At 36.5% G+C, this 57,671-nt stretch carries 44 protein-coding genes and 1 pseudogene (2 of these 45 cut by a window edge); 22 read left to right on the top strand and 23 right to left on the bottom strand.

The annotated features are described in order from the left end of the window. Positions 1-525, top strand: the 3' portion of a protein-coding gene (locus tag ACORJQ_RS01580; protein WP_321325404.1) for an MlaA family lipoprotein. Its footprint begins 240 nt before the window's first position; the window shows 525 of its 765 coding nt (coding positions 241-765); its start codon lies beyond the left edge, outside the window; it ends in the stop codon at positions 523-525. Between the two features lie 124 nt (positions 526-649). On the opposite strand, the gene nhaA is transcribed toward ACORJQ_RS01580, so the two are convergent. Beyond that, positions 650-2,023, bottom strand: a complete 1,374-nt coding sequence (nhaA, locus tag ACORJQ_RS01575; protein ID WP_321325403.1) for a Na+/H+ antiporter NhaA — start codon at positions 2,021-2,023, stop codon at positions 650-652. Between the two features lie 76 nt (positions 2,024-2,099). Between nhaA and nhaD the strand changes: the two genes are divergently transcribed. Next, a complete protein-coding gene (gene nhaD, locus ACORJQ_RS01570) occupies positions 2,100-3,518 on the top strand; it encodes a sodium:proton antiporter NhaD (RefSeq protein WP_321325401.1) in 1,419 nt (472 codons plus the stop codon). 141 nt (positions 3,519-3,659) lie between these two features. On the opposite strand, the gene ACORJQ_RS01565 is transcribed toward nhaD, so the two are convergent. Beyond that, positions 3,660-5,186, bottom strand: coding sequence for a 7TM domain-containing protein (locus ACORJQ_RS01565; RefSeq protein WP_321325399.1), 1,527 nt, complete (start codon positions 5,184-5,186; stop codon positions 3,660-3,662). On the opposite strand from ACORJQ_RS01565, the gene ACORJQ_RS01560 reads away from it, so the two are divergent. After that, complete coding sequence (locus tag ACORJQ_RS01560; RefSeq protein ID WP_321325397.1) at positions 5,185-5,679, top strand: ATP-dependent zinc protease family protein; 495 nt, start codon at positions 5,185-5,187, stop codon at positions 5,677-5,679. The genes ACORJQ_RS01565 and ACORJQ_RS01560 overlap by 2 nt on opposite strands. Positions 5,680-5,931: 252 nt before the next feature. On the opposite strand, the pseudogene ACORJQ_RS01555 reads toward ACORJQ_RS01560, so the two are convergent. Both ACORJQ_RS01555 and ACORJQ_RS01550 read right to left on the bottom strand, forming a co-directional pair. Next, positions 5,932-6,306 (bottom strand): annotated as a pseudogene (locus ACORJQ_RS01555) (chemotaxis response regulator CheY); the annotation flags it as partial. Between the two features lie 250 nt (positions 6,307-6,556). Continuing rightward, entirely contained in the window at positions 6,557-6,757 is a 201-nt protein-coding gene (locus tag ACORJQ_RS01550) for a hypothetical protein (protein WP_321325395.1), read from the bottom strand. Positions 6,758-7,075: 318 nt separating this feature from the next. On the opposite strand from ACORJQ_RS01550, the gene ACORJQ_RS01545 reads away from it, so the two are divergent. Both ACORJQ_RS01545 and ACORJQ_RS01540 read left to right on the top strand, forming a co-directional pair. Then, complete coding sequence (locus tag ACORJQ_RS01545; RefSeq protein ID WP_321325394.1) at positions 7,076-7,354, top strand: hypothetical protein; 279 nt, start codon at positions 7,076-7,078, stop codon at positions 7,352-7,354. 188 nt (positions 7,355-7,542) lie between these two features. Next, positions 7,543-8,937, top strand: a complete 1,395-nt coding sequence (locus ACORJQ_RS01540; protein ID WP_321325392.1) for an HD-GYP domain-containing protein — start codon at positions 7,543-7,545, stop codon at positions 8,935-8,937. 45 nt (positions 8,938-8,982) lie between these two features. Here ACORJQ_RS01540 and ACORJQ_RS01535 read toward each other — a convergent pair whose 3' ends face one another. Next, positions 8,983-9,447, bottom strand: coding sequence for an Lrp/AsnC family transcriptional regulator (locus ACORJQ_RS01535; protein ID WP_420719567.1), 465 nt, complete (start codon positions 9,445-9,447; stop codon positions 8,983-8,985). Positions 9,448-9,608: 161 nt separating this feature from the next. Here ACORJQ_RS01535 and ACORJQ_RS01530 point away from each other — a divergent pair, with 161 nt between their 5' ends. The 4 genes from ACORJQ_RS01530 (at position 9,609) to ACORJQ_RS01515 (ending at position 14,778) form a co-directional block, all read left to right on the top strand. After that, complete coding sequence (locus ACORJQ_RS01530) at positions 9,609-11,276, top strand: 2-isopropylmalate synthase (protein ID WP_321325390.1); 1,668 nt, start codon at positions 9,609-9,611, stop codon at positions 11,274-11,276. Between the two features lie 161 nt (positions 11,277-11,437). Next, complete coding sequence (locus ACORJQ_RS01525) at positions 11,438-12,040, top strand: flavin reductase family protein (RefSeq protein WP_321325388.1); 603 nt, start codon at positions 11,438-11,440, stop codon at positions 12,038-12,040. Between the two features lie 177 nt (positions 12,041-12,217). Further along, positions 12,218-12,847, top strand: a complete 630-nt coding sequence (locus ACORJQ_RS01520) for a rhodanese-like domain-containing protein (protein WP_321325386.1) — start codon at positions 12,218-12,220, stop codon at positions 12,845-12,847. 104 nt (positions 12,848-12,951) lie between these two features. Then, positions 12,952-14,778, top strand: a complete 1,827-nt coding sequence (locus ACORJQ_RS01515) for a Na/Pi cotransporter family protein (protein WP_321325384.1) — start codon at positions 12,952-12,954, stop codon at positions 14,776-14,778. A 222-nt stretch (positions 14,779-15,000) separates the two neighbouring features. Here the strand turns inward: ACORJQ_RS01515 and ACORJQ_RS01510 are convergent, their stop codons facing one another. Beyond that, on the bottom strand, positions 15,001-15,342 hold the full coding sequence (locus ACORJQ_RS01510) for an ArsR/SmtB family transcription factor (RefSeq protein WP_321325382.1): 342 nt from the start codon (positions 15,340-15,342) through the stop codon (positions 15,001-15,003). A 117-nt stretch (positions 15,343-15,459) separates the two neighbouring features. Here ACORJQ_RS01510 and ACORJQ_RS01505 point away from each other — a divergent pair, with 117 nt between their 5' ends. The 5 genes from ACORJQ_RS01505 to ACORJQ_RS01485 are packed head-to-tail and all read left to right on the top strand — an operon-like array spanning position 15,460 to position 19,610. After that, the gene (locus ACORJQ_RS01505; RefSeq protein ID WP_321325380.1) at positions 15,460-16,395 is read left to right on the top strand and encodes an MBL fold metallo-hydrolase; all 936 of its coding nucleotides are present in this window, start codon (positions 15,460-15,462) and stop codon (positions 16,393-16,395) included. Positions 16,396-16,404: 9 nt separating this feature from the next. Beyond that, a complete protein-coding gene (locus tag ACORJQ_RS01500; RefSeq protein WP_321325378.1) occupies positions 16,405-17,400 on the top strand; it encodes a permease in 996 nt (331 codons plus the stop codon). A 33-nt stretch (positions 17,401-17,433) separates the two neighbouring features. Continuing rightward, positions 17,434-18,063, top strand: a complete 630-nt coding sequence (locus ACORJQ_RS01495; protein WP_321325376.1) for an MTH895/ArsE family thioredoxin-like protein — start codon at positions 17,434-17,436, stop codon at positions 18,061-18,063. A gap of 19 nt (positions 18,064-18,082) precedes the next feature. Further along, positions 18,083-18,550, top strand: coding sequence for an arsenate reductase ArsC (locus ACORJQ_RS01490; protein WP_321325374.1), 468 nt, complete (start codon positions 18,083-18,085; stop codon positions 18,548-18,550). Between the two features lie 37 nt (positions 18,551-18,587). Then, positions 18,588-19,610: an ArsJ-associated glyceraldehyde-3-phosphate dehydrogenase gene (locus tag ACORJQ_RS01485; RefSeq protein ID WP_321325372.1), complete on the top strand. Its 1,023-nt coding sequence runs from the start codon at positions 18,588-18,590 to the stop codon at positions 19,608-19,610. A gap of 165 nt (positions 19,611-19,775) precedes the next feature. Here ACORJQ_RS01485 and ACORJQ_RS01480 read toward each other — a convergent pair whose 3' ends face one another. Next, the gene (locus ACORJQ_RS01480; protein ID WP_321325369.1) at positions 19,776-22,100 is read right to left on the bottom strand and encodes a methyl-accepting chemotaxis protein; all 2,325 of its coding nucleotides are present in this window, start codon (positions 22,098-22,100) and stop codon (positions 19,776-19,778) included. Between the two features lie 382 nt (positions 22,101-22,482). Here ACORJQ_RS01480 and arsJ point away from each other — a divergent pair, with 382 nt between their 5' ends. The 3 genes from arsJ (at position 22,483) to ACORJQ_RS01465 (ending at position 26,384) form a co-directional block, all read left to right on the top strand. Further along, entirely contained in the window at positions 22,483-23,697 is a 1,215-nt protein-coding gene (gene arsJ / locus ACORJQ_RS01475) for an organoarsenical effux MFS transporter ArsJ (RefSeq protein WP_321325367.1), read from the top strand. A gap of 57 nt (positions 23,698-23,754) precedes the next feature. Then, the gene (locus tag ACORJQ_RS01470; protein ID WP_321325365.1) at positions 23,755-24,174 is read left to right on the top strand and encodes a secondary thiamine-phosphate synthase enzyme YjbQ; all 420 of its coding nucleotides are present in this window, start codon (positions 23,755-23,757) and stop codon (positions 24,172-24,174) included. 146 nt (positions 24,175-24,320) lie between these two features. After that, positions 24,321-26,384 (top strand): M3 family metallopeptidase, encoded by a 2,064-nt coding sequence (locus ACORJQ_RS01465; RefSeq protein ID WP_321325364.1) that lies wholly within the window; start codon positions 24,321-24,323, stop codon positions 26,382-26,384. A 181-nt stretch (positions 26,385-26,565) separates the two neighbouring features. Here ACORJQ_RS01465 and ACORJQ_RS01460 read toward each other — a convergent pair whose 3' ends face one another. The 3 genes from ACORJQ_RS01460 to ACORJQ_RS01450 all read right to left on the bottom strand — a co-directional run bounded on the left by ACORJQ_RS01460 (position 26,566) and on the right by ACORJQ_RS01450 (position 28,950). Further along, positions 26,566-27,879, bottom strand: a complete 1,314-nt coding sequence (locus ACORJQ_RS01460) for a porin (RefSeq protein ID WP_321325362.1) — start codon at positions 27,877-27,879, stop codon at positions 26,566-26,568. Positions 27,880-27,964: 85 nt separating this feature from the next. Further along, positions 27,965-28,462, bottom strand: coding sequence for a DsrE family protein (locus ACORJQ_RS01455; RefSeq protein WP_321325360.1), 498 nt, complete (start codon positions 28,460-28,462; stop codon positions 27,965-27,967). A gap of 29 nt (positions 28,463-28,491) precedes the next feature. Next, positions 28,492-28,950, bottom strand: coding sequence for a DsrE family protein (locus ACORJQ_RS01450; RefSeq protein WP_321325358.1), 459 nt, complete (start codon positions 28,948-28,950; stop codon positions 28,492-28,494). A 211-nt stretch (positions 28,951-29,161) separates the two neighbouring features. On the opposite strand from ACORJQ_RS01450, the gene ACORJQ_RS01445 reads away from it, so the two are divergent. The 4 genes from ACORJQ_RS01445 to ACORJQ_RS01430 all read left to right on the top strand — a co-directional run bounded on the left by ACORJQ_RS01445 (position 29,162) and on the right by ACORJQ_RS01430 (position 34,172). Next, entirely contained in the window at positions 29,162-29,740 is a 579-nt protein-coding gene (locus tag ACORJQ_RS01445; protein WP_321325356.1) for an RNA polymerase sigma factor, read from the top strand. A 2-nt stretch (positions 29,741-29,742) separates the two neighbouring features. Further along, entirely contained in the window at positions 29,743-30,450 is a 708-nt protein-coding gene (locus ACORJQ_RS01440) for a zf-HC2 domain-containing protein (protein ID WP_321325355.1), read from the top strand. Between the two features lie 92 nt (positions 30,451-30,542). Then, positions 30,543-31,874 carry an MFS transporter gene (locus ACORJQ_RS01435; protein WP_321325353.1) on the top strand — a complete coding sequence of 444 codons (1,332 nt, stop codon included), beginning with the start codon at positions 30,543-30,545 and terminating at the stop codon, positions 31,872-31,874. 135 nt (positions 31,875-32,009) lie between these two features. Further along, entirely contained in the window at positions 32,010-34,172 is a 2,163-nt protein-coding gene (locus tag ACORJQ_RS01430; protein WP_321325351.1) for an AMP-binding protein, read from the top strand. Between the two features lie 276 nt (positions 34,173-34,448). Here the strand turns inward: ACORJQ_RS01430 and ACORJQ_RS01425 are convergent, their stop codons facing one another. From ACORJQ_RS01425 to ACORJQ_RS01375, 11 genes are all read right to left on the bottom strand, one after another. Then, positions 34,449-36,173, bottom strand: a complete 1,725-nt coding sequence (locus ACORJQ_RS01425) for a BatD family protein (RefSeq protein ID WP_321325350.1) — start codon at positions 36,171-36,173, stop codon at positions 34,449-34,451. 5 nt (positions 36,174-36,178) lie between these two features. After that, the gene (locus ACORJQ_RS01420) at positions 36,179-38,344 is read right to left on the bottom strand and encodes a VWA domain-containing protein (protein WP_321325348.1); all 2,166 of its coding nucleotides are present in this window, start codon (positions 38,342-38,344) and stop codon (positions 36,179-36,181) included. A 5-nt stretch (positions 38,345-38,349) separates the two neighbouring features. After that, positions 38,350-39,375, bottom strand: a complete 1,026-nt coding sequence (locus ACORJQ_RS01415; protein ID WP_321325346.1) for a vWA domain-containing protein — start codon at positions 39,373-39,375, stop codon at positions 38,350-38,352. Next, positions 39,375-39,893: a DUF4381 domain-containing protein gene (locus ACORJQ_RS01410; protein ID WP_321325344.1), complete on the bottom strand. Its 519-nt coding sequence runs from the start codon at positions 39,891-39,893 to the stop codon at positions 39,375-39,377. The genes ACORJQ_RS01415 and ACORJQ_RS01410 overlap by 1 nt, the downstream gene beginning before the upstream one ends. Before the next feature lie 12 nt (positions 39,894-39,905). Then, positions 39,906-40,838 (bottom strand): DUF58 domain-containing protein, encoded by a 933-nt coding sequence (locus tag ACORJQ_RS01405; protein ID WP_321325342.1) that lies wholly within the window; start codon positions 40,836-40,838, stop codon positions 39,906-39,908. An 89-nt stretch (positions 40,839-40,927) separates the two neighbouring features. Continuing rightward, on the bottom strand, positions 40,928-41,908 hold the full coding sequence (locus ACORJQ_RS01400) for an AAA family ATPase (protein ID WP_321325341.1): 981 nt from the start codon (positions 41,906-41,908) through the stop codon (positions 40,928-40,930). A 241-nt stretch (positions 41,909-42,149) separates the two neighbouring features. Further along, positions 42,150-45,143, bottom strand: a complete 2,994-nt coding sequence (locus ACORJQ_RS01395) for a methyl-accepting chemotaxis protein (RefSeq protein WP_321325338.1) — start codon at positions 45,141-45,143, stop codon at positions 42,150-42,152. Between the two features lie 303 nt (positions 45,144-45,446). Beyond that, the gene (locus ACORJQ_RS01390) at positions 45,447-47,123 is read right to left on the bottom strand and encodes a formate--tetrahydrofolate ligase (protein ID WP_321325337.1); all 1,677 of its coding nucleotides are present in this window, start codon (positions 47,121-47,123) and stop codon (positions 45,447-45,449) included. 256 nt (positions 47,124-47,379) lie between these two features. Further along, complete coding sequence (gene glcF, locus ACORJQ_RS01385; protein ID WP_321325335.1) at positions 47,380-48,591, bottom strand: glycolate oxidase subunit GlcF; 1,212 nt, start codon at positions 48,589-48,591, stop codon at positions 47,380-47,382. A 15-nt stretch (positions 48,592-48,606) separates the two neighbouring features. Next, a complete protein-coding gene (locus tag ACORJQ_RS01380) occupies positions 48,607-49,581 on the bottom strand; it encodes an FAD-binding protein (RefSeq protein WP_321325334.1) in 975 nt (324 codons plus the stop codon). Continuing rightward, positions 49,581-51,017 carry an FAD-linked oxidase C-terminal domain-containing protein gene (locus ACORJQ_RS01375; RefSeq protein ID WP_321325332.1) on the bottom strand — a complete coding sequence of 479 codons (1,437 nt, stop codon included), beginning with the start codon at positions 51,015-51,017 and terminating at the stop codon, positions 49,581-49,583. The genes ACORJQ_RS01380 and ACORJQ_RS01375 overlap by 1 nt, the downstream gene beginning before the upstream one ends. Positions 51,018-51,118: 101 nt before the next feature. On the opposite strand from ACORJQ_RS01375, the gene ACORJQ_RS01370 reads away from it, so the two are divergent. Further along, complete coding sequence (locus tag ACORJQ_RS01370) at positions 51,119-52,234, top strand: pyridoxal-phosphate-dependent aminotransferase family protein (protein ID WP_321325331.1); 1,116 nt, start codon at positions 51,119-51,121, stop codon at positions 52,232-52,234. Positions 52,235-52,374: 140 nt separating this feature from the next. Here the strand turns inward: ACORJQ_RS01370 and ACORJQ_RS01365 are convergent, their stop codons facing one another. After that, positions 52,375-56,340 (bottom strand): EAL domain-containing protein, encoded by a 3,966-nt coding sequence (locus tag ACORJQ_RS01365; protein WP_321325329.1) that lies wholly within the window; start codon positions 56,338-56,340, stop codon positions 52,375-52,377. A gap of 370 nt (positions 56,341-56,710) precedes the next feature. After that, positions 56,711-57,671, bottom strand: partial view of a sensor domain-containing diguanylate cyclase gene (locus tag ACORJQ_RS01360; RefSeq protein WP_321325328.1) — the 3' portion only. 197 nt of this gene lie beyond the right edge of the window; the window shows 961 of its 1,158 coding nt (coding positions 198-1,158); its start codon lies off the right edge, out of view; it ends in the stop codon at positions 56,711-56,713.

Raw genomic sequence — 57,671 nt, 5'->3', positions numbered from 1 at the left:
GGTGTTAGTAATGTTTTTAATAACCTCAGCACCCCTTTATCGGCCATAAATTGCTTTTTACAAGGTAAGGTTGAAGATGGTTTGTCAGAAATAATGCGTTTTACCCTAAATTCAACATTTGGATTATTAGGATTACTCGATATAGCTGAACCAGCAGGACTACCCCCTAAAAATGAAGATTTAGGACAAACTTTATATAAATGGGGAGTTTGGAATGAGAGTAATTATTTGGTTCTACCACTATTTGGCCCTTACACAACAAGAAGTTTAACTGGAAATATAATTGATAGCGGTTATGACCCAGTTTATAAATATATAATCGATATAGAAAATGATGAGAGAGTCTTAATTTATTTTGGTGATGAGTTTGTGAGTTATACCAGTATTGTTAAACTGTTAGAGGATATTAAAAACCAACCAGATCCTTACGTTTTTAGCCGAGAAAGTTATTTACAGTATCGTACTAATCTAATTTATGATGGAAATCCACCACAACCTGATTTAGATGATTTTGATTTTAATTAAAGGTATAAATGGTTAATTAGAATTATTAGGCTTTAGACATAAAAAAACCCCGTTAATATTGAATAATTAACGGGGTTTTTTATTATCTAGAGATCTTCAAACTCTCATTTTAAATCAATCTTTATTACTCTTTTTCTAGGTGGATAGGTTTGGCAATATAACGTAACCAAATAAATCCAAATAAACCTGCAAAAGCAGAGGCAAATAAAATACCGGTTTTAGCTTGTAGTAACATTTCTGCACCACCTGTTGTGTTATACCAAGCTAATTCTGCAATAAAAATAGACATAGTAAAACCAATACCCCCTAAAAATGAGACCCCAAATATTTGGCTTATAGAAGAATTCTTAGGTAGGTTTGCTAAACCCAATTTTATAGCAAGAAAAGCAAAGCCAAAAATACCAATCACTTTACCTAAAACCAAACCACTCATTACACCAAGGGTAACTGGTTCAAAAAGTAAACTGCCCATTTGGCTAAAGTTTAAAGCAATACCTGCATTTGCTAAGGCAAAAAGTGGAATAACAATTAAACTTACTGGTAAGTGAAAATCATGTTCTAAACGATTTAAAGGAGCTTGAACGGCATGAACAGTGTCTTCCATGTGGTGAAGAGCTGCTTTTTGTTTATCGTGCAATTCATGATTTTCGCCTATTGGATATTGACGAAATTCTTCAGTCAATTTATTCATATGCTGGTCAAAAAACTTCGGATTAAATTTTGGTTTATGAGGAATAGCTAAAGCGGTAAGTACACCAGCAATTGTGGCATGGACACCTGACTCCAACATAAAGATCCACATTAAACCACCTACTAAAAAGTAAGGTAATGGGTGATGAATACCAAAACGGTTAAATACAATTAATACCCCAAAAAATGCAAAAGCCATTAATAGCGAGAACATATGAATTTGGTCAGTATAGAAAAGGGCAATAACAGTAACAGCAATTAAGTCATCAACAATGGCTAAAGCTACTAAAAAAGTAACTAAAGCCACAGGAACACGTTTACCTAGTAAAACTAAAGCACTAATAGCAAAAGCAATATCAGTGGCCATTGGAATACCCCAACCATTTTCACTTGGTAAACCTTTATTGATGTAAAAATAGATTAAGGCTGGAACAATAACACCGCCTACTGCAGCAATAATAGATAAAGCCGCATTTTTAGGAACAGATAATTCACCACTCAATACTTCACGTTTAATTTCTAAACCAATTACAAAGAAGAATAAAGCCATCAAACCATCGTTAATCCAATGGTGTAGTGTGTGATCAATACTAAAACTGCCTATAGAGATAGCTAGTTTAGTATGAAAAATGTGTGCATAGGTTTCTGCTAAAGGTGAGTTAGCTAATATTAACGCAACCACAGTCATCATCATCAAAACTAAACCTGTTGTAGTTTGTTGATGTAAGAAACGTTCAAACGGAGTCGCTACTTTGTTAAACATGGTTTCCCATGGAGCTAATATTTTATATTTTTTTAAAGGTTTCATAATGCAGTATTCTTTTATATTTAGTGTGTGTAAACCATTATAATACAGGGATTATGTGGAAATTAAAGGGAAAATAATGAAAACTGTTTTAGCTGTTTTTAGCTTAAGTTTAGGTTTATTAATGCCAGGTTTGGCATTTTCGAGTGAAAGTGCAAATCTATTAGATTTAACTGGTACTTGGGCAGGTTTTTTAAGCTTAGGTATTTTTGTATTAGCTTATATTTTAGTTATGACTGAAGAGTTTTCTCATTTAAGAAAATCTAAACCCGTCATTTTAGCGGCAGGTTTAATTTGGTCAATTATTGCCTATGTGATGTTACAAAATGATATGCCAAACGTAGCTGAAGAGGCGGTAAGACATAATATTTTAGAATTTGCAGAATTGTTTTTATTCTTATTAGCTGCCATGACTTACATCAACGCAATGGAAGAGCGTCAAGTGTTTGGTTCTTTACGTGGTTGGTTAGTTTCTAAGGGGTTTAGTTATAAACAACTATTTTGGATTACCGGTTTATTAGCTTTCTTTATTTCACCTGTTGCAGATAACTTAACTACTGCTTTATTAATGGGTGCGGTAATATTAGCGGTAGGAGCAAATTCGCCAGCATTTGTTACTTTAGGTTTTATTAACGTAGTGGTTGCAGCTAATGCGGGTGGTGCATTTAGTCCGTTTGGTGACATTACAACATTAATGGTTTGGCAAAAAGGTTTATTGCATTTTAATGAGTTTTTTGACTTATTTATACCTGCTTTAGTTAACTTTACCGTGCCAGCTATTTTAATGACCTTTTTCTTACCAAAAGGGGCACCTGAACCATTAAATGAAACCATTAAAATGCGTCGTGGTGCTAAGCGTATTGTTTTCTTATTTTTTACAACCATTGCAACGGCAGTATCAATGCACAACTTCCTACATATGCCTCCTGTTTTAGGAATGATGATGGGATTAGCGTATTTACAATTCTTTGCCTATTACTTAAAGAAAACGGGTGAAATCTCTTATGAATATGGCAATACAGGTGAAGGTGAAACCCACGGCGAAGCTAAGCCTATTACGTTTGATATATTCAACAAAATTGCTCGAGCTGAGTGGGATACTTTATTGTTCTTCTTTGGTGTTATTTTAGCAGTAGGTGGATTAGGAACCTTAGGCTATTTATCTTTAGCTTCCGAAGTGATGTACACCCAATGGGGTGCAACTAATGCCAATATTGCAGTAGGGTTACTTTCTGCTATTGTTGATAATATACCAGTCATGTTTGCAGTACTTACTATGAATCCTGATATGAGCGATGGACAGTGGTTGCTAGTAACGTTAACTGCTGGGGTAGGGGGTTCATTACTTTCAATTGGTTCGGCTGCTGGTGTGGCCTTAATGGGACAATCAAAAGGTCAATACACCTTCTTTAGTCATTTAAAATGGACACCAGCAATTGCTTTAGGTTATGTAGCCAGTATTTGGGTACATACCATGATTAATAGCCAGCTTTTTTAAATAACTTAGATTTTTAAAAATGTAAAAAGCGGTTAAGAATTAACTCTTAACCGCTTTTTTTATGCCTAAATTAAACTGAAATTTTATGAAATTAAGTTTAACTAACAGAATAAATTTAGTGATATTAAGATAATAACCAACCTAATTTTTAGGTGATTCATTTTCTTTGTTTGGTTCAATTTTTTCTTCACTTTCAGTCAGTGGTTTTTCTTCATATGGGCGACATAATAATATAGCTAGAGCTATAGTAATAAAATGTAGTTCTGGGTGTTTAAGCAGTTGATCGCCAATAATTGAAAACTGCAATATGATTACCACCAATAATGAAAGCATTAAGGTATTAAACATCTTTAGATTTGAATGATAGTTTCCCTGTTTTTTATAGTTAACAAAGTACTTATCAATCAATAAAGCTAAAACCACAACGGGTAACAGGGCATCAGTAGGATTAGTTAACAAATCCATCATATCTGAGAAAGTAATAATTAAAATAAGTACTAACGTTAAAAACGTTAAAGTAATGGTATGTTCAACTATTTTATTTTTATTGCTGACTAATTTACGTATATAAATTGTAGGCAAAAAAACCAAAACCATAATAGTTAAACTGAGTAGTAAATCATTAAATGCTAAAGCCATTCCAAGCAATGCAGGGGTTAAATTACCGTAAGTTTCGATTTTAAATAATGTTTTTAAATAGGCAGTAATTAAAATAGCAAAGGGCAGTGTAAGCAGTAATTTTAGAAAGTCCTGCATATCTAAAGGTAAAAGTTCTAAATTGTAGAGTTTTTCTATATTAAATTGCTTACTCGGCTCAATTTGTACCTCATTAAATTCGGTTGTTTCTTTAATATTTTTACCTTGAGTCAGTTTTGAATATTCCAAAAGGTTTTTTGTTAATGGGAAAAGTTTTTGGGTTTTATCAGACCAAATATCTAACGTTTGCCAATTTTGTCCATTATAAAATTCAAGCCAACTTCTTTTAAAATTATTACCTAGGCGATCAACACTTATACCGCAAACATTTCTTGTGGGTATTTGAATTGATCGTAAGGCATTAACTATATTTTTTTGTTTCTGTATCCAAACATTACATGGCTTATTAATTAAAGAATCATAACTAGGTGTTTTACCCCAATATTTATAATAATTTTCTATAAATGTATTGATTGGAAAAGGCGTTATTTGGTTAATATTTGGTGAGTTTTTATCTAAAAATGTTTGAAATTTAATAAAACTTTGTTTTTCAGAATCATCTAGTTGTGTATATCGTTTTCGATCGTCGGGTTTAAGATCAAATGTAGTTAAATCATTAGATTTTGTATGAGAGAAAAAATAGTCAAAGGTTATTGGGCCTGGTTTTTTATCAATTGAAATAAGGGTAATACCGCGGTCATAACCTTCTTTATAGTTACGCTTTATAATACGCCAGCCGTTATAAGTCATGGATTGAGAAATGACTCTATTGTTTTTTGTTGAGTAGGGTAATGCTAGGTGAATTTCAGTTTTGGGCTGTATATTACCTTTAAACTCATAATGCATAGTTAATTGGCTTTGTGTATGCAATGAGGGTTGTGAGATAGGTAACCAAAATGTTTTTACTATAAAAATAATAATGGCTAAACTGATTAACCCAATAACCACTTTGATATTTGAAAGGTGTAACATGAAATTATTCGCTACTTTATTACTAAATGTAATCTTATTAAGTTATGCACCTTTATCTCATGCACAAACAGTTGTTGGTTGGCTTGAAGATATAACAATATTAACTAACAATAAACAAATTACTTTGCCTGCAAAAATTGATAGTGGTGCAGATCATTCTTCTATTCATGCTACCAACATTATTCAATATACAAAAAACAATCAAGCGTGGATTAAATTTACCACATACCAAAATTATGTAATTGAAACTCCATTTTATAAAGAAACGAAGATAAAAACTAAAAAAGAAGGTTTTCAGAGCAGGCCTGTTATTTTATTGAATGTATGTATTGCAGGAGAAAAAAGAAAAATAGAAGTTAATTTAGTGAATAGAAGCCATTTTTCTAAACCTTTATTAATAGGGCGTTCGGCCTTAAAAGGTATTTTGATAGATCCGAATCAAACTCATTTAGTTAAAAAGAGAAGCTGCATAAAGCAATCGAATTATAAATAGCTATTCCATTAAAAAACCCCATATAACGTTAAAAGTTATATGGGGGTTTTTTATATATCTTTGAAGTTCAAAATTTAAAACTTAATATTAGCCAGAATATTGATCACGTTTAAGCTTTTCTAAATAGGCTTTGCGTTTTTCAGGAGGTAAAGCTGCCAGCATCTGCTGAAGTTTTGCTTTTTGTTGAGCAGCATAGTTTTGACTAGCTTGTGGAGGTGGTGCAATTTTAACGCCACGTTTTTCAAGGCTTTTACGCTCAGCGATCTTATCAATTTTTTCTTTTAGTATTGCAGCAGTGAAAGGTTTAACAATATACCCATCAACACCCGCTTGTGCGGCTTCTAGAATTTGGCTACGTTTTTGTTCAGCAGTAATCAGCATAAAAGGCATGTCTTTAAAGTTTTCATCTGCACGCACTTTCTTTAATAATTCAATCCCTGTCATTTCAGGCATGTTCCAGTCACTAACAATAAAGTCGTATTTACCAGATTGAATCATTGGCCAAGCTTTCGAACCGTCATTTGCATCGTCAATATTAGTAAAGCCAAGTTCTTTTAATAAATTGGTTACTATTCTGATCATAGTAGAAAAGTCATCCACTACTAGAATATTTATATTTTTATCGATTGCCATAATTTTAACCAACTTCTTAATTTAATTTGTTCATTATAAATTTACAAAATTCTATATCAATAAAAACTTAGCTAGATTTATACCATAACGACAAAAAATAAAAATTTATAAACAAATTTAACTGTTTATATACGATAAATTAAGTAGGAAGGAGGTCAAAATAGGTTTTGTGAGAGGTTTAAAGATTAGCTTTAGATAAATTGCCCCTTTAGTCAAAAGGGGCATCATGCAGGCAATTTAAATATTATGCCGCTTTTTTGACAGCTTTTTTAGCAGCAACTTTTAGTTTTTTCTTACTAGTAAGTCCTTTTTTCATGACTTTTTTAGTTGCAGATTTAATAACACTTTTTACATTTTTCTTTTTAATGTCTTTTTTTGCTACTGCTTTCATTGTCGCTTTTGATGTTGCTTTTTTAACAATTTTTTTCTTTAGTGCTTTAGCCATTTTTAAAACCTTAATTTTATTAAAAATATCATCTATTACTTACTAATAGTAATAAATTATGGTAATTGTAACAATTTTTTTAATACATTTCTAGTGATCTTGTAATGGTGAAAAATGAGCTAAAGTTTGTTCGAATGATAGATAAGTTGAATTTAACATCTGGATTTGACGAAATTTGTATCAAAATTAATGGGAATTTTAAGAATTTTTTGCCATTAAGGATTGCTTAGCAAGGTCATTTTATATAAATATTGGTTATTTTTTATGTTCTATTATTCTATATAATTAAGCTTTGATCTTTCTAAACTGGATTTGCAAATGACATTTATTGAATTTAAAAAGCATTTATTAGATGCTGAAATTACCTTACCTAAGTTTAGTAAATTAATTAAGGTGAGTGAAAAAAATATTCAATCATACAAAAAGAAGGGCGAGGTCCCTAATCCAATTGCAGTGATTGTAGTTTGTTTTGTAGAGATGAAAAAAGCAGGTTTAGATTATCATGAGATTGTTACAAATCTGAACTTGAAGGCAAAAACCAAAGAAGGTGTTGGTTTTGCCAAGAAATTAAAAAAAGCAACTACTGCCGAAAGTTAATTAGTTATTTATACTTTTCTAGCTAAAGCATTATTTACTCAGTTCTTATCCCTTTTATCATTCTGTATTTTTAGCAAAAAACATAAAAACAAAACTTTATTTCAAACGATATAGTTTGTGTATGACTGAGAGTATTTAAACTATGGTTTAATAGAATTATTTTATTCTTTTACTAAGCGGTAGTTTTTATGTCATCTCCAAATAATACTTTCAATAACTCTCTGTTATTAGAACAAGATTTTGATGCGCCATTATTACTTTCTGAAGTAATAGGAGCCCTTAGTTATGCTCTCGATTTAACAGAAGGTCAGCCTCCGGGACATAGTATCCGTTGTTGTTGGATTGGTATGCACATAGGTGAAACTTTAGGTCTTAGTCAACAAGATCAATGGAACCTTTATTATACTTTGCTGCTAAAAGATGCTGGTTGTAGTAGTAATGCCGCTCGTTTATATGAATTGTATGGAGGGGATGATCGACAAGCAAAACAAGATTTTAAGTTTGTTGATAATGAGAGCTTTAAACAAATTTCAGAGTTTGTTTTAAAGCATACTGGTGTTGGTGAAGGGTTTTTAGATAAAACCAAACGTTTATTAAATTTAGCCGTGCATGGAGAAGAGTTGGCAACCGAGCTGATAGAAACTCGATGTGAACGTGGTGCAGATATAGCTATTCGTTTAGGGTTTACTGAAGAGATAGCGAATGGAATTCGTTATTTAGATGAACACTGGAATGGTAATGGTAAGCCATACCGATTAGCGGGTAATGAAATACCACTTACTTCTCAAATAGCCCTTTTAGCACAAGTAGCAGATGTTTTTTTCCAGTTAGGTGGCAAGGTTTCTTCATTGAATGAGGTGGCTTCTAGAAGTGAAACATGGTTTAACCCAGAGTTAGTAAAGATTTATCAAGGTTTAGAAAGCAATTTTAATTTCTGGAATAAGTTAGCTCAAGACAATATGCAACAGGAAGTTCAGCTTCTAGAACCCTCTTCTTTTGTAATGACTGTGTCAGATAAGCGTTTAGATGATATTACAGCAGCGTTTGGTATGATTGTCGATTCTAAAAGTTCTTATACGTTTAACCATAGTAGCCGTGTAGCACTGTATACGGATAAAATTTCTGAAAAATTAGGATTTTCCGAAGTCCATCGAAAACATTTAAAACGTGGAGCAATGCTGCATGATATTGGAAAACTGGGCGTCAGTAATAGTATTTTAGATAAACCAGGAAAGCTGACCAATGAAGAGCGTGAAATGGTTGAAAAACATGCTTTTTATACTGAAAAGATATTATCTCACTTATCGCCTTTTTCAACCTTAGCAAAAATTTCAGGTGCACATCATGAGCGTTTAGATGGAAAGGGATATCCATATGGTTTAAGTGCTGAGGAAATTACTTTAGATACCAGAATTATTACTACCGCAGATATCTTTGATGCAATTACAGCTAAAAGGCCTTATAGAGATGCCGTTCCAGTAGAGAAGACTATTCAGATTATGGAGTCTGAATGTGGCACAGCTATTGATGAGGTTGTATTAGAAGCTCTTAAATCTAAAATTCCTGAGTTAGATTTAGATTAGTCTTATTTAAAAATAATAAGACTAGAGTCTAAGAGAGAATATGAGTTATGAGATAGGAATGCCTGTTTTATTAACTACTTTTCTTAATACAAAACTGGTGTGCACGCCACTAACTCCGGTAATTTGAGTAATGTGGTTAAGTAATAAATCTTGATAAGCTTCCAAATCTTTTACAAGCACTTTTAATTGATAGTCGGCAGTTTGCCCTGTGAGTAGTAAACACTCTAAAACATTGGGCATTGATTGCACAGATTTTTCAAACTGAGAAAAACGTTCTTTAGTGTGTTTGTCCATAGAGATATGTAACAGAGCCATTAAATCCAAGCCCAGTTTTTTAGAATCTAATAAGGTTCTATAGCCAATAATTACTTCTGACTCTTCTAAAGCCTTAAACCGTCTTAAACAAGCTGAAGGTGATAACCCTATCTGATCTGCCAGCTCTTGATTACTTAAGCGGCCATTGTTTTGTAAGGCATTTAAAATTGCTTTGTCATATTTATCTAATTGCATGATTTCACCAATATTAGAATTTAATTTTACTTATTTATAATATATTAGAATTTTATATTAAATAATGAATAAATAGTTGAATAGTTAGCAATAAAATATACCAGGCCTGGTAATACAATAATGGTTAATCAAATTAGTCTGCAAAGCCGTAGAGAATAAACATGAATCCAAATAAATATCGCCGTACTCCAACACCTATCTTAGCTAACCGTCAGTGGCCAAACAAATTTTTAGAAAAATCCCCAATATGGGTCAGTGTTGATCTGCGTGATGGTAACCAAGCCTTAGCAAATCCAATGACCGTAGACCAAAAAATAGCACTTTGGAATGAATTGATTGCAATCGGTTTTAAAACCATTGAAATTGGTTTTCCGTCTGCTAGTCAGCTTGAATTTGATTTTACTCGTCGTTTAATTGAAGAAGATTTGATTCCAGATGATGTCACTGTTCAAGTTTTGGTACAAGCTCGTGAGCATTTGATTGAGCGTACTTATGAAGCCTTAAGAGGGGTTAAGCAGGCGGTGATTCATGTGTACAACACTACGTCTGTTGTACAGCGTGAGAATGTATTTGAAAAAAGTAAAGATGAAATCAAAGCGATGGCAGTGCAGGGTGCTGAATGGGTTAAAGAGTATTCACAAAAAGCCAATGAATCTCACCCAGGTTCTAAGTGGATTTTTCAATACTCTCCTGAGAGTTTTTCGCAAACTGAAACCGATTATGCGGTTGAAGTTTGCCAAGCAGTTATGGATGTTTGGCAACCAACTCCGGACAACAAATGCATTTTAAACTTACCGGCCACAGTAGAAAGTACTTCTCCAAATCGTTTTGCCGATCAGGTTGAATATTTTATTAGCCATTTAAATAATCGCGAATCCGCTTTGATTTCAATACATACTCACAATGATCGTGGTTGTGCGGTAGCAGCAGCAGAATTATCGCTATTAGCTGGAGCTGACCGTATTGAAGGCACTTTATTAGGGAATGGCGAGCGTACTGGTAATATGGATATTGTTACCTTAGCGATGAACTTATTTAGTGAAGGGATTGACCCTGAATTAGATTTATCACATCCAGATAAATGGATTTCTGTGGTTGAAGAAGTAACCAAAATTCATACGCATCCACGTCATCCCTGGGTTGGTGATGTTGTTTATACTGCCTATTCAGGTAGTCATCAAGATGCAATTCGTAAATGTTTATTAAAACAAAAGCCCGATGCTCCTTGGAATGTTGCTTATTTACCGATTGATCCTAAAGATATTGGCCGTGATTATGAGGCAATTATTAGAGTAAACAGTCAATCAGGTAAAGCAGGTTCTGCCTTTGTTTTGGCTCAAGAATATGGTTTAAACCTTCCAAAATGGGTACAGCTAGATTTTGCACCTGTTGCCCAAAAATTGGCTGAAAAGCAGGGCGGAGTGGTTAGTCATAAAGAGCTATATACTGCTTTTACCAATCAGTATCAATTAGATGATAACGATATTCAAATTAATCATTATCAATTGCATAGAGAAGGTGATTTGGAACACTTGTCTTTAGAGGTGAACGGTGAAGTATGGAAAGGTACAGGTAATGGAACTTTGAGTGCATTATGTGATGCCTGGCATAAACGTACAGGGCATTCTGTTGATGTTATGGATTATGCTGAACATGCTCTACACACTTTAGATGAAAGTCCAAATGGTGAACAGGGTAAAAATGCTCAAGCAATGGCTTATGTGTATTTACAAATAGATAATAGTCGTTCAGTAGGCGTTGCTAAAGCAAAAGATACCGTTTCAGCAATGGTAATGGCTCTATTGAAAGGATTGAATAAGGATGCATAAATCGCTACTTTGTAATAATTAAATCCATAAGCTTCTGTTGTGCTTTTAAAGCTATAAAACTACTAATAAACGGTATATTCATTTTTACCAGGCCTGGTAATATTAGTTTTATATTTGTATGTCATAATATTTACATTATCTAATAATTGAGAGTAAATATTATGTATGTAGCAACACAAGACTCAACTCCTATAGAGCTTTATCAACTATTAACAGGAGGGATAATTCCTCGTCCAATTGCTTGGATTAGTACTCAAAATGCCCAGGGTTTAACTAATCTAGCACCTTATTCTTTTTTTAGTGTTGCCAGTTGTAATCCACCCGTTTTAACCTTCACCAATGTACCCTCAAGAGACTTATTAACCAAAGATACTCTAGCAAATTTACTTGAAACCAAAGAGTGTGTCGTACATATTGTTCCTGCCGAGCAAGCCGATTTAATGAATGCTAGTTGTGCCAATTTTTCTTCTACTCAAAGTGAAATTGATGAAATAGGAATTGAAACCACAGCCAGTTATAAAGTGAGCCCACCTAGTATTAAAGCGGCAGCGGTTCGTTATGAATGTACTTTGCGTGAGGTTATAACTATCTCTGACAAACCTGTTGGCGGGGTTTTGGTGTTATTAGATGTTGTAGCAATACATGTTGATGATTCGGTATTACAAGACAATATAATCCAGGCTAATCTGCTAGATACTATTGGTAAATTAGGTGGTGATAATTACTGTTATTCAAAAGAAGACATTACCTTACCTCGCCCTTAAATACTTTTATCACGTGTTTCACGTGAAACTAAAAATCTAAATTTTAGTTATTTTTAATATTGAACCCGTATTAACAGATAATTTTTGGATAAATAGAAATTTTTAATAAGCTTAATTAAGTACTTGCTAATATAATTACGCCGATTTGTTATTTTTATTACTAATGGAGAACCAAGTATGAAGCGTCATGTATTATCAGCACTTTTCTTAACAGTAAGTGTTTTAAGCACTTCAGTATTTGCATCAGAAATTGTTGAAGGTGTAAAAACAGATTCTGCTTCAATCGAAGCAAAACTTCCTAAAAAGAAATTGACTATCGCACACCACTACTTAACCCCTAAACAGTCTTACGATATTAAGAAAAATGGTGGTAAAAACGTATTATTTGTTGATATTCGTAGCCCTGCTGAGCTACAGTTTGTAGGGCACGCGGTCAATATTGATGGTAATGTTCCTTATATTACCTTTGACTATTCTGATTGGGATAAAAAGAAAAAAACCTATAAATCAGATTTTAATTCTGGATTTGTTGGTCAGGTAGAAGACTTAATGAAGAAAACCGGTATTAACCATGGTAAAAATACAGAAATCATTTTGATGTGTCGTTCAGGTGACCGTTCTGCTCGTGCGGCAGACTTAATGAAGAAAAATGGTTACACCAACGTATGGAGCGCTTATGAAGGTTTTGAAGGTGACAAAGCAAAATCTGGTGAAAATAAAGGTAAGCGTGTTGTAAATGGTTGGAAAAATGCTGGTCTACCTTGGACTTACAAGTTAGATAAAGACAAAACAACGTTTATTTTCTAATCACAGTTTAAGTACTAACTGATTATTTAAAGCCTCGCTATTGCGGGGCTTTTTTTTTGCCACTATGCTATGGTTATTAAAATTTATTCTAAAAGGTTCATGTCATGACTTCCCAAACCTTTTTACAGTCTTTTTTATATTTTCTAAAATTCGTTATACCCATCTGCTTTGCTTTATTTTCAACTTTGATATTTGCAGATCAAGACAGCACTAAAATTGATTGGTTTGTGATGTTAATGGGTCTGTTAGGTGGTTTAGCACTGTTTTTATATGGAATGGAACAATTAATTCAAAGCTTACTTGTGGTAGCCGGTGAGCAAATGAAAAACCTCCTAGCTAAACTCACTACTAATAGGGTAATGGGAGCCATTACTGGTGCTGGAGTCACTGCTGTTATTCAATCTTCATCAGTTACTAGTGTTCTTACTGTTGGTTTCGTTTCAGCTGGATTAATGACAGTTGGACAGGCAGCAGGAGTTATTATGGGTGCCAATTTAGGTACTACGATGACAGCTCAAGTTATTGCTTTTAAGGTAACTAATTTTGCTCTATTGATGATTGCAGTTGGTTTTGCCATTCAATTTTTCTCTAAGCTAAATAGAAAAATTGCCATTGGCCGTCTAATTATGGGTCTAGGGCTTATCTTTTTTGGGATGAATGTCATGAGTGAAGGCATGGCGCCGCTTAAAGATTATCAACCTTTTTTAGACCTGATGATTGAAATGCAAAACCCTCTTTACGGTATTTTAGTGGGGTTTATCTTTACTGCCTTAGTACAGTCATCTTCTGCCACCATTGGTATTATTATAGTTATGGCAAGTAATGGCTTTTTAACCTTACCAGCAGGCATAGCTTTGGCAATGGGTGCTAATATGGGTACTACTGTAACCGCACTGTTAGCCACTATAGGTAAATCGAGAGAGGCCAAAAGAACGGGTTATATTCACCTGCTTTTTAATCTCACGGGGGTGATAATATTTTTGCCTTTTATCCCAGAATTGGCTCATTTTGCCACGTACTTATCTGGTCCAGAGGTTATAGATATTAAACAAAACGCTATGAGCATGGCGTTCTTAGCAGAATATACACCACGACAAATTGCTAACGCTAATACGGTGTTTAATTTTATTTCATTGTTGATATTTTTACCGTTAATACCTGTTTTTATTTGGGTAGTTAATAAAATAATCCCCGTTTTGGATGAAGAAAAATATTCTACTGAGTTTAAAACTGAATTTTTAGATGAAACCTTTATCAGTACACCTTCTATGGCCATGCAGGCTGTTCGTCAAGAGGTTGAAGTTTACCAACAAAAACATTCTTTGTTTTATAAGCGAGTAGTGTCTTTGATTGAATGTCCGAATTTAGATAAGTTGACTAGAGAAGATTTAAATATTCAGCGTTTTAGAAGCTACCAGCGAAAAATATTGCGATATCTGGGAAGAATAGGCCAAGTAGAATTTACACCAAGTGAACAAAATGAGTATTTAAAGTTGTTAAATGTTGTAAACGTGCTTGAAGCTATGCTAGAAACAATAGAATCAAATATTTTTAACGTTTTACATAGTATGATTCAAAACAATAGTAAACCTAGTGAAACAATGAACCAATTGGTTGGACAATTATCAAATGAAGTGGGTAAATCGATAGATAGAGCACTATTAAGCATTTGTCAGCATGACAAAGAACCTGCTCTTTCTGTCATTGCAATTAAACCAACGATAGATCTTCTTATTCAAGATGCCCTTAAACATCAAATTAAACGGTTTCAACCAACTGAAGAGAGGTTAACTATTTTCAGATTTGAAATGCAATTGATAGATGGTTTTAAGCAATTACATACTTTGGCAAAACGAATAGCAAGGTTGGAATTAACAGAAGCACCAATAGAGAATAAAATTCCTAACCCTGGATTTGAAAAAGTTGATTAACCCAAATTTTAAAATTTTGAATTTTCACCCAAAAATTGGCTTTCAAATTTGTGCATTCTTGCGGTTTTTTTAATATTACTAATACAAAGAGTTAGGTTTTCTAAAATAATTGCTATATGAGCTTATATTTAAGGATTTTTAATCTATTTTGAGTTTTTTATTTTTTAAAACATGTTTTTTTAAAAGATCACTTTAAATTACATTTTTAGTTTCACGTGAAACTTATTTTGTTGAACAGATAAGATTGCCTTGCTCAATTTTTTTTATGTCATTTATTATGGCATCACATTGTTCTAGTTGTAATTTCAAGTTAGCCATTTCTATAATTTCAATGTTCTCTTTTACCAGTGAATAATGCATCCAAACACCTTCTCGCCAAGATTTGACTAAACCAGAGTTTTTCATATACGCTAAGTGTCTAGAAACGGTACTTTGGCTAATTTCTAATATCTCAACAATTTCACATACACAGAAAGACTCTTTTTGCATTAATTGGTAAAGAATTCGTAATCGAATTGGGTCGGATAAAGCTTTAAATATTTGGCTTAGGTTTTCTAGATTCATCACATTCACTTCTATTAAAGTTTTATTAAATTGATTATTTAGCTTGTAATTTACCATAAAAAGACTAACAATATGTATATATCCGCTTATACGGATATATAATTTTGGAGTTAATTTATGAATCTTTTAAAAACAATCACTAGTGTCTTTATTCTTAGTCTACTAGTTCTATCTAAACCAGTATTTGCTATGGAGTTCGACTTTAAAAAGGTAGCAGATAAGACCTATGCGTATATTGGTCCATTAACAAATCGTACTCCTGAAAATTTAGGATTAAATAATAATATTGGCCTTGTTTTGACTAAACAGGGAGCTGTATTGATAGATTCTGGTGCTGGAATTCCTTCAGCTAAGGCCCTTGAGAAAGCAGTAAAGAAAGTAACAGATTTACCCATCATTGCAGTAATTAATACAGGAAGTCAGGATCATCGTTGGTTAGGTAATGGATACTTTTCTGATAAAGGTGCCAAGATATATGCCTTAGAACAAACAGTAAAAACTCAATTATCAATGGGAGCTGGCCAGGTTGAAAAAATGACAAAAGTAACAGATATTTTTGCATCCACTAAACCTGTTACATCATTAAAACCATTTCCAGGTGATAAGGCTAAATTTACAATTGGTGATGTTAAGTTTGAATTGATACATTTCGGAGATGCACACTTTCCAGGTGATGCCGTAGTCTGGTTGCCTGAACAAAAAACATTATTTTCTGGCGATCTTATTTATGTAGATCGTATGTTGGGAGTCCTTCCTTTTTCTAACGTAGCAAGTTGGCAAAAGGCTTTTCATGCTGCAGAAGCTTTACCAGCTAAAGTAATTGTTCCAGGGCATGGTCAGGTTTGTGATTGGGATAAAGCGAGAAAGGATACAGGCAATTATTTAGACAAATTAGTGAGTGTTATGTCTGCTGCAGCGGATGAGATGTTAGGAGTGGGGCAAGCAGTAGAAGATAATAAAGACTGGCCTGAATTTAAACATTTAGAACATTATGATACTTGGCATAAAACAATTCTTAACCGTACCTATTTACAGTTTGAAAACGGTATGTAGGAGACTGTAATGTTTGAAATATTTACAATTTTAGGGGATTGGTTTTCCTTTGAATTGCTAGGGCTATCTCCAGATACTCAAATAGGTTCTGCGGTACAGTTTTTTATTATGGACAGTACCAAGATATTCTTTTTGCTGGTTGCAATTATATATTTAATGGGACTTTTAAGAGCCTTTGTATCAACTGAAAAAATCAGAGATGTTGTGGCTGGTAAACCTAAATGGATAGGGCGTAGCCTTGCAATAACTTTAGGTTCAGTTACGCCTTTTTGTTCTTGTTCTTCAGTACCGTTATTTATTGGGTTTGTTGAGGCACGTATTCCTTTAGGTATTACCTTTGCTTTTTTGATCGCTAGTCCGATGATTAATGAAGTTGCTGTTGTCTTGCTTATATCTTTATTAGGTTGGGAAATGGCTCTAATGTATGTCATTGCAGGTATCACTGTTGCGTACATAGGTTCGCTAATAATTGAAAGATTTAAACCGGAACGTTGGGTAGAGTCCTATGTTTGGGATATTAAAATGAAGCAACAAGGTGTTACTGAGTCTACCCACAATACACTTGAATCAAGACATAGTTTTGCTTGGAATGAAGTAAAAGTTATTGTTAAACGTATATGGTATTGGGTGGTAATTGGTATAGCGGTTGGAGCTTTGTTTCACGGATATGTTCCTGAGGCTTGGGTATCAGAAACTTTATCAGATGCGTCTAATTGGTGGAGCGTTCCCGCTGCAGTTTTATTGGGGATTCCCCTATATTCAAACGCAACAGGTGTAATTCCTATTGTTGAGGCGATGCTTGGAAAAGGAGTGCCTTTAGGAACGAGCTTAGCGTTAATGATGAGTATTGCTGCTTTATCTTTACCTGAGATCCTGATTCTAAGAAAAGTTATTCAATGGCCAGCATTAGCGATATTTGTAACAGTATTAGCGGTATCGTTTATCTTAGTCGGATATATTTTTAATTTTATTCAATTCAATTTACCAGGCCTGGTAAGTTTGTAATTTAACTATTTTTATCTTTAAACAGGAGTTTTTATGAAAGGTAATATTATGATTCGTATGATTTCATTAATGATTATAGTGCCAATTTTGTTAGCCCATTTTACTGGGCAAGTTGATTTACTTAAGCCTACGTGGCTTTGGTTAACTTTATTTGCAGGGCTTAATGCATTACAAGCAACTTTCACGGGTTGGTGTCCTGCCAGTCGTTTTTTACCCCATGACCCAAAAACAGGTGCATGTTGTATTTCAGATACTAGTGGAACTTGTTGTTCATCGTCTAAAGAGGCAGCTACTTCAAGCTCATGTTGTAGTGAAGATGTTTCACGTGAAACAAAAGAGAATTCTTGTTGTTCTGACAGTAAAAAAGAGTCATGTTGTTCAAGTCCAGATACAGCCAAAGAAGCATCATGCTGCGACGGTGATAGTATAAAAATTAAAGTACTTGGTACAGGTTGTACGACATGTGAAAACACAATTAAATTAATTGAATCAACCGCTACTGAGAAAGGTATTAAGGTTAACGTCATTAAGGTTGAGGATGTAGCTGAGATTGCGTCTTATGGTGTAATGAGCACACCGGGTGTTGTTATTAATGAGCAGGTTGTTCATAGTGGTGGTATGCCTTCAAAGCAATTAGTTACAGAATGGTTAACAAAAAATTAATAAAAATCAGGAAAACGGTATGTATAACGTTTTATTCATAGATCTAGAAAATTCTGTGAGAAGTATCCTCGCAGAAGCTCTTTTGAATCATTGGGGTAAAGATAAATTTACTGCATATAGTGCAGGCAGTGAACCAAGTGGTGAAATTAACCCCCATGTTATTCAGTTGCTGGAGAAGGCACAGTTACCAACAGAAGGTTTGCACTCTAAAAGTGTCAGTGAATTTTCGAAAGATGAATCTCCTAAAATGGATTTTGTTTTTATTCTCTGTGACAAAGTGAGAGGGGAGGTTTGTCCTATTTGGCCAGAACACACCATTACCGCTGTATGGGGAATAGATAGCCCATATAGCGATGACTTACATATGGATGTTATTAGAGAAATACTTCACTCATTAGAAAGTCGAATTAATGTATTTGTGCAGTTACCAATTAGCAAACTTGAGCACTTAAAGCTACAAGAAGAAATACACAATTTAAGTCAATAACAGGTTATGTCAATAATAGGATTATAAGGTTTTGAAAATGAAAACGATTAGAGTAGCAATAAATGGTTTTGGCCGTATGGGTCGATTGGCAATGCGTGTGGCATTTGACTGGCCAGAAATTGAGATTGTGCATATAAATGAGATTGCTACTGATGCAGCTGGTTCTGCTCATTTACTTAATTTTGATTCAGCACATGGCCGTTGGCACCATGAGGCAGTTGAACAAAATGGTCAAATTATAGTGGGTGATAACGCCATTGGTTATTCAATGAACAAATCGGTTTCTGAAACCCAATGGGGCGATTTAAATGTAGATGTTGTGATTGAATCGACAGGTAAATTTAGAACTGTTGAAACCATTCAGCCGTATCTTGATCAAGGTATAGAACAAGTGATTGTTGCTGCACCTATGAAAGAAGGGATTAAGAACATTGTAATGGGAATTAATGATGACACTTTTTCACCAGGTCATGACCCAATCATTACAGCAGCTTCTTGTACGACTAATTGTATTGCACCAGTTATCAAAGTAATGCATGAAAAATTAGGCATTAAACACGGCATGATTACCACGATGCATGACAGAACCAATACTCAAAAAGTCGTGGATCACGGGCATAAAGATTTACGCAGAGCTCGTGCCAGTTTTGAATCACTAATTCCAACTTCAACAGGTTCTGCTTCGGCTATTGGTACCATTTTTCCAGAGCTAAATGGTAAGTTGAATGGTATTGCGGTTCGTGTTCCATTGATGAATGCATCCTTAACTGATTTAGTTTTAGAAATGGAAAAACCAACTTCAGTTGAAGAAGTAAACGGCATACTTAAAGAAGCTTCAGAAACTTATCTAAAAGATATTTTAGGCTTTGAAACACGTCCTTTAGTGTCTGTTGATTACGAAGGTGAAACCTGTTCAAGTGTTATTGATGCACCTTCAACTATGGTAGTGAATGGTACTCAAGTGAAGCTACTTGCTTGGTATGATAATGAAATTGGTTATGTATCACGTATGATGGAATTAGCCGTTAAAGTCGCTAAAGAAAATCTATCTGTAGCTTAGGCTAAATTGGATTTGTTGCATCTATTTGAGATTCAGTTTTTATCTAAAAAAATGAGAGCATAAGCTCTCATTTCATATAAGTCGATTCAGTTGTTGTAACTAAGCTAGTTTTTTATCTATAGTTGAACCTAACTTACCTTCTTATATAGATTGAGTTGAGTGCTCTCATTTAGTCGCTTTAGTGGTTTGAAAGAACGCCATCTCATTTTCTAATGCATCCGTTTGTTCTAACATGCTTTCTGCCGCTGAGGTTGTTTCTTCTACTAAAGCGGCATTTTGTTGGGTAACTTGATCAATTTGGTCGATAGCTTTATGTACTTGTTGAATTCCTTCATTTTGCTGGAATGAAGCCTGAGCAATTTGTTCAATCATCTCAGCGACTTCATTGATAGACTGGTTTATGTTACTTAATACAGACCCTGATTCCGACGCGAGTTTGGTTCCTTGATCTATTCTATTTACACTTTCCCCAATTAGGTTTGTTATCTCTTTAGCCGCATCGGCTGATTTTTGTGCCAAATTTCTTACCTCACCAGCCACTACTGCAAACCCTCGTCCATGTTCTCCTGCTCTAGCTGCTTCAACAGCTGCGTTCAATGCAAGCAAGTTAGTTTGGAAGGCTATACTATCGATCATACTGACAATATCAGAAATTTTATGGCTGGATTCTTGTATGGAATTCATGGCATGAATGGTTTGATCCATAACTTGAGAGCCTGCTGATGATTTATCATTCACTTCATGTGCTAATTCTGAAGCTTGTTTTGCATGTTCTGAGTTATTTTTTACTGTTGAACTCATCTCCTCCATTGTGGATGAAGTTTCTTCAATTGCGGCAGCCTGTTGTTGTACACGGCTACTCAATTCGCTTGATCCTTGAGCAACTTCTGTTGCTGCGAGATTTACGGTTTTAGAAACCTCTGAGGCTTGTTTTACGGTATTTATGAGTGTATTTGCCGTAGTATTTACGGCTTCTTTAAGCGTCTCTAATTGGCCACTATAGGTTCCAGTGATATTTTGCGTTAAATCTCCTTTGGATTGAGCCACAACTACATTAAGAATATCTTGAATTGCTTGATCTAAGCTTTCCATTGAAGTATTGATGTTATTCTTCATTATAGCCATATCACCTTGTGCTTCTGACTCTATTCGGTGATGAAATTCACCTTGGCTCATATTGCTCATGACTTGGTTAATTTCTTCTATTGAGTGGTGCATATTGTCCAATACAGTTTCAATGCCTTCACGGAATGTTTTTGGCACATCTTTATTCATTTTGACATTGAACTGGCCAGAACCTAGAGCCTGCATTACATTACTCAGCTCCATCATCATAAACTCAACACTTTCTGCCGAGCTGTTTACACCAACCTTTAACTGGTTGAGGTCGCCAACCAAATTTGCTTTGATTCGTTTGTCAAAATGACCTTGAGAAATTTCGTATAAGGTTGTATTCGCTTCATTTATAGCATTTTGAAAGTTTTCAAGCATATGATTAAACGCATTGCTAACATCGAGAATTTCGTCTTTTTTGTCATAGTTACAGCGTAAATTAAAGTCATTGGTTTTACCAACGGTCATTATGATTTCACTTAGTTCTTTGATAGCGCGCGATATACTTCTAGCGGTCATTAAACTCATTATGATAAGTATAGATGAAAGTACAATTGCTAGAATAATAGCCAACCATTTTTTGGCTTGGATGTTATTAGCTAATAGCGTGGCAATACCTTTATTAATCTCTTTTAGGGATTCATCGGTATTATGAACTGCATGACGCATCTTTTCTTGGAGACCGCTATTACTGTCTAATCCTAAAGCAACATAGCCGTTGACCATGTTTTCAAAGTCGGTTTGATATTTTTTTAGAAGGTCAGTGATAATGTCTTTATCGGTAATAGCCAGTTCTGAATCAGAAAGTGTTTTATTGAAACTAATAATGTCTTTATTAAATTTATCCAAATACTTTATGTCCATGCGCAGTAAAAAGTCTTTTTCTCGTCTTCTTAACATCAACATATCTGCAGTAAGTTGTGATTGATTATAAGTTTTAAGTTTTGACTCAATATTATGAACAGCGTTTCTAAGTGAACCTTGTAATCCTGATTTTGGGTCTAAGCCAACCTTTTGGTATGCAGCAACGAGTTGAGAGAAGGATGTGTTATAAGTTTCTAAATATTGCCTTAAAGACTGGATGTCCTTAACATTGGCACCTTCTTGTTTTAGGAAACTTTCTAAATTTGTAATATTTTGTATTAGAGATTGATATGACTTGCTAAATCGATTTTGGTATTTAAGGTCTTTACGCATCAAAAAGTCGTTTTCATTTCGGCGCAACATCAAAATTTCCGTCTGGATTTTTTGAAGTTGCACTTCGGCATTTTTCAATTCTTCAATTTTAGAGAGAGATGAAGTAAAAATTAGTATCATTCCCACACCTAAAATAAATGCTGAAAAAGCAATTAAGTACATCCTTTTACTGATAGTCATGCCAATCTTCCTTTGCCTATAGTTGCTAAGACTGTTTTCTAAGCAAAATGCTTACCAAAAAGGTTTTTAATAAATAGAAAGCTTTGTAAAATTATTAAGTTAAAACATATACTTATATTAGTGTTGGCTTATATTGTTTGCTGTTGTAGAGAAATTTAAGGAAGGAAATAAAACAAAGGTTAATTTTGGACACACCATTAAAACAATGCTATTTAAAATTCAATTATTCGATTTTATATGGCATTTTTCTATCATATTGTAGGTACGGTTATTATTTTTTGATTGGAATATTATTTATTTAACTTTACTGTCGCATTTCTTTACTATAGTAGACATTTATTACGAGCTTATTTACTTAAAATACAAGCATAAAAGGGAAGTAATGAATAGTAATCAACAATATGGAATTGTAACTGCCAACTATTGGGCATATACCTTAACTGACGGTGCATTACGCATGTTGGTATTACTGTATTTTTATCAGTTAGGTTATACGCCACTAGCTATTGCCATGCTGTTTTTGTTTTATGAGTTTTTTGGCATTGTAACCAATTTAGTGGGTGGGTGGTTAGGTGCAAGATTAGGACTTAATGTCACCATGAATATTGGCCTGGGATTGCAAATTATTGCACTGGTCATGTTAACAGTGCCTAATGAATGGTTGAGTGTGGTTTACGTTATGTTTGCTCAAGCTTTGTCTGGTATAGCCAAAGACTTAAATAAAATGAGTGCCAAAAGCAGTATTAAATCTTTGGCAAGTGATACCGACGGAACGCTATATAAATGGGTGAGTGTTTTAACAGGTTCTAAAAATGCTTTAAAAGGGGTAGGGTTCTTTTTAGGTGCGGTGTTACTTGAGCTAGTTGGTTTTGCTAATGCAATGTGGGTGATGTCTGCGATGTTAATGGTCGCTTTAACGGTTTCACTGTTATTTTTAGATGGCTCTTTGGGTAAATCTAAAAATAAAAGTAAATTTAATGAGATGTTTTCAAAATCTCCTGCCATCAACTGGTTGTCTGCCGCTCGCTTCTTTTTATTTGGTGCACGTGATATTTGGTTTGTGGTGGCTTTGCCAATTTATTTACAAGGTGTATTGGACTGGAGTTTTCATGAGGTTGGAAGCTTTATGGCATTGTGGATCATTGGTTATGGATTCATCCAAGCCGCGACACCTAAAATACTGGGCTTATCTAAAAAACAAAACGTTTATTCTGCAGAAAGCAACCCAACAGACAGTAACCCAACTGTAAGCACCGCCATGAAGCTGGCTCTAGCTTTAGCTGTAGTGCCTTTAGTGATGGCTTGGCAATTATCTAATAGCCCGCAATTAGTCATAATTATTGGTTTGGCTCTATTTGCTCTGTTTTTTGCCCTTAACTCATCAGTACATTCATACTTAATTGTTTCGATGGCTAATGAAGATGGTGCTTCTAAAGACGTTGGATTTTATTACATGGCTAATGCGGGTGGTCGTTTAATGGGAACGGTATTATCAGGCTATGTATACCAAACATTGGGTATGGAAGCTTGTTTATTATTTGCTACGGCATTTATTTTAATGTCTGCCACACTAGTATTACGTGTGCCAAATTCTTAGAATAGATAAGACCTGCAAAGGTATCAAATTCAATATTTTCTATTTTAAGGAAAGCCTGTGTGGATTCAAAAAACAATTACCTTAAAGGCACAATCAAGAGGGTTTCATTTAGTTACCAATGAAATCCTTTCTAACCTACCTGAACTGCGAGATATTAATATAGGATTAATGCATATCCTAATTAAGCATACCTCAGCATCACTTACTATTAATGAAAATGCTGATCCTTCAGTGCGTGATGATTTTGAAAGCTTCTTTAATGACGTCGTAGCTGAAAATAAATCCTATTTTACTCATACTTATGAAGGTTCAGATGATATGCCTGCACATTTAAAAGGCAGTCTTTTAGGTTTTGATTTAACCATTCCTATTAGTAATGGTTATCCAAACTTAGGAACTTGGCAGGGCATCTATTTGTGCGAGCATCGTAATCATGGTGGAGCAAGAACCTTGGTAGTCACTATTCAAGGTGAGTAATCGTTAACCAAATGACTATTTAAATTTACCAGGCCTGGTAAATTGAGTTGAATTTTTAATAAATAGCCATACAAAGAGTTATACGCTATATCAATACTTAAACTTAATAATATATACAAATAACCCAAATAAAAGACCTAGACCTTATGACACAATCTTCAACAGCCGTAACTCAAAATCCTTTTTTATCGGATTCACATTTTCCTGAATTTTCTGCGTTTCACGTGGAACACATAGAATCAGCCGTTTCACAATTATTAGCAGATAATAAAAAAATTATTGATGAATTAGTCTCTTCAACACAAGAACCGACTTGGCAAAATTTTGTAGAACCTCTTGAAAGCATTGATAACCGTTTTGAAAAAGTGTGGGGGCCTGTTGGGCATTTAGATGCGGTAATGAACAGTGACGAATGGCACAAAGCCTATACTAACTGTTTAGAGAAGGTAACACAGTATTACACTGAGAATGGTCAAAATGCAGGTCTCTATGAAAAGTTTAATGCTATTTCACAAAGTGATGAATACCATAGTTACAACCTTGCACAGAAAAAAGTCATTGAAAACGCATTGCGTAATTTTCGTTTAAGCGGTATTGCTTTACCTGCTGATAAACAAGCGATTTACAAAGATCTTAAACAACGTTTATCGCAAAATAGCAGCCAGTTTGGAAATAACGTCCTTAAGTCAACTCAGGCTTGGTCAAAGCATATCGAAGATAAACAAGACTTAGCAGGCCTGCCAGAATCGGCAATGGGATTATTACAACAGTTAGCAGAGCAAAAGTCGTTAACAGGCTGGTGTGTTACTTTAGATTTTCCTTCGTATTTAGCGGTTATGACGCATGCAGACAATAGAGAGCTACGTGCAGAAGTCTACAAAGCATTTTCTACTCGTGCTTCAGACCAGGCGGATAATACGGCTTTTGATAACAGTGAATTAATTGAGATTATTCGTGCAGATCGTCATCAATTAGCGACTTTATTAGGTTTCGAAAATTATGCAGAATACTCATTAGCCACCAAAATGGCAGAGTCAACCGATCAGGTTTTAGGCTTTTTAAGAGATTTAGCGGCTAAGTCAAAACCACAGGCTCAACAAGAATTAGAAACCTTAAAAGCTTTTGCTAAAACTGAACTGGGTATTGAAGATTTTCAACCTTGGGATGTTACTTATGCATCTGAAAAACTAAAAAATAAAACCTTATCTCTATCCCAAGAAAAACTACGCCCTTATTTTCCAGTAGAAAAGGTTTTGCAGGGATTATTCTCAATTACTCAAAAACTGTTTGGTATTAAGATTAACGTAAAAACCGGTGTTGAGACTTGGCATAAAGATGTTCGATTTTTTGAATTAACTGATGAAACCAATCAAGTAGTAGGGCACTTTTATTTAGATTTATACGCGCGTGAAAATAAACGTGGTGGAGCTTGGATGGATTCAGCGATTACGCGTTGGCAACATCCTAAAGGAAAATTACAAACACCTGTGGCCTATTTAGTGTGTAACTTTACTCCGCCTATTGGCGATAAAGAAGCGTGCTTAACTCATGATGAGGTAACTACGTTATTTCATGAATTTGGTCACGGGATTCATCATCTATTTACCAAAATGGAACAATTAGATGTTTCTGGTATTGCTGGCGTGCCTTGGGATGCGGTTGAACTTCCTTCTCAGTTTATGGAAAACTTTTGTTGGGAGAGAGAAGGATTAGATTTCATCTCATCACATGTTGAGACGGGTGAAAGCTTACCCAATGATTTATTTGAAGCACTCAAAAAAGGTCGTGGTTTTCAGTCGGCCATGATGATGTTGCGCCAAATTGAATTTGCATTGGTTGACTTTGAACTGCACACTTTTTACAACCCAGATTCACCAGAAGATATTTTGAATCTTTCTCAACGTATTCGCGATGAAGTGGCCGTAGTACAACCACCAAGTTATAACAGACAGCTTCACAGCTTTAGTCATATCTTTGCCGGCGGATACGCGGCAGGGTATTACAGCTACAAATGGGCAGAAGTTTTATCTGCAGATGCGTTTAGTCTGTTTGAAGAAACCGGTATTTTAAATTTAGATACAGGAATGCATTTTAAAAATACAATTTTAGCGGCAGGTGGGTCAATTGATCCAATGGTATTGTTTAAAACCTTTAGAGGCCGTGAACCAGAGATTGATGCGTTATTAAGACACAGTGGTATTGCGGCTTAAATTAAAATTCAATTATCATGAGTCACTATTTAATCAATTGATACAAATAAAAAAGCCCTTACACCAAAAAGATGTAAGGGCAAATTGGTTTATCTTAGGGCTAAAATGAACCAATACAACGAGAATGAATGTAAAAGGCTTTCAGTAATTGAAGGCCTTTTTTATTTGTTAAGAATAGATATTAAAATACCATCATCAACTGAGCTGAGATGCGGTTATCTATACCATTTAATATAGTTTGAACAGGAGCTGATGACGGGACATCAGGTGCATCAATATTACGGATTTCATAGTTTAAACGGGCAGATGTCTTTTTATTAAAGAAGTACTGAGCACCTAGAGTTGTAGTTGTAAATACTCGGTGCTTATCTTTACCTGTACCAGATTGCGAATCTTTAGCCGTTGCGCTGTCTAATACATCATAACGAGCATTTAATTCAAGATTAGGCATCACTCGGTAACCAAGGTCTAATTGGTAAGCGTCTGCTTTTTGGTCAGTAAATACCGTTAAAGGGTTTCCTGCTACGGCACCAACTGGACCACCAAAAATCATCCCATCAGCCGTAATGTATTCAGCAGCAGCTCGGTACTTGCCATCAAAATAAGTCATACCAACCCCCGCACGATTACGGTCATAATCAGTGTTGTTGTAGGTACGTTTTCCTTGATCTGACCACGCATACATTTTTAGGCTATGACGTCTAGGGCCTTGAGAATTGTTAAAAACCTTTTCAGTAGATAGATATAGATAAAGGTCTTTGCTTTTGTTGTCGTCATTCAGAGCTAAGCCATTACCATTGCCATATTTAATTGCATAACTGTTTTCCCAGTCACCACTTTTAAAGGTATCAAATATCTGGATACCAGTATCTCGTCCAGCAAATACGGCATCTGTTCTTACGCCAGTTCCAACTCCATTAGTCACTGTTGAATCAGCAAGCTTACGTTCAATTAATAGGCGATCTGTACCACTCGTAAAGTTGACATAGTTAAAAACCGGAATCCCTTTAAACGATTCTTCAGAACCTGGGTTTTTAAATAAACCCACTCTTACACGAGCACCTTTTATATGGTTTAAGGTGATGCTGGCATCTGTTAATTGACCTTGCGAACCATTTTCGCCAGTGGTTATTCCGTTATTTCCAAATTCCATCATTAAAAAATAGTTAACATTTTTATCTAATGGAAAGTTAGCGCCTCTTACTCCTATACGAGCACGTTTAACGTTAAAACCACTTGAAGTACTTAACTGAGGTGGAAGTTGGTTAAATGCGGCAGATTTACCAATGTTTGGACCTGCTTGAATTTTCGTGTCATCAGTTTGTTGATAATCAATTTGAGCAAATCCCCATAGCTTAGCTCTAGGGGCTTGATCGGCTTTTTCGGTACCTTGTAACATTAACCAGTTGGCTGCTTGGGCTGACTGTGCACCTAAAACACCTGCCAGTGCAATGATTAATGTACTTTTTTTGAGTTTGAGCTTTTTGTTAAACATGACTGTCCTCTCTCATTTTTATGAGCTAATATTTTTGTATTAATTATTATTATTTGATTTTGATTTTGATTTGAGTGTGGGGTTCTTAAGGTCGAAGATATGTGTAACCTAGGCCTTGTAAATAAGCTAATTCTGCAACACCACTAGGTACAACATCATCTTGATTTGCATCGTATAAATCTTCTTCTAAATTTACATCTCTACCCTTTAACGTATTGTTACAAACATTAAAATGCACACCTTGTAACTTTAAGGCATCTACTCGTTGAGTAATCTTATCTACGGCATTTGCCGTTTTAAATCTAGGCACTCTTTTTAAGGCATCTGGCTTAAGAAGAAGTGATAAACCATTACCGTGTAGTACAACGCGAATATCGACATTGTCAGCACCTACAGCATTAATATGGTTTTGAATGTTTCTTAAGGTGCTAAACTGCTTTTTTGCATCGTCATAGTTGATGTGATAAACCACTTTTTGATGGCCGTAACGTGAAGAACTGTCTTCGGCAGAAGCTGTGGTGCTAGAAATTAAACCGATTACAGTAAGAAATAGTGCAGTAAATAAATGAGTAAATGTTTTCATAATAACCTCTTTAAATTAATTTAGAACGTTTAGGGTTTAAGGATTTGCCAACCAGCGGCATTAAGCTGCAAAATGCGACCTGCACCTGCAGGAACAATCCCTACATTTTTTTGAATTTTTGGGGTATAGCCCAGTTTTTTGGCCATATGGTTGATTGTGTTTTGACAAGCACTAAATCGAATCCCGGAATCCATTAGAGTGTTAATGCGTTGGCTATTGGTATTACCGTCAAACATTAAACGAACACCTGGACCAAAGGCTACTACTTCAATATCAACATTATCAGCACCGTAGTAACGTTGAAGGTTACCGGCAACGTTGAGTACCAAGGTTTGTTTAAAAGGATCGCTGTCACTAATTTGTAAAACAATTTTGTGTTCTGCGAAAGTATCTGGCAAAGGAGCTTCTGTTTGAGCTGCAAAACTGGGTAGGCAAAACAATAGACTGAATAAAAAGCCTATTGTGTTAAGTAAATACGATTTTTGCATAAATATTATCCTTGATAATTTAGGTTCAAATTTCGGCGCGCTTAACTAGTAAACGTTTGAACCGAAGAGATTATTCCATTGATTTGAGATGAAAGAATTTATTGGCCTAGTAGTTGGGTTAATATCGTAAATTGCTAATATATAAAAGGTTTTACAAATAAAAAATTATAGATTAGTATCGAAAAAGGGCTAATTTGAATAAGAAACAGAAATGACTATGACTTTATCCAATAAGGTTAAAAATTTGTTTGGTGACAAACATAAAAAACGACAATTAAATGCTTTGTTTACAGAGAAATACCAGAATCTATACCGTTTAGCGTTTGCTTGGTGTCACCAGGCAGCTCAAGCGGAAGATTTGGTTCAAGAGACTTTGTTAAAGGCATTAGAAAAATCTAAAGATATTGAAAATTTAGAGCATTTAGACGCATTTCTCGTCACAATTATGCGAAATACCTTTTTAGATATTATGCGTTTTAACAAACGATGGCAGTGGACAAATGAGGATGAAATTGATCAATTTTTTGCTCAAGATTGCAGTGAAACAGAGATGATTGCTCAGCAAAATTCAGAATGCTTATGTAAAGCGATGGCGAGTTTACCTTTTGAACAACGAGAAGCCATTGCTTTAGTAGATTTGCAAGGTTTTAGTTACCAACAAATTGCAGAAATAACAGATACTCCTATAGGCACTGTGATGAGTAGAATATCGCGTGGCAGAGAGAGTTTATTAAAACGTATGAAACACATTGAAAAGTATGGAACCAACATCGTTCCATTGCGGAGATAGAGATGAAACATTCTATTGAAACCTATCATTTACACGCGTATTTAGACGGAGAGTTGAGTCGTGAAGAGTCAGCAGAAGTAGAAGCGGCTATTGCAGTAGATAAAAAACTTAAAGAGCATTTAGACGAGCTTAATCAGGTTAAAACTAAAGTGTCTTTAGTTTATACAGAGAATATCCCTAAGCCAAAAAATACTAAATCTAACGTATTTGAAAACAGACAAACCAAAAGCTGGTCAGCACCAAAAACTGCGGTTGCATCGCTTATTTTAGGTTTGTTACTTGGGGCAGGTGCTTTAAAGATATATATGGTAAATAGTGTGGCAGATTCACCTTTTATGCATAAATCAGTAGCAGAAGGTTCGGCCAATTATTTAGTACATTTAGATTCTGACTTACCTGAAAAAGAGCTCCAAGCGATTAAAGAGCTTGAAAGCTTACTTACGGATTCGGATCCAAATGTTAGGGTTGATCTTATCTCCAACCACAAGGGAGTTGAGTTGTTAGAAGTAGATAACCCCAATAGTAAAAAGTTAGTACACCTTATGAGTAAATACCCTAATTTAACGTTATTTGCATGCAAAAGAACTTTAGAACGTGCTAAAAACAGGGGTAAGCCAATGAAACTTTTGCCGCAAGTTCAGCATGATAAACCTGCTATTGACGCTGTAGTAGAAAGGCTAAATTCTGGTTGGAACTATATCAAAATTTAAGAGTTATCAATAAAGTGACGCTGTGATTTTGGATATATCACATAGGAGATATGAGTTAAACTAACCTGAATTTTACGAAATGAATTGATTAAATGATTGATACACCTAAAAAAAAGCAACGATGCTTATTATTAAATAGAAGCTTTTACCCACTATTTTGGGTGCAATTTTTAGGTGCTTTCAATGATAATCTTTATAAAAATGCTATGGTGATGCTCATCACCTTCAAACTTACCAATAGTGCTGTAGATACAGGCTTGTTAATTACCTTAGCAGCAGGCCTATTTATTTTACCTTTCTTTATTTTCTCTGCTTTTGCTGGGCAAATTGCAGACAGATATCCTAAAAGTGTTCTTATTAAAAAAATTAAACTCGCTGAGATTTTAATTATGCTGATAGGCGGTTTGGCTTTGCTTAGCCAAAACCTATGGTTACTGTTTATTACACTATTTTTGATGGGTACTCAATCGGCCTTTTTTGGGCCAATTAAATACTCGATATTGCCTGAAATATTAGATGAAAAGAGGCTTATTAAAGGTAATGGATTGTTTAGTGGCTCCACTTTTATTGCTATTTTAATAGGGACTATTTTAGGAGGCCTGGGTGTTTTATTAGATGGCGGTTTATGGATTATGGCAAGCCTGGTAATTTTGGTTTCTGTTATAGGTTATCTGTTTAGTTTATTAATAGCTGAGAGTAAGCAATTTGATAAGCAGTTAGTGATTAACTGGAACAGGTTCTCTAGTACCTATCAAGTGGTTAAAGAGAGCCATACCCATAAAACGGCGTTTTTTTCAGTGCTGGCAATTTCGTGGTTTTGGTTTATTGGTGCAGTGATGCTCAGTCAAATACCAGCCTTAGTAAAATATGACTTATACGCTAATGATAAAGTGGTGATGCTGTTTTTAACTTTGTTCTCAGTGGGCATTGCTATAGGTTCTGGCTTGGTTGGCAAATTAATGCCTGTTCACGCCACGATAAAATGGCATTGGGGCATGATATTAGGTATGTCGGCCATGTTGTTGCTGACTGTTTGGAGTATTTTTGCAATTCATTCAGGTGTTGTACATGAGCAAAATGTTTCACATGAAACCTTATTAACAATTGCTCAGTTTATTACATTGTGGCCAGCAAATTTATCTCTGGTTTTTTTATTTATACTTGCGGTGTTAGGTGGAATGTATATTGTGCCGCTTTATACCATATTGCAAACACATACCCCGATCGCCGTCCGTGCTAGAATAGTCGCCGTAAACAACATCGTAAATGCACTGTTAATGGTGGTTTCAGCTATATTAATTATGCTAGGTTTTGCTTTCTCTTTGAGTTTATTAGAGATGTTTAGCATACTTGCCTTTCTTAATGTTTTTGTGGCAATTGTACTGTATAGAAATCGTTTAAAAGCAAGTGAACCTTGGTCTTAATTGCATCGGTATAAGAGCTTGTTTTACCCCCTTAAAATTAAAAAATAGGCCCTGGTGAGCCAAAATGTAAATGGCCAAAGTAGCTGCAGGTTAAAAGTTTGCGATTGGCTATGATAGTAAGAGTAGGAAAAATATATGAAATGGTTGTTTAAATTTATTGCAAAAATATTGTTCAAACTGCTTTACCGAGTAGAGGTAAAAGGTTTGCAAAACTATCAGCAAGCATTAGACAGTGGACGACCCATTTTAATTATTGCCAACCATGTTTCTTTATTAGATGGACCTTTGCTAGATCTATTTATCCCTGGTGAAACTACCTTTATGGTGGATACTTCTCACACCAAAAAATGGCATGAACGTTTTATTTTGTCGATGATTCACTTTTTTAAAGTTGACATTCATAGTCCTTACGCCGCAAAACATATGATTGATGAGCTTAAAAAAAATAATCAATGCATGATTTTTCCTGAAGGGCGAATCACCACCAACGGCTCTTTAATGAAAGTATATGAGGGCACAGGACTGATTGCAGACAAAACCAATTCCGCAGTGTTAACCGTTTATATTAGCGGCGCGGTTTATAGTCATTTCTCTTACTTAGATGGCACAAAGTTCGCGTTTATAAAACGTATGTGGTTTCCCAAAATACAGTTGCATATACAGCCGCACACCACAATCTCGGTAGAAAAATCGCTTAAAAGTCACGAAAAGCATCAACATTACAAACAAGTTGTTTTTAATTTACTACGCGATGCCAGTTTTTATGCAGGGGTGGTAGAGCACTCTTTATTTGCGAGTTTGGTTGAAGCTAAAAAACGTTTTTGGGCAAAAGATATTTGTATTGAAGATATTAACGACCAAAAACTGAGTTTAAAAAAGATGACTCAAGCTTCTGTAATTTTGGGTAAAGCGTTGCATAAAAACCTAAAAGGGCAAAAGCGTGTTGGTCTTATGTTGCCCAATGTTTCAGGAATGCCGGCCAGCTTTTTTGCATTACAAGCCTATGGTTATGTACCTGCGATGATTAACTTTACCGCGGGTCAAGCGGCAATTGAATCGGCTTGCGAAACTGCGGAATTACAAACTATTGTCACTTCTAAAAAGTTTGTGGAAGCTTTTGAGATTGAAAGCTTGATAGAAGGTTTATCGGCTAAAGTTAACTTCTTATATTTAGAAGATGTTCGTACTCAAATTGGTTTGTTTTCAAAATTAGCAGGCCTGGTCACTCCACCAACCCTCCTAAAAGGATATAAAAGTGCTTTTGATAGCGAAGCGGTTGTTCTGTTTACCTCTGGTTCAGAGGGAGTACCAAAAGGGGTAGTGTTATCGCATGGTAATATCATCAATAACATTGAGCAAATCCATGCGGTGTTTCATGTGTATTCTTACGATAAGATTTTTAATGCTTTACCCACCTTTCATTGTTTTGGTTTAACTGCAGGGTTATTGTGGCCGATTTTAAAAGGTTCAAAGGTCTTTTTATACCCGTCACCAGTTCATTATGGTGTAGTGCCTGAGATGGTGTATCAAACCAACTCAACCTTTATTTTTGGTACAGATACTTTTTACAGTGGTTATGCACGTAAAGCAGATCCATTTGATTTTTACAGTATTAAAGCAATGGTGGCAGGTGCGGAAAGACTACGTCCTGAAACTCGTGAACTTTACGCTAATAAATATCACAAACCAATCTTTGAAGGTTACGGCGTAACAGAAACCACACCAGTATTAGCGGTAAATACTCCAATGGGTTATAAGCATGGTTCGGTAGGGCAGTTTGTGCCAGCTATAGAACATCGTCTTGAACCTATACCAGGCATCGAAGAAGGCGGACGCTTGCATGTTAAGGGTCCTAATATTATGTTGGGATATCTACTTCCTGACCAACCAGGGATTGTGCAACCGCCATTAGATGGTTGGCATGATACCGGCGATATTGTGGATGTAGATGAAGATGGCTACGTATGGATTAAAGGCCGTGCCAAACGTTTTGCCAAGATTGCTGGTGAGATGGTCTCTTTAACCGCAGTTGAAACCTATATTAACTTGGCTAGCCCAGAAGGGCATCACGTTGTTGTAGCGGTACCAGATGAGCGTAAAGGCGAGCAATTAGTCTTAGTAACAGATGACGTTACCTTGAGCCGTAAAACCGTCACAGATGCCGCTAAAGAAAAGCAGGTATCAGATTTAATGATTCCTAAAACCGTTATTTTGGTAGAGCAAGTTCCTATTTTAGGAACGGGTAAAACCAATTACCCTGAAGTTCAAAAAATTGCAGAAAGACATTTTACAAGTTAGCGGTAAGGAACATCAGCAGCTACTACTGCTTGTGATTTAATTAAAAAGCACTCACATATGAGTGCTTTTTAGTTTATATGGGATTGTTTTAGAGTCGTTAATAATCAATTTACCACACCCTGCAAGAGGGTATAAAGGCTTGGTAAATTGATTAAAAACTGAATGAGGGTTATGTAAGTAAAGGATATGAATACTCAGCGAAGTTTTAAAAACGAGCAAAACTTCAGCGGATTTATGTCCAACAAATTTATATTCAGCAATTCAATATTCAATAAGCTAATTGTTATAGAGTGAGTTTAACTCTTCTTGTTTTTTGTTGGCTGTATTTGTTTCTGTCACCATTGATGCCCAATGATCACAAATAGTTTGTTGGGTTTTATATTGCAACTCTTGGCCGGCAAAAAGATGAGCCTCTAGATTAAAGATGGCTTTTCTTAATGGTTCATTGGTTATGGCATCAACACTCTTAATATTAAAGTCTTCATGCAATTGGCGTAATAGTTCTTTATAAAACTCAGGTAGAGGCAAATCACACCATTTGTTATTAAATGTATGCTGAGTGGCTGGTTGGGTACTGACCGCAACCATAGGTTGGTTTTGAAGCTCTTTAATTTGCTTACGGGTGCGTAACAATAACAGCAAAGTAATTAACCATATAGAAACTAAAACAGACACAATAATTAGCCATATCCAAACAGGAGTAGAGGGCGATTCATCTAAACCATTGTTTGATTTAGGCATATACTTAGCAGTACCTTGACTGTTATTTACAGCAGTAGTTTGGCTATTTTGAGTCAATCCAGTTGGTTTAGGAATGGCTTTATTTTGATCATTTTCAGCAGGCCAAACGGTTAAAGGTTTGCTTTTTAAAACCGCATTTTCAAACTTATGGGTTTTGGTATTCCACCAGGTAATATTGATATCGGGTAAATGAATAGTGCCTGGTTTGGTGGGAATAATTGCCTGACTAATCACCTTAACGCTTTGTACCCCTTCTTCAGAAAGGCTTTGACTTGATTTGGCTTCGTCTGCATATATTTTGAAGTCTTTGCCATTTTGACTACTAATTGCGGGTAGTTGAGAGGCTTTTAATCCTTTAGCCGTGAGAGTAATGACACGGCGTAAACTATCACCCACTTGTATATCTTTAGGCATGTCCTCCCATTTTTGATTCAGGGTAACCTGTTCAGCAGGTAACCAATATGAGGCCGTGCTTTTTTCTGCAGGCAGCACATTGATGACAATAGGTTTAGAATTCGCCTGTACGCCTTTTTGTTTGCCTCTTAAGTGAATTAAACCAGTAAAGGTAGGTCCTGCTATTTTTAATTGACCACTTGCCTGCGGAAACACAGCATATTGCCATTCATAGACCGTATATTGCTGACCGTTAATGGTTTTACCAAATACCGACTGCTCTTTTAAAGACTCAATTAACGCATTATTAAATTCAGGCGGGCGAATATTACCGTTAATTAGGCTTCCTTTATGATAAAAACGCAGGGTGTAGATAAACTGTTCTTGAACATGAACCTGTTTTTTATCAGTTTCTGCTTCTAAGAAATAGGGTGGGTTACCATCAACGTATTCCGCTTTTTTTACGGTGATTGTATAGGGCTTACTTTTTACGCCATCAATAGTAAAAGCCGGAATGGTTAATTTACCAACTTGTTTAGGTAAAATTTGCACTTGCCACAAGGTAAATGAAGAGTATTTACCATTAATAATCTGAATTTGATTACTTTGCTGTTGGTTAATGACATCAAACTGTTTTTTAAGTTCGTCTAAATCAAGTTCCTTGCCCTTAGCCTGAAAGTCAGTTTGAATGGATAAAGTAATGACGTCACCCATTTCAACCGTTTGTCGATCGGTTTTTATGCTAATACTATTGGCTAAGGCAAACTGGCTAAATAACATAAGCCAGAGCATTAAAAGCAAAGATTTAAATAGGCCAAAACGGTTAGGTTTATTGGCGTCTTTTAGGTAAATAGGGCATGTTTTCATTTCGCTTACCACTGTTTTTCTGATGCATCATTATCCGAAGGCGGATTTTGCTGGAATTGGTATTCAAACTTTCGTTTTAAGAACAGGCCTGGTTGGTCAGGAATTTGTTTTAACCAGGTTTGTTGAGCTTGTTCTTTTTCAGATAATTTTTTATTAGGTTTACCACCATCACCTTCACCTGTTTTTTTATTGTCCGGCGAGAGTGAATCATTGAGTTTAGTAGGGGTAACCGCTTGTTTATCTTCTTTATCATTTCCTGATTGACCGTCACTGTTAGCAGCTTCGGTTATGCCTTTGTTGTTATCATTGGCACCTAAGCCGTCTGTTGATGAAGAAGAGTTATTAGCTGAACTTGTATCTTGATTGTCAGAGTTATCAGGCTGGGCACCACTACTTTGTTTATTAGAGTCATTTTGCTGATCTTGTTGGTCATTTTTAGAACCGCTATTACCAGCTTGATCGGCGTTATTTTGGTTATTATTTTGCTGATTTTGACTGTTTTGTTTGCCATCTTGGTTTTCAGATCCATTATTTGGCTGGCTGTCTTTTGATGAGTTTTGTTGTTGGTTCTCTTTTTGATTATTTTGTTGACCATCTTGCTTGTTGTTTTGCTGGTCTTTGTTGTCGTTATTTTGTGGTGAGTTATTCTTCTTTGATTCAGAATCTTGTTTGTCTTGATTTGTATTTTTTGGGTTTTGTTGATTCTCAGGTGACTGACCCTTATTGTCATTTTGCGGAGGCAGTTTAGGTGGCTTGGGTTGTTGAGTAAGCAAATTATTAACAACGGCAAGGTTCGCTTTAGCTTGCTTAAAATTTGGATTTAGTTGCAACGCTTTTTCGTAGGATTTTGTGGCTTCTGCCAACTTACCACTCATTGCCTGAGCATTACCCAGGTTGTAATAGCCCGTTGCACTTTTGTCTAATTGAAATAACTTCGCGGCTTGAGCATATTTACCCTGTCGATACATGGCACTGGCTCGCCATTGCTGGTTTTCAAATAGAGATTCTGCCGCACCGTATTTTTTATTTTCCCAGGCCTGGTAGCCCTGTTGGTCGAGAGATTTAAACATTGAGGGCAGTTCGGCTAAATAGTCCATGGCATAACTAGGTTGCGGTGTCAGTAGGCCCAAAGGTAAAATCCCCACCACTAAAAGGCTTAAAAAAGTACCGCGTCTAAACAGAAACGCCACAATGGGTAGTAATATAAATAGGAAATAAGCCCCAATATCCAAAGGGTGATTAACCTCTTTAGGTGTTTTGGATTCAGCTTGGTTTTCTGTTGATGAGATGTCTGGCGGTAAAAGGTTTTTAACACTGGTATCTTCAGGTTTTAACTCTACCCATTTAATCCCGGTTTTTTTAGCTAAATCGGCAAATCGTTTAAAAGGTACGCTTGGCAGAATTAACTTTTCTTTTTTGTCTTTCAGTAAACCGTAATTAGGTATTTGAACCACACCACCTTTACTGGTGCCTACTGTCATTAGGGTAACACTGGCAGAGTGGTTATCTATCCAATTGGCAATGGGTTCTATTTGTTGTTTTTCAATATCGTCAGTAATCCAAATAATATGTGGATTGGTGATTTGAGCACCATCAAATAGTTTTTGGGCTAACTTTAAGCCTTGTAAAGGGTTTGAGCCAAACTTAGGCATCATTACTGGGTTTAAGCTAGGTAACAGCCCTAACAGGGTTTGGTTGTCACCAGAGATTGGACTAATTGTATGGGCAGAACCCGCATAAACCACCATGCCTGTTGCGTACTCTGGATATTGTTTAAGTAAATCAGTAAGTTTGTATTTAACTCTGGATATACGGTTTGGTGGTAGGTCATCCGCCAACATAGAAAGTGACAAATCTAAAACTATTACAATCCCTTGTTGTGATTTTTGAGCAGGAATATCAACCGATTTAACCCAAGGTCCAGATAGAGCAAGCACGGCAAAAAACCAGGCAATAATCAAACCGATGTAACCCATTTTTTCATTGGCGGTTGGTCCAGAAGAGCTGTTTTCTCCAAGTAATAAATGGCGGAACTTGGGGGCGATTACCTCATACCAAGCACCTTGTTTTCGGTTAGTTTGCCAAATTTTCCAGATAATCCAAATAATCGGAATTAAAGCCAAAAACCACCAAGGTCTTAAAAAATGAATGTTACTTAATAACTCCATCATCTTTATTAAGCCCCCATTTTTCGTAGTTGTGACCAAGCCAATAATAGGCTTAGAATAAATGCCAAACCTAGTGGCCAAGGATAATATTCGGTACGCATACGGTAGTTGTAAACATTATGTTCTACCGATTCTAGTTTATTAATATGTTGGTAGATTTGAGCTAACTGTTTAGTATCATTTGCCTGAAAAAACTTACCACCAGTGGTGTCGGCAATTTTGGTAAGAGTATCAATGTCCATATCCGATTTATTGTTCATAAATATATCTAAACCCGTTCTAGACTTGACCATACCTACGCCCACGGTATAAATTTTTAAGCCCATCTCTTTGGCTTTTTTGGCCGCGTCAAGAGGATCAACTTTACCTGCGGTGTTTGAGCCATCGGTTAACAGAATTAGCACTGCACTGTGGCCTGTTTTAGATTTATATAAATGTTTAAGTGTGAGACCTATGGCATCACCAATGGCGGTGTTATTACCTGCCATACCAATTTGTGCTTCTTTAAGCAGGGTGTTTACCGTATTTAAATCGTAAGTTAATGGGCTTTGTAAAAAAGCTTGGGTACCAAATACGATTAGCCCCATTCGGTCACCCTTACGGTGAGCGATAAAGTCAGAGACAACGGATTTTACGGCGACTAAGCGATTGACTTCATTACCGTCTAAATACATATCTTCTTTTTGCATGCTGCCAGATAAATCTACCGCCAAAATAATCTCTTTACCGCTGATTTGAAAAGGTGTGGTATCTGAGTAAATTACTGGTCTGGTCGAGGCAACAATTAAGCTAATCCACATTAAGATCGCTAAAAAGGGCATTTTTGAAGAAGATTGGTTGGCTTCAACTAGGTTTTCGGCAGGGAGTTGGTCTTCAATACGGGCAATGATTTGTGGTGCTAGCAGTGGTGTATGTTGTTTTTGAGCAGGTTTAATGACGCGGCTAATGATCCAAGGAAGTGGCAAAAAAGCTAACATCCAAGGCCAGATAAAACTGAGATTACTAAGTGTTTCAATCAGGTTGTGCCACTGCATTATTGATGATGTCCTTTAATCCACTTTTTTGCGTATTCTTGCCAAATATCGACTGCTTGCTTGGATGAGATTTTATTTTGGGAGTCGGCTATTTCATTCTCATCTTTTGGTTTATAAGCTAGGTTTAATACCTCTTGTAAATGATCGGGTTGAGGGATGTAACTTGCGGTTTCTGATAAAAAATTTAACCAAGCTTGATCGTATAAAGAGGCGGTAACTAAACGTCCATAGGCCGTTAATGCAACGCGTTTTAGCGTAGCATTGATTGCAGCGATTTTATCGTTATCTGATAATTCGGATTGTTGCAAAATCTCATCAATATAGGCAATGGCGGTTCTGCGATAGATATTACGGCGTTTTAAATCAAGATAATACCAAGCTATACCCACTAAAATTGAGGTAATACTAAAGATTAGAATCCACCAACTAAAAGCAAGTGGCCACCAGCCAACCGGGTCTGGCAACTGTATGTCTTTAAGTTGTTCAAGTAGAGCCTGTTGGGTTTGCATATCTTTCATAATGGCACTCTGTTACTGAATCAGTTTGTGATGTACTAAGCTCATTAATGGCTCTTGGTGAGTGCCTATCTCAACCAGCGGAATAGTGAGTTTAGAAAAGACATCTTGCGTATTTTGCCACTGATCTTGGTATAACGAATGATAAGCATCGCGAGTCTTTGATCTAAAGCTATCTAGCTTCACTAATTTTTCGCTTGTAAAACTTTTGGTCATGCTTAGCCAACCTAGTTTGGGAAGATTTTTTTCAAGGTTGTCGTAAATGTGAATTGCGGTTACATCGGTATTTTTTTTCAGCTTACGCAATAAAGGTGATGCATGTTGGGCTAGTTGAATCATATCGCCCACTAAAAAGACTTTATTTCCGGGTTTATTGACCTTAAGAAGCTGTTGCAGAGTATCTACCCAGGCTTTAGTGTCTGGAGCGGTTGGTTTGCTCATTTGGCTTTGCATATCAATGCTTTTTTGTAGTAGCTGCAATACGGTTTGTTGATTTCGTTTAGGCGGTATCCAGACATTTTGCATATGATTAAAACAGATGCCGCCAACACGTTCATTATGGGCCAATGATATCCAAGCTAAAATTGCTGATATATTTAACGCTTGTGCGGTTTTTAAACGCACCTGTGAACCAAAAAATAAGTGAGGTGTTTGCTCTGTGACTATAACTGTAGGGCGTTCATGCTCCTCAACAAAAACCTTGGTATGAGTTTTTTGAGTGCGAGCAGTCACTCGCCAATCAATATAACGAATATCGTCACCTGGTTGGTATTGACGTACTTCGCTAAATGTCATCCCTCGGCCTTTTTTTACCGCAAGATGATTACCGCTGCTAGTGGCTATGTTATTTTGTTGATGACTCAGTTTCTTTTGTTTCACGTGAAACCGAAAAGCCACCAAATCTTTCAATTCACTATAGAGTGATGTTTCTTGCTGAGTTTCAGACATAATAAAAACCTTGCTGATCAACAAGTTGAAAATTTGATATTGTGAGATGTTTTTGCATCATTTCATCACTTACTCAGAGTGAAAAACCATTAAGTTGCTGGCACAAAATTAAGAATTTGGTCAATGATATCATCTGCGGTAATGCCTTGAGCTTCGGCTTCAAAATCCAGAATTAATCGGTGACGAAATACATCGTGAATCACTGCTTGAACATCATCTGGGCTCACAAAGTTTTTACCACTTAACCAAGCATGACTGCGAGCACAGCGTGATAATGCAATTGTTGCACGTGGGCTTACTCCAACACTAATGCAACTGGCTAATGCTTCGCCATAACGTTTAGGTTCACGGGTTGCCATAACCAGTTCAACAATATAGGTTTTGATTGATTCTGCCATGTGTAAGTTCAAAATTTCTTCACGTGCAGCAAATAGATCATTTTGACTCATGGGGGAAAAACTAGGCTGTTGATTTGCTTGACGTGCTTCATCTTCAACCAGTTTTAAAATTTGATGTTCACTTTCGGCATTTGGATAGTCAACGTTAACGTGCATCATAAAACGGTCTAGCTGGGCTTCTGGTAAAGGGTAGGTTCCTTCTTGTTCAAGCGGGTTTTGGGTGGCCATAACCATAAACAGTTTTTCCATTGGCAAGCTACGTTTACCAATACTCACCTGACCTTCGGCCATTGCTTCTAGCAGTGCGGCTTGAACTTTTGCAGGTGCACGGTTAATTTCATCTGCCAAGATCAAATTATGAAAAATTGGTCCAGATTGAAAAACAAATTCCCCTGTTTCTGGGCGATAAATATCGGTACCTGTTATGTCTGAAGGAAGTAAATCAGGAGTAAACTGGATACGGTGAAAACCGCCTTCAAGCATTTCAGAAAGCACTTTAATGGCTTTAGTTTTTGCCAGGCCTGGTGGGCCCTCTACCAATAAATGACCATCAGATAATAGAGCAATTAAAAGTCGTTCTGTTAGGTGCGATTGACCAATGATGTGTTGGTTGAGTTGCGTTTTTAACGCTTGAAATTGAGATGCTAACTGGGTAGGTGCTACTTCAGACACAGTAATATCCTTTCGATATTTATTTGGCAGATATCTAAACACATTTTTTAAATCTATGAGAAATCTTTGTATAGATTTAAAGCATTATCCTGAATATTGATACAGAGACTTTGCACGAGTGCAAAGATCTCATTAGTCTTAAATAGACAACCCCCCTAAACGGGGGGCTGATTATTTAAAAACATAATCAATTAACTCAATTGATTAATGTAAAGGTCATGGTCTGTTATCCACCATTTTGTTAACCTTCGTAATCAATTAATTCATTAAGCAATGTTACCACCTTATCACTTTGTTTATCCATCGCTTCAATAGCAGTTTCAAGGGTTTCGTAATCATCAATATGGAATGAGTCCATGATTAGACCAATGAGTTTGTGCATTTCCATATGCTCTTCACCTAACTGTTTCATCATAGGTAGGTGCATCAATTGCTGCCCGCTACCTTGGTAATACCATTTACCTAATGCACAAGCTGTGTAATCAGTTGCTGAATCTTGAGTCATACCGATATCAGCACCATCAATAAAGTGGCGGATTTTTCGTTTCCAACCTAGGTGGGCTTTTATCATTTCACTGTATTGTTTAGCCGTTGCTGAGCGATCAATGATCTGTTGGCGTTTAGTTAAGACGACGGTACTACTAGTGCTGTTCGGTTGAACGCTGTATGCCATAAGAGATTGAGTAAGATGCTCAATATTTAATGGCTTATGAATAATGTCATTCATACCGGCTTCTTCAATGGTTTTTTGGTATGAATCTGAATGCCCTGTATAAGCTAAAATAGGATTGGAATAACCGCTATTACGCAACTCTTTACTTGCCTGAAGGCCATCCATAACTGGCATCTCTATATCCATTAAAATGGCTCTAGGATTATAACGTTTGCATTGGATGATGGCCTCTCTACCGTTGGTAGCTGTTCTAGTCTCATAGCCTGATTTTTGCAGGAACATGCTCGCTACTTTTAAATTAGATATATTATCGTCCACTACTAAAATTAAAGATTCTTTAGTTATCTGTTCATTAGATGACTTAAGTTCTTCACAGTTTCCTAGTTCAAAGGCTCCTACTAAATCATCCATATTTTCAGCCACTTCGCTGAGGTAGTCGGCTAATGAAGAGTTTTCCATGACTAAAGTTGAATTATGATCAGCCGCTTTATTTAAAATACGCACGGTCTCATTTACTTCCTCAATTTGTTGAGACTGTGATTGTGCATTTTCTGCAATGCTAGAAATGTTTTCTGACATTTGATGTACTTGCTTAATAATCTCTTGCAGTGAATCACCCGTGTTTTGTACCTTGGCGGTACCATGAGCAATTTTATCTGCGGTTGTATCAATTAATGTCTTAATTTCTTTAGCCGCTTCTGCTGATTTTTGGGCTAGGTTTCTGACTTCACCTGCAACTACGGCAAAACCACGACCATGTTCCCCCGCTCTTGCCGCTTCAACGGCAGCGTTTAGAGCTAATAAGTTGGTTTGAAATGCAATGCTATCAATGAGGGTGACAATTCCGGTAATTTGCTGGCTAACTTGTTCGATTTCCTGCATGGCTAAGATGGTCTCTTGCATGCTTTGGTTACCAAGTTCAACATCATTTTGGGTTTGTAATGCAAGCTCATTAGAAACTGTGGCTTGCTGTGCTGTATGCGTAACGGTTTCGGTTAAAGAACGCATTGAAGATGAGGTGTTTATAAGTTCTCGGCTTTGGTTTTTAATTGACTGAGCCAGTTCTTGGTTACTTTTTGCTACATGTTCTGCAGACTGCGTTACCTCAGTAGCTTGGGTGTTAACTCTGCAAAATGATTCACGTAGTGATTGAATTCCTTTAACTAAGTTTTTTATTGTCCAGCCATATTGACCTTCATGCTCACCTTGTGGGGTAATGGTTAAATCTTTGCCAGAAAGCCCACCAATTAAAATAGAGATGTCTTGTAGAGTATTTTGCAGACCATCCATTAAATGGTTAATATCCTCTGCTAAGGTTCTATAAAAGCCTTCTAATTGTTCTGTATTTACTCTAGAGTGCAGGCGACCTTGACTAGCGTCGTCAACCAATTTGGCAATGCTTTGTTGTACGTATTGCTCTTGAAAGATATCTTGCCACTCTATAACCACACCTAGTGGTCGATTGTTAGCGTCATAAATAGGCGTTAACAGTAGTTGTAATTGAGCACCAAAGAACTCAAATTTAAAGGCTTCAGCTTCGCTCATTAAAATAAGCTTTTCCATAATATGTTTATTTTTTTCAAACAAACAAGCCACATTTTTGCCTAAGAGTTTTTCAAGTTTAAAGTCTTTAATTTCTTGCTGAATGGTCGGTTCGAGTTTTTTTAAGTAGCCTTTTAAAGATTCATTAAAGTAGGTAATAGTACCGGTTTGATCAGCAAGCATAATGTAGGTATTAAGGTTGTCTAAACCAGCCTCTAAACGCATAGAGCGTCTTGCTGCGGTCATGACTTCGTTTTTTTGTGCCCCTAAACGTATTTGTAAGGTTTTAATTCGTCTATTAATGGTTCCGGCCGTATTGGCACCGTGGGTATTAATTTGTCCGTTAAGATTTCCATTGGCAACTTCATCAATTGAAGCGATTGCACCTTTGATGCGATTTAAATAATAAATTACATGCACAGTTGAGAGTAGCGTCATAAAAATGACAAGGTCATTTAATGTTGTGTTTGTATCATTAAAAACAAAAGCATAGATTTCATTAGAAATAGCCAGTAAGACTGATGGAATTAAGGTTACTAAAGGTGGCCAATGAGCTAACGGGTTATAACGGCGATATAAGTTATCTACTTCGCCATGGCGTAATTTTATTTTCTTATTTGCAACGGCTTGATACGCGGCTTCAGCTGCTTTAATTTGTTCATCTGTTGCAGGTGTTCGCACACTCATATAACCAGTGATTTCATTATTTTCAATAATGGGTGTGGCATTGGCTTCAACCCAGTAATGATCACCATTTTTGCGACGGTTCTTAACAATTTGATGCCAAGGACGTCCAGCTTGAATTGTGCCCCAAAAGTCGGCAAATACTTGCTCTGGTACATCTGGATGACGTAATAGGTTGTGCGGTTCCCCTAATAACTCTTCATAGCCATAACCGCTGGCCTCTACAAAGGCTTCATTCGCATAAGTAATGGTGCCTTTTAAATCGGTATGAGACACCAATAAAGCATCTGTTCGTAGCTTGTATTCTTTTTGAGTAACGGGCTGATTGTTGCGCATAATTACAATCCTATTTATATTCCTAGTTAGCCACTATGTGCTAATGAATATGAAGTTATTAAAATTGAATAAAAACTTAAAAGCAAACAAGATGCCACTTATTAAGCTAACCTTTTGAGAAATAAGAAAATGTTTACAGCGTTTACTTATATATTAGGTTGCAAAGTATTTTATGAATCGCATTTCTAATGAAGTAATTAACTGTAACATGTTAGGGAAAGTTAAAAGCTATAGAAAGGGCTGTAGAAAGCAAAAAAGGGCTAAAAAGCCCTTTATATTGAGAGTTACCAGGCCTGGTAAAATTTAAAATAAACCAGTAATTACACCCGCATCGTCAATATCAATACGTTCAGCGGTTGGTACTTTTGGTAGGCCAGGCATGGTCATCATGTCACCTGCAATGGCAACAATAAAACCGGCACCGTTTTCGAGTTTAATATCACTGATTTCTACCACATGACCACTTGGGGCACCTTTTGCCATAGGGTTAGTAGAGAATGACATTTGAGTTTTTGCCATACAAATCGGCAAGTTGCCATATTTAGGTTGAATTCGTTCAATTTCTGCCTTTACTTTGGCATTGGCAGAGATGCCGCTAGCCCCATACATTTTGGTAGCAATGGTCTCAATTTTATCCCAAAGTGGCATTTCACTGTCGTAGAGGTATTCAAAGCCGGCTGTATGGTTTTCGGCCAACTCAACTACCGCATGTGCTAACTCTTCAGCACCAGCACCGCCTTCGGCCCAATGTTTTGAAATAATGCATTTGACACCTAAAGCTTCTACCTTTTTGATCAGTAAGCTGGTTTCTTCGTCAGTATCAAAAGTAAAATGGTTAATGCACACTACCGCAGGTAACTTAAAGTTTTGGGTTACATTGTGTAGATGTCTTTCAAGGTTTTCAAAGCCATTTTCTAAAGCTTCTAAGTTTTCTTGGTTTAAATGGTCTCTTTCTACGCCACCGTGAAATTTAAGGGCACGAACGGTTGCCACAATAACCACTGCTGAGGGTGATAATTTAGCAGAGCGACATTTAATATTTAAAAATTTCTCAGCTCCTAAATCGGCACCAAAACCTGCTTCGGTAACGGCATAATCGGCCAGTTTTAAAGCGGTTTGAGTAGCGGTAACGGAGTTACAGCCGTGTGCAATATTGGCAAATGGACCACCATGAACAATGGCAATATTGTTCTCTAAAGTTTGTACGATATTCGGTTTAATGGCATCTTTTAATAAAGCGGCCATAGCACCATGAGCTTTTAAGTCACTGGCATATACAGGTGTTACACGGTCAGTTTTATAACCAATAATAATACGTCCTAAACGCTCTTTTAAGTCCGCACGATTGGTCGCCAAACATAAAATGGCCATTACTTCAGAGGCTACAACAATATCGTAACCATCTTCACGTAAATAACCGTTTGCCGGGCCACCTTGACCAATGGTGATATTACGCAAAGCACGGTCATTCATATCGACGACACGTTTCCATTTAATACGACGGGGGTCAATATCTAGGGCGTTACCGTGATTGATATGGTTATCAATCATGGCAGAAAGTAGGTTGTGGGCTACACCAATGGCGTGAAAGTCGCCGGTAAAGTGCAGGTTAATGTCTTCCATTGGAACGACCTGCGAATAGCCACCACCTGCTGCACCACCTTTCATACCAAAACATGGGCCTAATGATGGCTCACGCAAACACATAATGGTTTTTTTACCAATACGATTTAAGGCGTCACCTAAACCAACGGTGGTCGTGGTTTTACCTTCACCGGCAGGGGTTGGGCTAATAGCGGTAACCAGAATAAGTTTACCTTCTTCTTTTTGATGAGACAGGCTGTCAACATACTCTAAAGAGAGCTTAGCTTTATAGTGACCATAAGGGTCTAACTCAGCGGCTGGAATACCAAACAGTTCATCCGCTAAGTTTATAATTGGCTTCATCTTGGCATTTTGTGCAATTTCAATGTCAGACATTTTTGGAGCTTCCTTTATTTTTGTAGCCGCTTACCCGGTTTTAAATTTTTATCTAGAGTTCATTGTATGAATGAAATGATTTCACACAATAAACACCTTTAGTTTATAGCTAAGATTAAGCGATAGGTTTACATCTTTTTATGATGTCTATATTGAAACGTTATGAACTTTATGAGACCTTTGCACGAGTGGGGTGCGAGAGTAAAAAGAGAAAAATTTTTATCCGTTCAACCATCTCGTGCAAAGGTCTCTTTTATTAGGTTTCCATTGTCAATAACTCAATCCAGTGCTTAACAGGGGTTTTGGTACCTTTTTGCAAATGCATTAAACAACCAATATTGGCAGTAACAATGATGGGTGGATTGGTCTCTGTTAAGTTTTTGAGTTTATTGTCTCGCAGTTGTTTAGATAGTTTGGGCTGAAAAATAGAGTAGGTTCCCGCTGATCCGCAGCAAAGATGAGAGTCATTAACGTGGGTAATTCGGTAACCCAATCGGCGTAACAAGTCTTCTACCAGGCCTGGTAATTTTTGTCCGTGCTGCAAAGTACAAGGTGAATGGAAAGTGACCTTTTTGTTTTTATAGTTGGTAAAAAGTGATAGGTCTTGTTTGCTTAAAAATTCGGCAATATCAAATGTGTTGTCTGCTATACGTTTGGCTTTTTCAGCGTATTCGGCATCTTCACGCAATAGGTGTGGATAATCTTTAATCATTACCCCACAACCACTTGCATTAGAGATAATTGCATTTACCCCCTGGTCTAGGTAATGAATCCAAGCGTCAATATTGGTTTTAACTTTTTTTAGAGCGTCTTCATTGCCCGATAAATGATGATCAACGGCACCACAACATTGGTCTTGTGGGGTTTCTAAAACATTTAATCCTAAACGGTTTAAAACCTTAATACTTGCTTGATTTATATTGGGTGCTAAAGCTGGCTGAACACACCCAGATATAAGCAATACGCTAGACTTTAACGCATCCGCCTGATCTTTTAGGTTTTGCTGTAACGCTAATTCTTCAACGCTAAATTGTACCGCTTTAGAGTGGCGTAAAAAGGGCATCGCTTTAATGGTTAAGTTAAAAAACCAGGGGGTGGTTAAGCTTTTACGAATGGTATAGCGAGCGATTTTTTGGAACAGACTACGGTTACCCTTTTCTTCAGCCATTTCACGACCAATATCCAACAAGTGACCATATTCCACCCCAGACGGACAAGTCGTTTCACAAGAACGACAGGTTAAACAGCGGTCTAAATGCGATAAGGTGTCGTTAGTAACTTCGTTACCTTCTAATACGCTTTTTATAAGGTAGATTCGGCCGCGTGGTGAATCGAGTTCATCTCCTAATAAACCGTAGGTAGGGCAGGCAGATAAACAAAATCCACAATGTACACAAGAACGTAAAATTTTGTCGGCGGTTTTTCCCGTTTCTGTTGCTAACAGGTCTTTTGGTAGTTGAGTTTGCATAGTTAAACAGGTCGCTTATAAATCTTTAAAAATGTGATGTGGGTCAAAGACATCTTTTAGGCCTTTTTTAATGCGTTGTACACAAGGCTTATCATTATTACGTGGAGCAAAACGGGCTTGCCAAAGCGTGACATAAGGGTGGTTTGGCTTATTTTTACTGGCTACCCAGCGGCGTGTGCCACCCATACCTACTGCAATGGTGTTTTCAATAGCTGGGTTGGTACTTTCAACATCTAAACGCCAAAGTTTTTCACCAGGTTCTAGTTTGGGTTGGAACGGGTTAAGTGTTTTCCAAACCTCGTTAGTGGTTTCACTCACTTCAACACGGTTATCTTGTTCAGGATGTTCACCTGCAACTCGGTAATAAAATTTACCTTCAAAATAGGCACAACCAGTTAAAGGTAAAGCCGTACCTTGCATTTTATTCATTAATAAAATGGCCTCACCCTCTGGCATGGTAATGCAGTAGGTGCGTTCTTCGAGTAGAGGTAAAACTTTTAGGCTTAGTTCAGTAACTAAAGCTAAAGAGCCTTTAGAACCGCATAACATGCGAGAAACATCATAACCCGCCACGTTTTTGAGCATTTTGCCGCCGAAACGCATTTCACGGCCTTGACCATCAATGATTTGAGTACCTAATACAAAGTCACGCAAACCTCCTCTAAATGGTCGAGAAGGGCCTGTTAAGGCACAAGCATAGGTACCACCAATAGTGGAATTGCCGTATTCTGGTGGTTCAAAACCAAGCATTTGATTGTTTTCGGCTAAGGCAGCACTTAAGTCTTTAAGAGTCGTGCCTGCTTTTACCGTGACTACTAACTCAGCAGGGTCATAGCTGACAATGCCTGTATGATCATTAATACTCAGCAGTTGGGCATCATCATAAATCGGAACTTTACTTTGATTACCTGCAATTTGAATGAGGGTTTTATCAACGGCGGCTTGTTTAATTTGGTCTGCGTAGTGCGAAATTGAGCTTTCAATTGACATTAAAAACGCTCCAGCTCAGGATGTGGTAATTGGTTGTTGTGAACATGCATATGACTCAGTTCAGCACAACGATGCAAAGTGGGTATTGCCTTGCCAGGATTTAGCAGGCCTGTATTATCAAATACATTCTTAATACCATGAAAAATTTCCAGCTCAGCTTCTGGATATTGATGGCACATAGAGTCGAGTTTTTCAACGCCCACGCCATGTTCACCAGTAATGGTACCGCCTACATCTACGCATAGACGTAAAATCTCAGCACCAAATTTTTCAGTTTCTTCTAGCTCTCCTGGTTTGTTTGCATCGTACAGAATAAGCGGGTGCAAATTACCATCGCCTGCATGGAATACATTGGCGACTTTTAAGCCATATTTATCAGATAATTTAGAGATCTCTTCCAAAACAAATGCCAGTTTGCTACGTGGAATGGTACCGTCCATGCAGTAGTAGTCTGGGGAGTAGCGTCCCACCGCTGGAAATGCGTTTTTACGGCCTTGCCACAGAGCAATACGTTCTGTTTCATTTTGTGAGATACGAATTTCGTAAGCACCATTTTGACTCAAAATATCTGCAACTCTCTGGCTATCAACCTTAACTTGGTCATGACTGCCATCTACTTCACATAATAGCAAAGCGGCTGCATCAACGGGGTAACCTACCTGGGCAAAGTCCTCAGCCGCTTGAATAGAGAATTTATCCATCATCTCTAGGCCTGCAGGCACAATACCTTGTTTTAATACACTGGTAACCGCATCAGCACAAGCTGTAACAGAGTTAAAGGCAGCCATCACTAATTGAGCAGCTTCTGGTTTAGGAATCAGTTTGAGTTTAATTTCAACAATTACACCTAATAGGCCTTCTGAGCCATTTAATAGGGCAAGTAGATCAAGGCCATCGTCTTTTTCATCAAAGCGAATGATTTCACCATCCATATCTAATACGGTTAATGAAGTAACATTATGAACAGTTAGGCCATATTTTAAACAGTGTACGCCGCCAGAGTTCTCAGCGACATTACCACCAATAGAGCAAGCAACTTGTGATGAAGGGTCTGGGGCATAGTACAGACCGTATTTAGCCGCAGCTTCAGAAACCATCACATTTCTTACCCCAGGTTGAACAATAGCGGTACGTTGTAATGGGTCAACGCTAATAATTTTATTGAGTTTTGATAAACCTAAGATTACGCTGTTCTCTAACGGTAAGGTTCCGCCAGCGAGGCCAGTACCAGAACCACGAGTAATAACCGGCGTATTATAGGCTTTGCAGATTTTGAGTACTTGTTTTACCTGCTCAACATCTTCTGGCAACGCCACAGCCAATGGTTTCTGACGATAGGCCGAGAGTCCATCACACTCGTAAGGACGACAGGCCTCTTCGCTCGAAAGGATACAGTTTTTATTTAAGGCTTCTTCTAAAGCTTGAATAACATCCATTTTTAACCTTGTGTATTACACGCGTTTGACACTATAATTGTGAAAAACTTGATTTGAATCAACTTTGATTAACCTATTATTATTAAAAAAAGGTAACCAATATGCAATCTTTTAATCCACCAATTCGTACATTGATGGGGCCAGGACCATCAGACATTCACCCAAGAGTGCTTTCAGCAATGGCCCGTCCAACAATTGGACACCTTGACCCAGCCTTTGTCGGCATGATGGATGAAATCAAGGAACTACTAAAATACGCTTTTCAAACAGAAAATGCTTTAACAATGCCTGTTTCTGCTCCAGGGTCTGCAGGTATGGAAACGTGTTTTGTAAACCTTGTTGAACCAGGCGATAAAGTCATTGTTTGTATCAATGGTGTGTTTGGTGGACGCATGAAAGAGAACATTGAGCGTTTTGGTGGTGAAGCGATTGTGGTTGAAGATGAGTGGGGCACAGCAGTAACGCCTTCAAAAGTTGAAGATGCGTGTAAAGCTCACCCAGACGCTAAAATTGTCGCATTTGTGCACGCTGAGACTTCTACTGGAGCTTTATCTGATGCAAAAACCATCTGTAAAATTGCACAAGACCATAACTGTATCTCTATTGTTGATGCAGTAACATCACTCGGTGGTGTAGAGTTAAAGGTAGATGAGTGGGGAATTGATGCTATCTATTCTGGTACTCAAAAATGTTTATCTTGTGTTCCTGGTTTATCGCCAGTAAGTTTTAGCGAAAAAGCCTTAGATAAGGTTCGTAATCGCAAAACTCGTGTACCAAGTTGGTTTATGGATCTTAACTTAGTTATGGGTTATTGGGGTCAAGGTGCAAAACGTGCTTATCACCATACTGCACCTGTTAACACCTTATATGCGTTGCATGAATCTTTAGTTATGCTAAAAGAAGAAGGTTTAGAAGCTTCACATGCTCGTCATGTAGCAGCTCATGAACAACTTAAAGCAGGTCTAGAGCCAATGGGTATTAACTTTGTAGTACCAGAAGGTGAGCGTTTACCACAGTTAAACTCAGTTATTATTCCTGAAGGGTTTGATGATGCTGAAGTACGTAGCCAGTTACTTAACCAATACAATCTTGAAATTGGTGCTGGCTTAGGTGCACTTGCAGGTAAAGTTTGGCGCATCGGTTTAATGGGTGATAGTGCAAGACCAGAAAAAGTTCTATTCTGCTTAGCGGCACTTAAAGACGTTTTAGGAAAGTAATTTAGAAAAACTTAATTATCAAAGTCTAAAACCCAAAACGCCCTATATATTTTTAATATAGGGCGTTTTTTTTGGCTTAAAATAAAAGCCTGCAATTGTGGGTGTAAATGCCTGATAGGCTGGATTCTTATAGGCTTTTCTTATGCTTGTATATCATGTAATAAGTTGTTTAATTGAGTGCTTTTTTGTTTGAGTTTTATTAACTGTTGCGAAGAGCCTTTTTCATTACCCAATAAGCTAAGATCTATGGTTTGCTTAGCTAATTGATGAATCTCCTGATGTAATCTGTCAACTGTTTGGAATTCTGTAGAATTTAAGATCTCTTTCCCCTTGCTCTGTAGCCATAATCCAAATTCACAGGTATTAGGTGATGTTTGGAAAAGATAGTAATCTAGCTCACCTTCGCCTATCGCGGTTTCCAATTTATTTAGCCATGCAAGGTGTGCTAAACGTGCTTTCAAGATTTGTTTATTTTTAGGTTTAATCTCTATTAAGGTTTGCCAATATTGATTTGCCTGCCAGCTATTAAGCCATTTGTTCATTTCATGTTGGCTCATAGGTTTAGCAATGGCATAACCTTGCACTAATTCAATGCCTAGTTGTAGCAGTAGCTCAATATGTTCATTTGTTTCTGCACCTTCAGCAATCACCGATAAGTTAAACGCCTCAGCCATCGATTTTATCGCTTCAATGATGCTCAAACTATTTGGATTAGAAAAAATCTCACGAATAAATTCTTGATCTATTTTGACTTCATTTACAGGTAGGTTGTTTAAGTAGGTTAAAGAGGCGTGGCCTGTTCCAAAATCATCAATAGAAAACTTAAAGCCTTTAGTCTTTAAAAGGCTTATTTGCTGGGCAATTCTTTCAACCTCATCTAAAGAGGAACTTTCTAAGATTTCTAGGGTAATCTGCTCAGGAGAGATATATTTATTTTTGCTAACGCTTGTCACTAAATTATCTATAAATTCATCATGTAGCAGGCTATTTCCCTGAATATTTAAACTAATACCGATTTTGTTTTGTTGATTTTGATTAAGGCGTTCTAAATATTGAAGCCCTTCTTGAATTACAAAATCACTCAGCTGATCCATAAAGCCAAATTGTTCAATATCGGTCAAAAATTCGATAGGCGATAAAACGCCTTTTGTAGGGTGGTTCAAGCGTATGAGTCCCTCTAAAGAGAGAACTTGTCCAGTTTTACAATTTACTTTGGGTTGGTAGTAAAGTTCAAATAAGTTGTGCTCAAAAGCATGTGTGAGTTGGTTTTTATTTTGCAGATTATCCCACTGGTAATGCTGAATTTTGTTTTTACCATGTTGTTTTGCTAAATACATAGCTTGGTCGGCTAAACGTAAAAGTTGTTCAGAACCTTGGTTTTGATTATAGTTATGGCCGTAATAAACTACTCCTATGCTGCTTGATACCTGCAATGTGTGCTCTTCAAACAAGACTTCGGTTGAGGTTTCTTTTAGTATACGCTGTTCAATTTTAGTGAATTCATGTTGGTCTTTAGTTCCTGAGACAACCACAACAAATTCATCCCCACCTATACGTGCTACGCTATCACTTTCGCGAATACAGTCTAATAAACGGTTAGCAAGAGTTTTTAGCAAAAAATCCCCTGCTTGATGGCCGTAAGTGTCATTAACAAGTTTAAACCGATCAAGATCAATAAACATAATAGAAATCATCAAATCAGTACGCTGGATTGCATGAATGGCCTGTGATATTCGGTCAGAGAGTAAAAAACGATTAGGCAGATTGGTCAAGGCATCAAAGTGAGCTCTTTTCTCTAACTCATTTTGATGTTCTTTTTCAAATGTGATGTCGGATAGTAAGCCAATAAAATAGGCAGGTTGATTATCATTATTTAAAACCGTGCTAATTTTTAATCTTTCTGGATAGAGCTCACCATTTTTACGGCGGTTCCATAGTTCACCTTCCCAGAAGCCTTTCTTTATTAGCATGTGCCATAAATTTTCATAAAAGGCTTGATCTTGATGTCCTGAGCTAAAGATCTTGGGATTTTTGCCCAAAAGTTCTTTTTCAGAATAGCCAGTAATATCTTCTATTCGTTTGTTTGCTCTTACAATGAGATTGTTTTTATCACAAATTAAGATACCTTCATTGGCTGACTCAAAAACGGTTGCCGCTTGTTCAAGTCTAACTTCTGCTTCAACTTTTTCGGTAATATCTGTGACCAACCCATCAATGGAGACAAGGATATTATTTTGATAAACGCCATGATGTTGAACAAGAATGGTTTTGATCTTTTTGCTTTGCGGTGAAGTAAATCTCAAGATTAGTGTTTCGGAAGTTTTTTCGCCCAAAACAAGTGATTTAACACTTTTTTTGGCAGTATTTACTGACTCAGGAAGCCAATCAATTTGTGAAAACCACGGACGGTTATATACCGTTTCAATAGGTAGCTCAAATACCTGAGTAAAGCCAGCAGACACATAGCTTAAAACCCCCTCTACACCATTGTGAGAGAACACAACATAGTTTTCACCTAAATCATCTAAAAGGTGTTGAAATTTTTCTTTTTGTTGTAAGGTTCTTTGGTTAGCACGGTTGGCTTTTAAAATACGCCATATTTCATTAAGAACCAGCTGGAAAACATTAATATCTTCTTGGGTATAGTCGGTATCTTTATTGCCCAAACCAGCAATAAGAACCACCTGGTCATGCTCTATCACAGGGACTGAAATCATTCTATGCAGAACAACATGACCATTCGGTAAACTTTTTTCGCCTACATAGCTGTGGTAATCATTAATTAAAACAGGTTGTTTTTGGCGAACTGCTTCTGCCCAAATACCAGCTTTTGATACAGGATAATGATCTTCATAATTCTCTATATGGCAGTAATTTTTTAAGGTGTTATGCGACCAAGCTAGGAATTGAATATTCTTATTTTTAGGATCTAAAGCATGAATGAAGCTAATCGAACTGGATGACAGTTTCTCTACTTTATCTAATGCATATTGCAATAACTCATTTTCAGTATGCGTTTCTGCATATTTGGGCAGTTCTAATAAAACTTCATCTATCTTTGTTTTTTTCTGTAATCGTTTTTCTTGTAAGGCTATAACATATTTACGTTTTTCAGAGAGAAACAATAATGCAATTATCGATAAAAGTAACAATACAAATAACGTTATTTCACTTTTATACTGATCCCAAAGCTCTAATAAGGTGATTTCTGGTTGTTTATCAAAAGGAGGTAGCTTTAATGTTCTAAGTAAATTTTGAAAAGGTAAATAATCTCTAGGAGCAACAAAGCCGGCTATTCCAGCTTGTTTTGCGACAGGGTGGTTTGCTCTTAATGCATACAGAGCCACTGCAATGTCTCGATTTAGGTTTTCATCTAATCCAGGTAATATAATAAATGGCCACTCGGGAAACAGTTTTGTTGAGAGCAATTGAGGAAAGCTCTTTTGATGTTGCTGATTAATAACTCGAATGTCATCTCGCTTAAGTCTATTAGAGGCAATCCATTTTTCAATAATTCCTGTTCTTACAAAGCCTACATCGGCTTTGCCTGATAAAACCGCATCTATTACGGAATCGTTATTGCCCACTTCTAAAAAGTTAAGCTTTTTATAATCAATGCCAGCTTTATAAATCTCATATAAAGGAACACGATAGGCTCCGGTATTGGTTTTTGAAGGAATGGCGATACGTTGGTGAATAAGATCAGAAAGTTGATGTATTTTTGGATTACTGCTTTTAGTAAAAATAACCCCGCCCAATTGGTCTAAAGCCTGACCGTCATACAGTACTTGTTGGGTTGCGGTGACCCCATTCAGATCGATTTTAGTCCTTAGTACTTCATATAAATTAGGGTTAACTAATAGCATTTGAAGTTGTTTATTCTTTAGGGCATTAAGGAGCTCTGTTTGATTGTAAACTTTAAGCTCAACTTCATAATTGGGTAAAGCATTTGAAAGATAATTAGCAAAATCTTGATATTGCTCTTTAACAGAGGCTTTGCTTTGGTATTGATACACACCAAGCACTAATTTTTGAGATGCTTGGATCTCTTGCACAAAAATAAGCAACGAGAGTAGGGTAAATAAATAAGGTGTGATTCTAGTCATCTGGCCTAGATTTTATATAGAGCGATTAGAGATAATTTAGAGAGCATTAAAATCTTCCTTGGTTTTAAACTCTAGCGAGAATGGTAAAGTTCTTTTATTGCTTTACTAGACCCTACATAGGGGTATAAAGGCCTGGTAAAAGGAACTTTAAAAATAAATGGCAAAACTTGTCTGATTATATTTAAGGTAGGCTTGTTAAGATAGTTAATTCGATTACTATCGCTTTAATGTATGATTTAAATCAATAAGTTGTGTGATATATTTTAAAAATGCATTTTTTTTAGTAAATGAGGTGTTGTTTTTTTGATGAAAGCGACTTACATATCCACCTGTGCAAAGGCTTCTAAATAGAAATTTTAAAATTAAATGTTTAGGAATTTATTTGAACGGTGTTTGCTAATAAAACAGTACAATTTCTACCTTGCTCTTTAGCCATATAGAGTGCTTTGTCTGCTTGGTCAATAGCATCACATGCGGTACTACAATGCGAATGGTCACAGTAATTTACGCCAATAGAAACCGTAACATAATCACTACATTTAGAGCCTTCATGCGGTATTTTTAACTCTTCAACTTTTTGTTTAATTAGGTCGGCAAACTCTAAGGCTTGATCACCTCTTATGCCTGAATAGATAATAACAAACTCTTCACCACCGTATCGACATGCAATATCATTGGTTCTTTTAACATTTTCAATTAACTTTTTAGCCACTTCTTTTAAGCAGTAATCACCCTTTAAATGACCATAAATGTCGTTAAATTCTTTAAAGTAGTCAATATCAAGCATTAAAGTGCTAAAAGGAATTTGTTTACGTGTCAAAAACCCCCATTGTTGTTTTAAATGTTCATCTAATGCTCGGCGATTTTTTAACCCTGTTAAACCATCGATTAAAGAGAGCTCTTTGAGTTTTTGATTGCTAATTTCTAGTGATTTTTCTATCTCTTTAATATGGGTGATATCTGAATGAGTGCCTGCAAGACGGATTGGTTGACCAAATTTATCTCTTTCTACTATGCGGCCCCTGTCTAAGATATAAACCCAGTGGCCATCTTTGTGTCGCATGCGGTGTACATTGCTGTAAAAAGGGGTTTCGCCATTGATATGGCTTTTAACGTCTTTATAACATTGCTCTAAATCATCGGGATGAACGCGGCTTTCCCACGAGCTAAAGGTTGGCTTTATATCATTGACTTTGCAGCCTAAAAGCTTGCACCAGCCTTTGTCAAAATATAACTCATTGGTGACCATGTTCCAATCCCATAAGCCAATATTAGAGCTCTCTATAATCAGCTCTAAACGCTCTTTTTTCTGGTGCAAAGCAGTTTGGGTC

Origin of the sequence: Thiomicrorhabdus sp. (genome assembly GCF_963662555.1) — a bacterium.
Taxonomy (GTDB): Bacteria; Pseudomonadota; Gammaproteobacteria; order Thiomicrospirales; family Thiomicrospiraceae; genus Thiomicrorhabdus.
This window is presented reverse-complemented; position numbering and strand designations above follow the sequence as displayed.

Excerpts from the sequence above, each read along its gene's own strand:
- ACORJQ_RS01380 (WP_321325334.1), bottom strand. The coding sequence starts at position 49,581 with ATGTCAATTGAAAGCTCAATTTCGCACTACGCAGACCAAATTAAACAA.
- ACORJQ_RS01540 (WP_321325392.1), top strand. The coding sequence starts at position 7,543 with ATGTCATCTCCAAATAATACTTTCAATAACTCTCTGTTATTAGAACAA.
- ACORJQ_RS01440 (WP_321325355.1), top strand. The coding sequence starts at position 29,743 with ATGAAACATTCTATTGAAACCTATCATTTACACGCGTATTTAGACGGA.
- ACORJQ_RS01415 (WP_321325346.1), bottom strand. The coding sequence starts at position 39,375 with ATGCAGTGGCACAACCTGATTGAAACACTTAGTAATCTCAGTTTTATC.
- ACORJQ_RS01560 (WP_321325397.1), top strand. The coding sequence starts at position 5,185 with ATGAAATTATTCGCTACTTTATTACTAAATGTAATCTTATTAAGTTAT.
- ACORJQ_RS01405 (WP_321325342.1), bottom strand. The coding sequence starts at position 40,838 with ATGTCTGAAACTCAGCAAGAAACATCACTCTATAGTGAATTGAAAGAT.
- ACORJQ_RS01535 (WP_420719567.1), bottom strand. The coding sequence starts at position 9,447 with ATGCAATTAGATAAATATGACAAAGCAATTTTAAATGCCTTACAAAAC.
- nhaA (WP_321325403.1), bottom strand. The coding sequence starts at position 2,023 with ATGAAACCTTTAAAAAAATATAAAATATTAGCTCCATGGGAAACCATG.
- ACORJQ_RS01510 (WP_321325382.1), bottom strand. The coding sequence starts at position 15,342 with ATGAATCTAGAAAACCTAAGCCAAATATTTAAAGCTTTATCCGACCCA.
- ACORJQ_RS01430 (WP_321325351.1), top strand. The coding sequence starts at position 32,010 with ATGAAATGGTTGTTTAAATTTATTGCAAAAATATTGTTCAAACTGCTT.
- arsJ (WP_321325367.1), top strand. The coding sequence starts at position 22,483 with ATGAATAGTAATCAACAATATGGAATTGTAACTGCCAACTATTGGGCA.
- ACORJQ_RS01395 (WP_321325338.1), bottom strand. The coding sequence starts at position 45,143 with ATGCGCAACAATCAGCCCGTTACTCAAAAAGAATACAAGCTACGAACA.
- ACORJQ_RS01365 (WP_321325329.1), bottom strand. The coding sequence starts at position 56,340 with ATGACTAGAATCACACCTTATTTATTTACCCTACTCTCGTTGCTTATT.
- ACORJQ_RS01420 (WP_321325348.1), bottom strand. The coding sequence starts at position 38,344 with ATGATGGAGTTATTAAGTAACATTCATTTTTTAAGACCTTGGTGGTTT.
- ACORJQ_RS01435 (WP_321325353.1), top strand. The coding sequence starts at position 30,543 with ATGATTGATACACCTAAAAAAAAGCAACGATGCTTATTATTAAATAGA.
- ACORJQ_RS01450 (WP_321325358.1), bottom strand. The coding sequence starts at position 28,950 with ATGCAAAAATCGTATTTACTTAACACAATAGGCTTTTTATTCAGTCTA.
- ACORJQ_RS01500 (WP_321325378.1), top strand. The coding sequence starts at position 16,405 with ATGTTTGAAATATTTACAATTTTAGGGGATTGGTTTTCCTTTGAATTG.
- ACORJQ_RS01550 (WP_321325395.1), bottom strand. The coding sequence starts at position 6,757 with ATGGCTAAAGCACTAAAGAAAAAAATTGTTAAAAAAGCAACATCAAAA.
- ACORJQ_RS01425 (WP_321325350.1), bottom strand. The coding sequence starts at position 36,173 with ATGAAAACATGCCCTATTTACCTAAAAGACGCCAATAAACCTAACCGT.
- ACORJQ_RS01505 (WP_321325380.1), top strand. The coding sequence starts at position 15,460 with ATGAATCTTTTAAAAACAATCACTAGTGTCTTTATTCTTAGTCTACTA.
- nhaD (WP_321325401.1), top strand. The coding sequence starts at position 2,100 with ATGAAAACTGTTTTAGCTGTTTTTAGCTTAAGTTTAGGTTTATTAATG.
- ACORJQ_RS01565 (WP_321325399.1), bottom strand. The coding sequence starts at position 5,186 with ATGTTACACCTTTCAAATATCAAAGTGGTTATTGGGTTAATCAGTTTA.
- ACORJQ_RS01495 (WP_321325376.1), top strand. The coding sequence starts at position 17,434 with ATGAAAGGTAATATTATGATTCGTATGATTTCATTAATGATTATAGTG.
- ACORJQ_RS01530 (WP_321325390.1), top strand. The coding sequence starts at position 9,609 with ATGAATCCAAATAAATATCGCCGTACTCCAACACCTATCTTAGCTAAC.
- ACORJQ_RS01445 (WP_321325356.1), top strand. The coding sequence starts at position 29,162 with ATGACTATGACTTTATCCAATAAGGTTAAAAATTTGTTTGGTGACAAA.
- ACORJQ_RS01490 (WP_321325374.1), top strand. The coding sequence starts at position 18,083 with ATGTATAACGTTTTATTCATAGATCTAGAAAATTCTGTGAGAAGTATC.
- ACORJQ_RS01465 (WP_321325364.1), top strand. The coding sequence starts at position 24,321 with ATGACACAATCTTCAACAGCCGTAACTCAAAATCCTTTTTTATCGGAT.
- ACORJQ_RS01370 (WP_321325331.1), top strand. The coding sequence starts at position 51,119 with ATGCAATCTTTTAATCCACCAATTCGTACATTGATGGGGCCAGGACCA.
- ACORJQ_RS01460 (WP_321325362.1), bottom strand. The coding sequence starts at position 27,879 with ATGTTTAACAAAAAGCTCAAACTCAAAAAAAGTACATTAATCATTGCA.
- ACORJQ_RS01485 (WP_321325372.1), top strand. The coding sequence starts at position 18,588 with ATGAAAACGATTAGAGTAGCAATAAATGGTTTTGGCCGTATGGGTCGA.
- ACORJQ_RS01390 (WP_321325337.1), bottom strand. The coding sequence starts at position 47,123 with ATGTCTGACATTGAAATTGCACAAAATGCCAAGATGAAGCCAATTATA.
- ACORJQ_RS01410 (WP_321325344.1), bottom strand. The coding sequence starts at position 39,893 with ATGAAAGATATGCAAACCCAACAGGCTCTACTTGAACAACTTAAAGAC.
- ACORJQ_RS01455 (WP_321325360.1), bottom strand. The coding sequence starts at position 28,462 with ATGAAAACATTTACTCATTTATTTACTGCACTATTTCTTACTGTAATC.
- ACORJQ_RS01480 (WP_321325369.1), bottom strand. The coding sequence starts at position 22,100 with ATGACTATCAGTAAAAGGATGTACTTAATTGCTTTTTCAGCATTTATT.
- ACORJQ_RS01520 (WP_321325386.1), top strand. The coding sequence starts at position 12,218 with ATGAAGCGTCATGTATTATCAGCACTTTTCTTAACAGTAAGTGTTTTA.
- glcF (WP_321325335.1), bottom strand. The coding sequence starts at position 48,591 with ATGCAAACTCAACTACCAAAAGACCTGTTAGCAACAGAAACGGGAAAA.
- ACORJQ_RS01375 (WP_321325332.1), bottom strand. The coding sequence starts at position 51,017 with ATGGATGTTATTCAAGCTTTAGAAGAAGCCTTAAATAAAAACTGTATC.
- ACORJQ_RS01545 (WP_321325394.1), top strand. The coding sequence starts at position 7,076 with ATGACATTTATTGAATTTAAAAAGCATTTATTAGATGCTGAAATTACC.
- ACORJQ_RS01525 (WP_321325388.1), top strand. The coding sequence starts at position 11,438 with ATGTATGTAGCAACACAAGACTCAACTCCTATAGAGCTTTATCAACTA.
- ACORJQ_RS01515 (WP_321325384.1), top strand. The coding sequence starts at position 12,952 with ATGACTTCCCAAACCTTTTTACAGTCTTTTTTATATTTTCTAAAATTC.